This is a genomic window from Methylobacterium sp. J-059 (genome assembly GCF_022829485.1).
Taxonomy (GTDB): Bacteria; Pseudomonadota; Alphaproteobacteria; order Rhizobiales; family Beijerinckiaceae; genus Methylobacterium.
Window position 1 is genome coordinate 55,938 of sequence record NZ_JAKSYA010000152.1, and the last position, 41,272, is coordinate 97,209.

At 70.4% G+C, this 41,272-nt stretch carries 44 protein-coding genes and 1 tRNA gene (1 of these 45 running past the window's edge); 25 read left to right on the plus strand and 20 right to left on the minus strand.

Annotation, left to right across the window (positions count from 1 at the left end; translation table 11 throughout):
* From MKK55_RS22720 to MKK55_RS22735, 4 genes are all read right to left on the minus strand, one after another.
* A protein-coding gene (locus MKK55_RS22720) for an adenosine kinase (RefSeq protein ID WP_243937767.1) crosses the window boundary here: on the minus strand, positions 1–660 show its 5' portion. The gene continues 354 nt to the left of window position 1, outside the view; the window shows 660 of its 1,014 coding nt (coding positions 1–660); the start codon lies at positions 658–660; the stop codon falls past the left edge of the window.
* Between the two features lie 67 nt (positions 661–727).
* Positions 728–1,282, minus strand: coding sequence for a Uma2 family endonuclease (locus MKK55_RS22725; protein ID WP_147726311.1), 555 nt, complete (start codon positions 1,280–1,282; stop codon positions 728–730).
* Positions 1,283–1,325: 43 nt separating this feature from the next.
* Entirely contained in the window at positions 1,326–1,646 is a 321-nt protein-coding gene (locus MKK55_RS22730; RefSeq protein ID WP_243937769.1) for a hypothetical protein, read from the minus strand.
* A gap of 77 nt (positions 1,647–1,723) precedes the next feature.
* A complete protein-coding gene (locus tag MKK55_RS22735; RefSeq protein ID WP_243937771.1) occupies positions 1,724–2,605 on the minus strand; it encodes a sulfite oxidase heme-binding subunit YedZ in 882 nt (293 codons plus the stop codon).
* A gap of 203 nt (positions 2,606–2,808) precedes the next feature.
* Here MKK55_RS22735 and MKK55_RS22740 point away from each other — a divergent pair, with 203 nt between their 5' ends.
* A complete protein-coding gene (locus tag MKK55_RS22740; RefSeq protein WP_243937773.1) occupies positions 2,809–3,828 on the plus strand; it encodes an aldo/keto reductase in 1,020 nt (339 codons plus the stop codon).
* A gap of 131 nt (positions 3,829–3,959) precedes the next feature.
* On the plus strand, positions 3,960–5,081 hold the full coding sequence (locus tag MKK55_RS22745) for a DUF2336 domain-containing protein (protein ID WP_243937774.1): 1,122 nt from the start codon (positions 3,960–3,962) through the stop codon (positions 5,079–5,081).
* Positions 5,082–5,151: 70 nt separating this feature from the next.
* Here the strand turns inward: MKK55_RS22745 and MKK55_RS22750 are convergent, their stop codons facing one another.
* Positions 5,152–5,490 carry a hypothetical protein gene (locus MKK55_RS22750; protein ID WP_243937775.1) on the minus strand — a complete coding sequence of 113 codons (339 nt, stop codon included), beginning with the start codon at positions 5,488–5,490 and terminating at the stop codon, positions 5,152–5,154.
* Positions 5,491–5,812: 322 nt separating this feature from the next.
* Between MKK55_RS22750 and MKK55_RS22755 the strand changes: the two genes are divergently transcribed.
* Genes MKK55_RS22755 through MKK55_RS22765 form a run of 3 tightly spaced genes read left to right on the plus strand, consistent with a single transcriptional unit; the run spans position 5,813 to position 8,858 of the window.
* Positions 5,813–7,708 (plus strand): PAS domain-containing sensor histidine kinase, encoded by a 1,896-nt coding sequence (locus tag MKK55_RS22755; protein ID WP_147858191.1) that lies wholly within the window; start codon positions 5,813–5,815, stop codon positions 7,706–7,708.
* 32 nt (positions 7,709–7,740) lie between these two features.
* Positions 7,741–8,460: a peptidoglycan-binding domain-containing protein gene (locus MKK55_RS22760; RefSeq protein ID WP_243937801.1), complete on the plus strand. Its 720-nt coding sequence runs from the start codon at positions 7,741–7,743 to the stop codon at positions 8,458–8,460.
* A 56-nt stretch (positions 8,461–8,516) separates the two neighbouring features.
* Positions 8,517–8,858, plus strand: a complete 342-nt coding sequence (locus MKK55_RS22765) for a DUF1491 family protein (RefSeq protein WP_243937776.1) — start codon at positions 8,517–8,519, stop codon at positions 8,856–8,858.
* A gap of 44 nt (positions 8,859–8,902) precedes the next feature.
* On the opposite strand, the gene gltX is transcribed toward MKK55_RS22765, so the two are convergent.
* Positions 8,903–10,246, minus strand: coding sequence for a glutamate--tRNA ligase (gene gltX, locus MKK55_RS22770; protein WP_243937777.1), 1,344 nt, complete (start codon positions 10,244–10,246; stop codon positions 8,903–8,905).
* A gap of 173 nt (positions 10,247–10,419) precedes the next feature.
* Between gltX and MKK55_RS22775 the strand changes: the two genes are divergently transcribed.
* Together MKK55_RS22775 and MKK55_RS22780 are read left to right on the plus strand one after the other, a co-directional pair.
* The gene (locus MKK55_RS22775; RefSeq protein WP_243937778.1) at positions 10,420–10,728 is read left to right on the plus strand and encodes a hypothetical protein; all 309 of its coding nucleotides are present in this window, start codon (positions 10,420–10,422) and stop codon (positions 10,726–10,728) included.
* A 176-nt stretch (positions 10,729–10,904) separates the two neighbouring features.
* Positions 10,905–10,979 (plus strand) — tRNA-Val (locus MKK55_RS22780).
* A gap of 129 nt (positions 10,980–11,108) precedes the next feature.
* Here MKK55_RS22780 and MKK55_RS22785 read toward each other — a convergent pair.
* Positions 11,109–12,020, minus strand: a complete 912-nt coding sequence (locus MKK55_RS22785; RefSeq protein ID WP_243937803.1) for a neutral zinc metallopeptidase — start codon at positions 12,018–12,020, stop codon at positions 11,109–11,111.
* 87 nt (positions 12,021–12,107) lie between these two features.
* Positions 12,108–13,004 (minus strand): uracil-DNA glycosylase family protein, encoded by an 897-nt coding sequence (locus MKK55_RS22790; protein ID WP_243937804.1) that lies wholly within the window; start codon positions 13,002–13,004, stop codon positions 12,108–12,110.
* A 228-nt stretch (positions 13,005–13,232) separates the two neighbouring features.
* Here MKK55_RS22790 and MKK55_RS22795 point away from each other — a divergent pair, with 228 nt between their 5' ends.
* Both MKK55_RS22795 and MKK55_RS22800 read left to right on the plus strand, forming a co-directional pair.
* A complete protein-coding gene (locus MKK55_RS22795; RefSeq protein WP_243937780.1) occupies positions 13,233–14,906 on the plus strand; it encodes an electron transfer flavoprotein-ubiquinone oxidoreductase in 1,674 nt (557 codons plus the stop codon).
* 277 nt (positions 14,907–15,183) lie between these two features.
* Positions 15,184–17,052: a tetratricopeptide repeat protein gene (locus tag MKK55_RS22800; protein WP_147841315.1), complete on the plus strand. Its 1,869-nt coding sequence runs from the start codon at positions 15,184–15,186 to the stop codon at positions 17,050–17,052.
* Positions 17,053–17,059: 7 nt separating this feature from the next.
* Here the strand turns inward: MKK55_RS22800 and MKK55_RS22805 are convergent, their stop codons facing one another.
* Complete coding sequence (locus tag MKK55_RS22805; RefSeq protein WP_243937782.1) at positions 17,060–17,500, minus strand: HEPN domain-containing protein; 441 nt, start codon at positions 17,498–17,500, stop codon at positions 17,060–17,062.
* Positions 17,484–17,780 (minus strand): nucleotidyltransferase domain-containing protein, encoded by a 297-nt coding sequence (locus MKK55_RS22810; RefSeq protein ID WP_147841300.1) that lies wholly within the window; start codon positions 17,778–17,780, stop codon positions 17,484–17,486. The genes MKK55_RS22805 and MKK55_RS22810 overlap by 17 nt, the downstream gene beginning before the upstream one ends.
* Before the next feature lie 167 nt (positions 17,781–17,947).
* Here MKK55_RS22810 and MKK55_RS22815 point away from each other — a divergent pair, with 167 nt between their 5' ends.
* Complete coding sequence (locus MKK55_RS22815) at positions 17,948–18,823, plus strand: 4-(cytidine 5'-diphospho)-2-C-methyl-D-erythritol kinase (protein WP_243937784.1); 876 nt, start codon at positions 17,948–17,950, stop codon at positions 18,821–18,823.
* Positions 18,824–18,882: 59 nt separating this feature from the next.
* Here the strand turns inward: MKK55_RS22815 and MKK55_RS22820 are convergent, their stop codons facing one another.
* Positions 18,883–19,905 (minus strand): polyprenyl synthetase family protein, encoded by a 1,023-nt coding sequence (locus MKK55_RS22820; protein ID WP_147725412.1) that lies wholly within the window; start codon positions 19,903–19,905, stop codon positions 18,883–18,885.
* A 161-nt stretch (positions 19,906–20,066) separates the two neighbouring features.
* On the opposite strand from MKK55_RS22820, the gene MKK55_RS22825 reads away from it, so the two are divergent.
* Complete coding sequence (locus MKK55_RS22825) at positions 20,067–20,297, plus strand: DUF2007 domain-containing protein (RefSeq protein WP_147725411.1); 231 nt, start codon at positions 20,067–20,069, stop codon at positions 20,295–20,297.
* A gap of 2 nt (positions 20,298–20,299) precedes the next feature.
* The gene (locus MKK55_RS22830) at positions 20,300–21,049 is read left to right on the plus strand and encodes a tRNA1(Val) (adenine(37)-N6)-methyltransferase (RefSeq protein WP_243937786.1); all 750 of its coding nucleotides are present in this window, start codon (positions 20,300–20,302) and stop codon (positions 21,047–21,049) included.
* Positions 21,050–21,122: 73 nt separating this feature from the next.
* On the opposite strand, the gene MKK55_RS22835 is transcribed toward MKK55_RS22830, so the two are convergent.
* Positions 21,123–21,377 carry a hypothetical protein gene (locus MKK55_RS22835; RefSeq protein WP_187275371.1) on the minus strand — a complete coding sequence of 85 codons (255 nt, stop codon included), beginning with the start codon at positions 21,375–21,377 and terminating at the stop codon, positions 21,123–21,125.
* A 228-nt stretch (positions 21,378–21,605) separates the two neighbouring features.
* Between MKK55_RS22835 and MKK55_RS22840 the strand changes: the two genes are divergently transcribed.
* Positions 21,606–22,460 carry a S49 family peptidase gene (locus MKK55_RS22840; protein ID WP_243937787.1) on the plus strand — a complete coding sequence of 285 codons (855 nt, stop codon included), beginning with the start codon at positions 21,606–21,608 and terminating at the stop codon, positions 22,458–22,460.
* Between the two features lie 45 nt (positions 22,461–22,505).
* On the opposite strand, the gene MKK55_RS22845 is transcribed toward MKK55_RS22840, so the two are convergent.
* Positions 22,506–22,754 (minus strand): hypothetical protein, encoded by a 249-nt coding sequence (locus MKK55_RS22845; protein WP_243937788.1) that lies wholly within the window; start codon positions 22,752–22,754, stop codon positions 22,506–22,508.
* 211 nt (positions 22,755–22,965) lie between these two features.
* On the opposite strand from MKK55_RS22845, the gene MKK55_RS22850 reads away from it, so the two are divergent.
* The 4 genes from MKK55_RS22850 to MKK55_RS22865 all read left to right on the plus strand — a co-directional run bounded on the left by MKK55_RS22850 (position 22,966) and on the right by MKK55_RS22865 (position 27,222).
* Complete coding sequence (locus MKK55_RS22850) at positions 22,966–23,904, plus strand: glycine--tRNA ligase subunit alpha (protein WP_243937789.1); 939 nt, start codon at positions 22,966–22,968, stop codon at positions 23,902–23,904.
* On the plus strand, positions 23,901–24,347 hold the full coding sequence (locus MKK55_RS22855) for a DUF3828 domain-containing protein (protein ID WP_243937790.1): 447 nt from the start codon (positions 23,901–23,903) through the stop codon (positions 24,345–24,347). The genes MKK55_RS22850 and MKK55_RS22855 overlap by 4 nt, the downstream gene beginning before the upstream one ends.
* 141 nt (positions 24,348–24,488) lie before the next feature.
* On the plus strand, positions 24,489–26,651 hold the full coding sequence (glyS, locus tag MKK55_RS22860; RefSeq protein WP_409566111.1) for a glycine--tRNA ligase subunit beta: 2,163 nt from the start codon (positions 24,489–24,491) through the stop codon (positions 26,649–26,651).
* A gap of 217 nt (positions 26,652–26,868) precedes the next feature.
* Positions 26,869–27,222: an endonuclease domain-containing protein gene (locus MKK55_RS22865; RefSeq protein ID WP_243937792.1), complete on the plus strand. Its 354-nt coding sequence runs from the start codon at positions 26,869–26,871 to the stop codon at positions 27,220–27,222.
* A gap of 9 nt (positions 27,223–27,231) precedes the next feature.
* Here MKK55_RS22865 and MKK55_RS22870 read toward each other — a convergent pair whose 3' ends face one another.
* Positions 27,232–28,233: a magnesium transporter CorA family protein gene (locus MKK55_RS22870; protein ID WP_147841290.1), complete on the minus strand. Its 1,002-nt coding sequence runs from the start codon at positions 28,231–28,233 to the stop codon at positions 27,232–27,234.
* 211 nt (positions 28,234–28,444) lie between these two features.
* On the opposite strand from MKK55_RS22870, the gene groES reads away from it, so the two are divergent.
* Together groES and groL are read left to right on the plus strand one after the other, a co-directional pair.
* Positions 28,445–28,732 (plus strand): co-chaperone GroES, encoded by a 288-nt coding sequence (groES, locus tag MKK55_RS22875; RefSeq protein ID WP_055886789.1) that lies wholly within the window; start codon positions 28,445–28,447, stop codon positions 28,730–28,732.
* 83 nt (positions 28,733–28,815) lie between these two features.
* Positions 28,816–30,468, plus strand: coding sequence for a chaperonin GroEL (gene groL, locus MKK55_RS22880; RefSeq protein ID WP_243937794.1), 1,653 nt, complete (start codon positions 28,816–28,818; stop codon positions 30,466–30,468).
* Between the two features lie 328 nt (positions 30,469–30,796).
* Here the strand turns inward: groL and MKK55_RS22885 are convergent, their stop codons facing one another.
* The gene (locus MKK55_RS22885; RefSeq protein ID WP_243937795.1) at positions 30,797–31,450 is read right to left on the minus strand and encodes a peptidase inhibitor family I36 protein; all 654 of its coding nucleotides are present in this window, start codon (positions 31,448–31,450) and stop codon (positions 30,797–30,799) included.
* A gap of 348 nt (positions 31,451–31,798) precedes the next feature.
* Between MKK55_RS22885 and MKK55_RS22890 the strand changes: the two genes are divergently transcribed.
* The 3 genes from MKK55_RS22890 (at position 31,799) to MKK55_RS22900 (ending at position 34,810) form a co-directional block, all read left to right on the plus strand.
* Positions 31,799–32,092 (plus strand): hypothetical protein, encoded by a 294-nt coding sequence (locus MKK55_RS22890; protein WP_147725400.1) that lies wholly within the window; start codon positions 31,799–31,801, stop codon positions 32,090–32,092.
* A 129-nt stretch (positions 32,093–32,221) separates the two neighbouring features.
* Positions 32,222–34,336: an ABC transporter ATP-binding protein/permease gene (locus tag MKK55_RS22895; protein WP_243937796.1), complete on the plus strand. Its 2,115-nt coding sequence runs from the start codon at positions 32,222–32,224 to the stop codon at positions 34,334–34,336.
* A gap of 174 nt (positions 34,337–34,510) precedes the next feature.
* The gene (locus MKK55_RS22900) at positions 34,511–34,810 is read left to right on the plus strand and encodes a hypothetical protein (RefSeq protein ID WP_147725398.1); all 300 of its coding nucleotides are present in this window, start codon (positions 34,511–34,513) and stop codon (positions 34,808–34,810) included.
* Between the two features lie 80 nt (positions 34,811–34,890).
* Here MKK55_RS22900 and eda read toward each other — a convergent pair whose 3' ends face one another.
* The 3 genes from eda to MKK55_RS22915 form a co-directional block, all read right to left on the minus strand.
* Positions 34,891–35,505 carry a bifunctional 4-hydroxy-2-oxoglutarate aldolase/2-dehydro-3-deoxy-phosphogluconate aldolase gene (gene eda / locus MKK55_RS22905; protein ID WP_147858197.1) on the minus strand — a complete coding sequence of 205 codons (615 nt, stop codon included), beginning with the start codon at positions 35,503–35,505 and terminating at the stop codon, positions 34,891–34,893.
* Between the two features lie 22 nt (positions 35,506–35,527).
* On the minus strand, positions 35,528–37,351 hold the full coding sequence (gene edd, locus MKK55_RS22910; protein ID WP_147725396.1) for a phosphogluconate dehydratase: 1,824 nt from the start codon (positions 37,349–37,351) through the stop codon (positions 35,528–35,530).
* Positions 37,352–37,511: 160 nt separating this feature from the next.
* Complete coding sequence (locus MKK55_RS22915) at positions 37,512–38,621, minus strand: type II asparaginase (protein ID WP_147725395.1); 1,110 nt, start codon at positions 38,619–38,621, stop codon at positions 37,512–37,514.
* A gap of 178 nt (positions 38,622–38,799) precedes the next feature.
* On the opposite strand from MKK55_RS22915, the gene MKK55_RS22920 reads away from it, so the two are divergent.
* Positions 38,800–39,015 carry a hypothetical protein gene (locus MKK55_RS22920; protein WP_147725394.1) on the plus strand — a complete coding sequence of 72 codons (216 nt, stop codon included), beginning with the start codon at positions 38,800–38,802 and terminating at the stop codon, positions 39,013–39,015.
* A 139-nt stretch (positions 39,016–39,154) separates the two neighbouring features.
* Positions 39,155–39,403 (plus strand): hypothetical protein, encoded by a 249-nt coding sequence (locus tag MKK55_RS22925; protein WP_147725393.1) that lies wholly within the window; start codon positions 39,155–39,157, stop codon positions 39,401–39,403.
* Between the two features lie 21 nt (positions 39,404–39,424).
* Here MKK55_RS22925 and MKK55_RS22930 read toward each other — a convergent pair whose 3' ends face one another.
* Positions 39,425–39,700, minus strand: coding sequence for a hypothetical protein (locus MKK55_RS22930; protein WP_147725392.1), 276 nt, complete (start codon positions 39,698–39,700; stop codon positions 39,425–39,427).
* Between the two features lie 9 nt (positions 39,701–39,709).
* The gene (locus tag MKK55_RS22935; protein ID WP_243937805.1) at positions 39,710–40,594 is read right to left on the minus strand and encodes a DNA/RNA non-specific endonuclease; all 885 of its coding nucleotides are present in this window, start codon (positions 40,592–40,594) and stop codon (positions 39,710–39,712) included.
* Positions 40,595–41,113: 519 nt separating this feature from the next.
* Here MKK55_RS22935 and MKK55_RS22940 point away from each other — a divergent pair.
* Positions 41,114–41,272, plus strand: a 159-nt coding sequence (locus tag MKK55_RS22940; protein WP_243936377.1) for a 1-deoxy-D-xylulose-5-phosphate synthase N-terminal domain-containing protein, incomplete at its 3' end; no start/stop codon positions are given.

Below are 41,272 nucleotides of genomic sequence, written 5' to 3' on the forward strand. Positions count from 1 at the left end.
CAACTCGCCGATGTTGGCGAACAGGATGTCGACGCTGCCGTCGCGGATCAGCCCGAGGAACTCGTCGCGGTAGCGGCCGACGCAGAACGCGTCCGACAGGGTCAGCGCCACCGCGTTGCCGGCGCCGTGGGCGATCGTCACCGCCTTGCGGAACGCGTCCTTGGCGGCCGGCGGGTCCCAGAGGTAGCCCTCGAGGTAGACGACGCGGGCGCCCGCGACCGTCGCCTCGTCGAGGTCGGCCGGCGACAGGCCCTGGCAGGCGCCGAGATAGGTGTTCATCGTGCGCTCGCCGTCGGGCGTCACGAGGACGAAGCAGCGGGCGGTGGCCGGTCCGTCGGTCGCCACCGGCACGTCGAACGCGACGCCGGTCGCCTTCAGGTCGTGGCTGAACAGGCCGCCGAGCTCGTCGTCGCGGACCTTGCCGACGAAGCCGGTCTTGGCGCCGAGCAGCGCCGCGCCGACCGCCGTGTTGGCGCCCGACCCACCCGACACGATCGTCGCCGGCCCCATCGCGGAGAACAGCGCCTCGGCGCGCGGCTCGTCGATCAGCGCCATCGCGCCCTTCGGCACGCCCTGGTCGGCGAGGAAACCCTCGTCCGTGCGGGCGATGACGTCGACGATGGCGTTGCCGAGCACCAGGAGGTCGAGGCGAGCGGTCATGCGGGCGTCCCTTCGGAAATTCGCTCGCGCTCTCGCACCGGCGCCCGGCAGGGTCAAGCGAGGCGGCTCAGGCGTCGTCGTAGAGTTCGGCGAGCGGGACGGTGATGCCGGGAGGATCGAAGGTCAGCACGCCATCCGAGACGATACGCGTCTCGATGACGTCGTCCGCGCGACGATGATGGTGGACGGCGAGGCGTTTGACCGTGTCGATGAGGAGGTAATGCATCACGCTCGGGATGCCGAAGTAGCCTGCGAATTTCGCGCCCGTATCGATCGATCGCGTGCTCGGCGAGAGGACTTCGACCACGATGACCGGATCCGTCACTTCCACCGTGTCTGGATCGAGACGAGGTCCGCAACGCACGAGGGCGTCAGGCTCGAAAGCCGTGGTGCGTTCGATCCGAATCGTCATTCCGTCCGGGAGCACCTGGCAGGGCAAGCCTTCCCGCCGAATGGCAGCCCGCAACGCGAGTTGAGCGGCGAATTTCGTCTCGGCATGCCGGACCCGTTCCGGCGACATCGCGAAGACCTCGCCGTCGAGCAACTCATGCCGCCCCGGTCGTCCCTCGCCCCAAGCCAGGAACTCGTCGACGGTCATGCGCGGTTTCGGCTTCACGCTCATGTGGCGAGCGTAACATGTCCCGATCGGGCCGCGAAGGCGGCCGCTACTGCATCGACTTCACTTCGCACTGCGCGTAATCGGCGCTCGCCTTCACGTAGGCGTTGAGCTTCTGCACGTAGCCTTCCGCGATCGGCCGGAACGCCTGGAGCTGCAGGTTGTAGGCCTTGATCGCGTCGTTGTAGCTGTAGGCCTCCCAGCCGGGGCACCCGCCCTTGGCATCGAGGCAGGCGGGTTTCGCCGGCAGGGCCGGCTTCTCCGGCTTGGCCGAGGCGGGCGGCGCCTCCGGCAGCGGGCAGGCGGCGAGCGCCGCGCCGGGGCAGACCAGCGCGAGGACGACCGAGGATCGGCTCAGGAAACCGCGCATGGACAGGTCGAGCTCCGTTCGGCCCGCCGCGGGGCCGCGCCGGGTTGTGCGTCAGCGTGCCGGCGGGAGCAAGGCGCCTATGCGGCCGGCTGGACGCGCTGCGGACGGCCCGCCCGCGGCGCCGGCGCCTTCGCACCCAGCGGCACGCGCACGAGGGAGACGACGGGCAGCGTCAGGCCGACCGCGAGGACCCACCAGGCCGGGCGGATCACGTCGGAAAAGTCGAGGTTGGCGCCGAGCACGAGGTCGGCCGGGATGCCGCTCTTGATCCCGTACCAGGCCGCCTCGATGCCCGCGGTCGCGAGGGCGGCGGCAACGGCGAGCAGCGCGAGCGACCACGGCCGCATCGGCAGCCTGAACCGTTGCATCAGGCGCCAGCCCATCAGCAGCACGAACAGCCCGGTCCAGAACACCGGATCGGAGACGTCGATCTTCGATTGCAGGAAGTAGTGCAGCAGCCCGAGGATGCCGATCGCGTAGGCCGCCTTGTGGAGGCGCGACCAGCTCGCGCCCATCCGCCGGATCGCGGCGTCCGTCGAGGTCGCCCCGAGGGCGATGAGGCCGACGAGCGCGACGAAGCCGATCGTGAGGTAGAACCGCAGCGCGATCTCGGAGACGACCTTGGCGAGGTCGAAGTTCTGGTCGACCACGTACAGCGCGAGATGCGCCAGCGCGTAGGCCGCCGTGGTTACGCCGAGCAGGCGCCGGACATTGATCAGCTTCGGCCAGTTCGCCACCCGCCGCAGCGGCGTGACCGCGAGGGAGGCCAGCAGGAAGCGGATCGTCCACTCGCCGGTGCCGTGGATCAGCGCCGTGATCGGCTTCGGCCCGAGCGCGTTCGTCGCGTAGGCGCCGGCGAGGTAGACGGCCGGGGCGACGGCGAGCAGGAACGCGACGAGCTTCAGGAGCGACAGGCGTCCGGCGCGGTCGAGCCAGGGCAGCGGCAGGGCGTGGGACATCTCGGCTCTTCGCATGCGGTGTCGATGACGGTTGGCGGCCCGGTCGGCCGGCACGGCGCGTGGAGCGCATGCGACCCATTCGCCGCGATGTGCCTCCGGTTACGGGCACGGGCCATTCCCGGTTCCGAACCTGCGACGACGGTTGACGCTCCGCGATCCCGGCCGAGATACCCCCGCAACCCCACGACGCAGGACCGCCTCCGATGGATTACCGCACGCTCGGCCGCTCGGGCCTCAAGGTCTCGCCGATCTGCCTCGGCACGATGATGTTCGGCGGTGCCACCGACGAGGCCGATTCCGCGCGCATCGTCGCGAGCGCCCGGGATGCGGGCGTGAACTTCATCGACACCGCCGACGTCTACAATTCCGGCGCCTCGGAAGCGATCACCGGCCGCGCGATCGCGACGGATCGGCATGCCTGGGTGCTGGCCACCAAGGTCGCCAACCCGATGGGCGACGGGCCGAACGATCGCGGCCTGTCGCGCGTCCACGTCCTTCGCGCCGCCGAGGAGAGCCTGCGCCGGCTCGGGACCGACTTCATCGACATCTACTACCTCCACAAGGAGGACCACGCGACGCCGCTCGACGAGACCGTGCGGGCGATGGAGACCCTGGTTCGCCAGGGCAAGATCCGGCACTTCGGGGTCTCGAACCACCGTTCCTGGCGGATCGCCGAGATCTGCCGCCTGTGCGACGCCTACGGCATCGACCGGCCGGTGGTGAGCCAGCCGTACTACAACGCGCTCAACCGCATGCCCGAGACCGAGCACCTGCCGGCCTGCGCGCATTTCGGCCTCGGCGTGGTGCCGTACTCGCCGCTCGCCCGCGGCGTGCTGACCGGCAAGTACGATCCCGACGTCCCGCCGCCGGCCGACACCCGCGCCGGCCGCCAGGACGCGCGGATGATGCAGACGGAATGGCGCCCGGAATCGCTGCGCATCGCCCGCACCCTGAAGGACCATGCCGAGGCACGCGGCATCACCGCCGGGCAGTTCGCCTTCGCCTGGGTGATGAACAACCGCGCCGTGACCGCGGTGATCGCCGGCCCGCGGACCATGGAACAATGGACCGACTACCTCGGCGGGCTCGACTATCGCTTCACGCCCGAGGACGAGGCCCTGGTCGACGGCCTCGTCGTGACCGGCCATCCCTCGACGCCCGGCTACAACGATCCGGCGTACCCGATCGAGGGCCGGGTGACGGTGAGCGGCACGAAGGTCTGAGGCGGATCGGCCTCGTGCCGATCCGATCTTGGCGCAGGACGACACGTCGCTTCGGCGAGCGGCTTAAAGGTCGATTCACGCAAACGACCCTAGCGTAATGGTCGATCCAGTTCCTGCGTATCCGAAGTGCCATGCCCCCATCCGTCGAGGTCGCGCCCGACCTGTCCGGGCTGATCGAACTGTCGCGCATCGCGCATCTCGACCTGAAGCCCGTCATCCTGCGGGTCCAGACCGATCTGTTCGTGCAGGCGGCCAACCGCGACAAGTCGGAACTCGAATCCTTCGCCTCGCTCGCCGGCGGTCTGATCCCGATCGTCGACGAGGAGACGGCGGCGATCGTCGCGGAGAAGCTCGCGCCCTTCGCCGACACGCCGCAATCCGTCCTCGCCACGCTGGCCGCCCGCGGCGGACGCGTCCGCGACATCGTGCTGGGGTCGGCGGTGACGCTCTCGCCCGCCCTGATCGATGCCGCGCTCCTCGACGGCGCCGATCTCGGCTCGGCGATGGCCGGCCGACCCGGCCTCCCCCGCGCGGTGATCGCCGAGCTGGCGCAGCGCGGCGATCCGGCGATCGACCGGGCGCTCGCCGGCAATCTCGGGATCACGCTCCGCGGCGGCGACGTCCGGCACCTCGTCGGCCGCGGCCGGACCGATCCGGACCTCGCCGGCCTCCTGCTCGCCCGCCCGGATCTCGCCGTCGGCGAGCTCGCTCCGCTCTACCTGCACGCCGACCCGATCCGGCGCGACGCGATCCGCGAGGCGATCGCCGCCACGGCCGCGCTTCGCCCCTGCCCGCCCCCGCCGCGCGACCTTGGCGGCATGCTGCTCGGCCTCTCCGCCGTCCACGACGTCCCGGGCTTCCTCGCCGCCCTGTCGGACGGGCTCGGGCTTCCGGCGAACTTCCTGCGCAGCGCGCCCGACGCCGGCTCGCGCTACGACCTGCTCACGCTGTGCCTGCGCGCCGCCGACCTCCACGAGGAGGAGGCGGTCTACGTCTTCCTGACCCTCGACGAGGCGGTCTCGCGCTCGGCCGAGCGGGTGTTCGAGCTCGTCCGCCTGTTTCGGACCACCGATCGTCCCGCCGCCCGCGACCTGCTCTCGGCGATCCTCGACCGGCCGCTGCGCGAGCGCACCGGCGCGTCCGACGCCCACCAGCCGCACCATGCGCCGGACACGGGCAAGATCCGGCAGGCCGCGGCCGAGCGGCCGGCGAACCGGACGCCCCTGCCGATGCGGGCTCGGAAGTCGTCCTGAGATCGGCCGCGCCGGCCGCCGGCTGGGGCTCACGCATTCCGCGTCGTCGTATCGTCCAGCACGAACGGCCTCAGCGCCCCTCCGATCCCCGCCACGGAGCCTTGCGATCGGCATCCGCGAGGGTGTCGCGCGAGGCGGCCTGCGGACCGACGTGCCGGCCGAGCTCGGTCATGGCCTCCTGCGCCAGGCGCTGCCGGGACTCCGCCGGCATCGCGCTCCAGGCGGCCGTGGCGGACCCGACCGTGGCGAGCAACGTCGATCCCGTCGCGGGCGCCGGGAACGCTGCGTCGCGCGGATCGGCCATCTCGGGTGCGGACGGAACGCTCGCGCGTGTCCCCGGCTGGTCGCGGGTCGCCGCGAGGTACGACAACGCGCCGATCACCAGGGCGGCTCGCAGCAGGAACGACATGGACGGTGATCCGGGAAGCGTGCGGGTCGAAGACGGCCGAGGGTGGGGCCGGCTTCCTGAATCCAACGTCAACCGATCGCCTAAAAGGCATTCGATGGTGAACGAGCCCCGACGGGGACACCCTGCGCGTAGTCACGGTTACGTTGTGGAAAGCATCCCGGCCATCGCGGGCCGACGCGCAACACTCGTTTAAGCCGGGTCTGCGAGGGTCGGGATCTAGTCGTTCGTCACCGAACCGGGGGGCGCGAAGGCCGAGTATTACCAGGCATGCCGCGTTGTTGGCCGTCCTGGTCTTGGGTCTTGTGCGTTGCGCGTATCTGCCTTGCGTATTCAACACCGGCTGCCCGCGCTGCTCGACGCCCGCCTCGCGAGCTTCGTGCATGAATCGGCGATCGAGGATGCCAGCGTGCGCTTCCGCCACGAGCGCTTCCTCGTGTCGCGCCTCGCCACCGGCGCGGTGATGATGGCCGGCCTGCCGCCCTACCTGCTGTGGCGCGGCGTGCCGTCGGGCATCGAGGTCCTGGCGATCGCCAGCCTGTTCCTGCCCGTGCTCGCCGCCGTCCTGCTCTCGCGCACCGGCTCGCTGTGGATCGCGCACGCCGTCTCGTCGGCCGGCCTCACCGGCCTCGTCGTGTGCCTCGCCAGCCTCACCGGCGGCGTGCAGTCGGCCGCCGCGATCTGGCTCGTGGCGATCCCGCTCGAGGCGGTGGTCTCCGGCTCGAAGCGCGCCACCGTCGCGGCGTCGCTGCTCGCGATGGTCGGCGTCCTCTGCGTGGCATTCACCGGATCGTGGATCATCACGAGCCCGACCATGGCGCTGTCGGCCTCCGTCGCGATGCCGGTCTTCGCCATCACCGCGATCGGCCACGTCGCCGCGCAGGTGCTGGAGCAGATGCGCAACGAGGGCCAGTGGCGCAAGCGCATGCGGGACAACGAGGCCCGCGACCGGATGCTGCTCGCGGCGATCGACGACCTCGTGACCTGGCACGACGTCAACGGCCGGGTGATCGAGGCGTCGGCCTCGGCCGAGACGCTCGTCGGCACCGATGCGATGCGCTTGCGCGGCCACGGCCTGCTCGAGCGGGTGCACGTGGCCGACCGCCCCGCCTTCCTCCAGGCGATCAGCGATGTCGCGGCTCTCGGCAAGCCGGCGACGGTGCAGCTGCGCCTCAACGTCGACCCGACCGCCCGGCGCCAGGACGGCGCGCGGCTGATCCATGTCGAGATGCGCGCCCACCGGATCGCGCAGTCGCCGTCGGGCCCGGTCGGCGTCGTCGCGGTGACCCGCGACGTGACCGAGCATCGCCGCCACGCCGAGGAGCTCGAGCGCGCCCGCGCCGAGGCGGAGCGCGCCGACGAGGTCAAGAGCCGGTTCCTGGCCAACGTCACCCACGAGCTGCGCACGCCGCTGAACGCCATCATCGGCTTCTCCGAGGTCCTGGCCGGCGAAGGCGCGGTCGTGCTCGCACCGGAGCGGGCGCGGGAATATGCCGGCATCATCGGCGCCTCGGGCCAGCACCTGCTCAGCGTCGTCAACACGCTGCTCGACATGAGCCGGATTCAGAGCGGCAACTTCGACTACGCGCCCGAGCTGGTCGACGCGGCGGCGCTGACGCGCAGCTGCTGCGACCTGATGAAGCTCAAGGCCGATGCGGTCGGCGTCGTGCTCGCGCAGGTCGCCGAGCCCGGCCCGATCGAGATCACCGCCGATTCGCGCGCCTGCCGTCAGGTGCTGATCAACCTGATCTCGAACGCGGTGAAGTTCACGCCGGCCGGCGGCCGCGTCGAGGTGGCGCTGCGCCGGACCGCGGCCGGCCTCGACCTGATCGTGTCGGATACCGGCATCGGCATCCGCGAGGCCGACCTGCCGCGACTCGGAACGCCGTTCTTCCAGGCCGGCTCCGGCGGCTACAAGCGCACCCACGAGGGCACCGGCCTCGGCCTCTCGGTGGTGCAGGGCCTCGTCGGCCTGCACGGCGGCACGATCGCGATCGAGAGCGCGCCGGATGCCGGGACCACGGTCACCGTCAGCCTGCCGAGGGCCTGCCGGTCGGCCGAGAGCCCGGTCGGCACCGCGCCGCTCACCGCCCGGGTTCGCCCGGCCGGCAGGGCTTCGGCCCACGGCGCCGTGGTGCGGCTGCCGCTCGGCCTGTTCGACACCGGGCCGACGGTGGTGCGGGAGATCGACGATCCCGCGCGCCTGCGCCGCGTCGGCTGATCGAAACGCAACGGGGAGACAGAATGTCCGAGATGCGCGACCATCGCGAGATCACCGTCGCCGGAGACGCCCGCAGCGCCCGCCCGGCCAAGGCCCCCCGCCGCCCGGCGCAGCGCCGGCCCGCCGCCGACGTGTCGGAATGGCGGATGATGCTCGGCGCCGTCGCCAGCGGGACGTTCCGGATGTGCCGGCGCAATCCCGGCGCGCTGTTCGGCGGCGTGGTCGCGTTCGGCGCGGTGGTGGTCGTCTCGATGAACGCCCTCGGCTACCAGAACGGGCGCCACCCGGCCCCGATCCTGCCGAAGATCGCGATCCGCCAAGATGCGATGAGCAAGGATGCGGCGAGCAAGGATGCCGCGAGAAAGGACCCCGCCGCGAGGTCGGTACCTGAGAAGGTCGCCGATGCCGACCGGCCGGCCGAGACGGCGCGCACGCCTCTGAAGGCAGCAGAGGCCGCTGGGGCCGCCGCCCGCGATCCGATCGCCGACCTGATCCGATCCGACGAGACGACCGCTTCGGTGACGCCCAAGAGTGCCGTCGCGCCGCCCAAGCCGCAGCCGGCGGTGATGCAGGCGCAGAAGGCCTTGTCGAAGCTCGGCTACGGCCCGCTCAAGGCCGACGGGCTGATGGGAGCGACCACCCGCGCGGCGATCGAGAAGTTCGAGCGCGACCGCAAGCTGCCGGTGAAGGGCGAGGCCGCCGGCCGCACGCTGCGCGAGCTCGCCGCCCGCGCGGCCCTGCCCCCGGCCTGATTGCATCGCGGTCCGGCGCGGCGCATGCCCGGCGCGCATCCGCACCGGGAGGGTCCATGCCGCGCCTGCGCTCCGATTTCTGGGTTTCGGCCCATCTGCGGCGACTGGCCGTCGAGGGGATCTCCGCGGTGCAGCGCCGCCGGGGCGCGGCGGAGGCCGGCGCGATCTTCGTCAAGGTCGATCGCCTCGACGGCCGCGCCGACCTCTACGGACCGGCGCCGCAAGCGCTGTTCGAGGACGAGGATACCGGCGGGCGTCGCTTCGTGGCGATGGTCTGGGAGGGCACCCCGCTCGATGCGGAGGAGCGCCTGACCAAGGAGATCCGGTTCGATTCCGACCTGTGGATCATCGAGATCGACGATCGCGAGGGCCGCCATCTCCTCGATCTCGCCGAGTAGAGCAGGCCGACGTTTTTTCCAGGATACGCCCGGGAGGCGGCGTCTCAGGCGGTCTCTCCGGCGAGCCGTCGCCCGGTGCGGTCCCGGCCGATCAGCGGCAGCAGGCCCGCGAGGTCCGGCCCGTGCTCCAGCCCCGTGAGCGCCAGGCGCAGCGGCATGAACAGCGCCTTGCCCTTGGCGCCGGTCCGCTCGCGGATCGTCGTCGTCCAGGCCTTCCAGGTTTCGGGTCCGTAGGGTTCGGGCGGGAGGGTGTCGAGGGCCGCCGCCGTCACGGCGGCGTCTGCGATCACCGGTGTCACCGGCCCGGCCACCACCCCCCACCAGTCCCGGACCTCGTCGATCCTGTGCAGGTTGGCCCGCACCGCGAGCCACAGCGGCTCGGCGGCCGCGGCCGGGATGCCGAGCGCGTCCAGGCGCTCGGCGGCGTCGGCGAAGGGCATCGCGTGCAGGATGCGGGCGTTGAGCCCGTCGAGCTCGTGCGGGTCGAACTTGGCCGGCGCCCGCGAGATGTGGGCGAGGTCGACGAGGCCGGCGAGCTCGTCCAGCGTCGCGACGGCGCGGACCGCCTCCGCCGATCCGGTCAGCACGGCGAGCGAGCGGACGGCGGCCGGCTCGTAGCCCGCCTCGCGCAAGGACCGCAGCGAGAGGTGGCCGAGGCGCTTGGAAAGCCCCTCCCCGTCCACCGTGGTCAGCAGGTTGTGGTGGCCGAAGATCGGCAGCGTCGCCCCCAGCGCCTCGAAGATCTGCACCTGAACGCCGGTGTTGGTGACGTGGTCTTCGCCGCGGATCACGTGGGTGACGCCGAGGTCGGCGTCGTCGACCACCGAGGGCAGCGTGTAGAGGTAGCTGCCGTCGGCCCGCACCAGCACCGGGTCCGAGAGCGAGGCGCAGTCGACATGGGCCTCGCCGCGGACGAGGTCGTCCCAGGCGACGACGTGCGGTTCGAGCTTGAAGCGCCAATGCGGGATACGGCCCTCGGCCTCCATCGCCGCCCGCTCGTTGGCGGTGAGGGCGAGCGCGGCGCGGTCGTAGATCGGCGGCAAGCCGCGGCCGAGCTGGCGCTTGCGCCGCCGCTCCAGCTCCTCCGACGTCTCGTAGCAAGGATAGAGTCGGCCGAGCGCCTTCAACCTGTCGGCGGCCGCGTCGTAGATCGCGGTCCGGTCGGATTGGCGGGCGCGTAGATCCGGCACGATGCCGAGCCAGGCGAGGTCGGTCTCGATCGCCTCGGCGAAGGCCTCGGTCGAGCGTTCGCGGTCGGTGTCGTCCAGCCGGAGCAGGAAGCGGCCGCCGCGCGCGCGGGCGAACAGCGCGTTCAGCAGCGCCGGGCGCGCATTGCCGATGTGGAGGAAGCCGGTCGGAGACGGCGCGAAGCGGACGAGAGGAGCCATGCTGGGCTCATAACTCCCAATCGACCCGCTCGGCCACAGCCCGTCGGACGGAGGGAGCCGCACGCCCCGCGAGGACCGACGGAAACGCGCGCCGGGTTTCGCGGTTGAAGACCTGTGTCGTTCGACCGGCTGCGCGCAGCGCGGCGTCCACTATCCAGGGAGATCACCCTCCGATGCGATCGATCCTCCTCGCCACCCTCGTCGCCGCGGCGACGCCGGCCTTCGCCCAGAGCAACGCGCCGGCACCGATCCGCCAGCCGAACCCGCCTCAGCAGGTCGCGCCGGGCACGCCGCCGGGCACCGTCGCGGTTCCGGTTGGCGCCACGAACAGCGGCTCCGGGGCCGGCGCCGTGGTCGCGCCGACCGGCACCGGCGCGGCGACGGTCACGACGGATTCCGCGGCGGGCGGCAACGCCGACCAGCCCGAGCGCGGCGTTCCCCAGATGGGCCGCGGCGGCGGCGGCAACGCCGGCGGCCAGTAGGTCGCGAGGAAGTTTTCCGATCGGAGCCGGCGCGGCCGTCGACATTGGTGGGCGGTTGCGCCGGTTCTGCAGCTTGACGCCGCCGCCTACCCCGCCCTAGAAGGCCCTCGTCCCGGGATCGAAGGCGCCAGCGCCGGTCGCCCCGGTCGCGGCGACTGCGTGTCGACGCGCGGTACGGACGGTTAGCACAGCGGTAGTGCGTTCCCTTCACACGGGAAAGGTCGCAGGTTCGATCCCTGCACCGTCCACCATTCTCTCCCGCATCGCCATCGCGGCATCGTTCGACGCTCGGCGAGCGTCCGCACGTGCTAGTCCGAGCGCTCGAAATCGCCGTGAGCCGCATCGCTTCCCCCGCAGAGGAGGGAGCAAGCCGGCCAGGGTCAGTTGTTCGCGGTCCGGAACGTGTCGCAGGACTTCGTCTGGCCACTCTTGTAGCCGTTCATGAACCAGCGCTGGCGCTGCTCGGACGAGCCGTGGGTGAACGAATCCGGCACGGCGTAGCCTTGGCTCTGCTTCTGCAGCTTGTCGTCGCCGATCGCGCTCGCCGCGTTCATCGCCTCGTCGATGTCGCCCTGCTCGAGCGCGTTGTACTTGTCGTTGGAGTTCTTGGCCCAGACGCCAGCAAGGCAGTCGGCCATCAGCTCGATCCGCACGGAAAGCGCGTTGGCGTCTCGCTTCGAGGACGCCTGCTGCTGCCGGGCCTGAACCTTGCCGAGAATGCCGAGGACGTCCTGCACGTGGTGGCCGACCTCGTGAGCTACGACGTAGGCGTAGGCGAAGTCGCCCTTCACGCCGAACTTCTGCTCCATCTCCTTGAAGAAGCCCGTGTCGAGATAGACCTTCTTGTCGAGCGGGCAGTAGAACGGGCCCATCGCGGCCTGGGCCGAGCCGCAGCCGCTGCGGGTGCCGCCGGTGTAGAGCACCATCGTCGTCGGGGTGTACTGCTTGCCGGTCTGGTTCGGCAGGATCTGGCTCCATACGTCCTCGGTGTTGCCAAGGATCTTGGAGGCGAAGCGGCCGCTGTCGTCGGTCGGCGCGGTCTTGCGGCGCGTCTGGGTCTGCGGATCGGCGGGCTCCTCGCGCTGGCTGCCGCCGCCACGGGTGATCTGCTCGGCGCCCCCCATCAGGATCGCCGGGTTGATGCCCGTGACCCAGCTGATGATCAGGATGACGACGATCGCGCCGATGCCGAGGCCGCCGGCGCCGCCGCCCGGGAAGCCCATCCCGCCACCGCCGCCCTCGCCGCGACGATCCTCGACGTTGTCCGAACTCCGAAAATCGTCCCAGCGCATGGTCTCGACCGCCACTCGTTCTCACGACGCCGTTATCGCGAGTCGCAGGGTAATGACACAGGCCGAAGGACGGTTCCGCCGGAACGGTCAAGCTTTTCCGTCGAGCGCGGTGCGCAGCAGCCGGAAATCGCGCCAAGCGAGCCGCTTCTGCATCGGCTGCCGCAGCAGGTAGGCCGGGTGCAGGGTGGCGAGGGCCCGCACGGTGCGGTGAGGCATCGCGTAGGGGTAGAACCGCCCGCGCGCCTTCAGGATGCCGTCCTTGGTGCCGGTGATCGCCTTCGTGGCCGGGCTGCCGAGGCAGACGATGATGTCGGGGTCGGCCAGCTCGATCTGGCGCTCCAGGAAGGGCCGGCACACGGCCAGTTCCTGGATCGTCGGCTCGCGGTTGCCCGGCGGACGCCACGGCACCACGTTGGCGACGTAGGCCTTGGTCCGGTCGAGGCCGATCGCCGCCATCATCCGGTCGAGCAGCTGGCCCGAGCGGCCCATGAACGGCTTGCCGATGCGGTCCTCGTCGGCGCCGGGCGCCTCGCCGATGAACATCAGCTTCGCGGCCGGATTGCCGTCGGCGAAGACGAGGTTCTTCGCGGTGAACTTCAGCGGGCAGGCGTCGAAGGTCGCCATCAACGCCTCGAGCTCCTCGAGCGTCCCGACATCCTTCGCCCGTGCCCGCGCATCGATCGCCGCATCCTCGGGCTTCGCCGATGCCGACTGCCCGTAGGTGCGCGGCGCAGCCTTCTCGGGCGCCGGCGGCGGATCGCCCCGCGGCGGCAGCTCGCGGCGCGGCGCTTCCGGCTGTTCCAGGCGCGGCGCGTCCACCTGCGCCTCGCGCACGGGCGCGCTGCGACGCAGGGTCGGCGCCGGGGTGTCGGCTTCCCGGAAGCGGTCGTGGGGCGCCTCGTCGAGGGCGAGGTCGACGCCGCTCTCCACATGGAAATCGAGGTACGCGATCAGGTCGCGCTGTGCGTCCGCCGACGAGGTCATGAGCATCATGTGGGGCTTCGCACGCCTGTGGACAACGCGGCATTCCGGTCGGCGTCAGGCCGCGACGCTGCGCAACTTGGCCGCTCCCGCGCCCGATCCCCTGCCAGCAGCGGCTTGCCAACCTACATTGGAACGGGTTCAGAACGACGGCAACGGCGCATCGAACGATCGGACGGCGGAGACGCACGGTCCGCGCGCACGAACGAGACACGGCAGGAGACGACAGGCATGGCGCATCCCGAACGCGAGGGCATGGATTTCGACGTGGTCGTCGTCGGCGCGGGGCCGGCCGGGCTCGCCGCCGCCATCCGCCTGAAGCAGCACGCGCTCGAAAGCGGCGACGAGGTCAACGTGGTCGTCGTGGAGAAGGGCTCCGAGGTCGGCGCCCACATCCTGTCGGGCGCCGTGATCGACCCGTCGGGCCTCGACGTCCTCGTGCCGGACTGGCGCGACGATCCCGAGCGGCCGCTGAAGACCGCGGTGGAGCGCGACGAGTTCCTGTTCCTGACCAAGAACAGCGGCGTCACCCTGCCGAACCTGTTCTTCCCGAAGTTCATGTCGAACCACGGCAACTTCGTCGGCTCGCTCTCGAACGTGACCAAGTACCTCGGCGCGAAGGCCGAGGCGCTCGGCGTCGAGATCTATCCCGGCTTCCCGGCCTCCGAGGTGCTCTACGACGACCGGGGCGTCGTCGTCGGCGTCGCCACCGGCGACCTCGGCATCGCCAAGTCGGGCGAGCCGCGCGAGGACTACACCCGCGGCATGGAGCTGCGCGCCAAGTACGTGATCTTCGGCGAGGGGGCGCGCGGCTCGCTTACCAAGACGGTGATCGACCGGTTCCAGCTCAACCGGCACAGCGACCACCAGAAGTACGGGCTCGGCGTGAAGGAGCTGTGGCAGCTCGCCCCCGGCAAGTTCGAGCCGGGCCTGGTGCGGCACTCGATGGGCTGGCCGCTGCCGAACAAGGCCGGCGGCGGCTCGTGGCTCTACCACTTCGACGACCACCTGCTCTCGGTCGGCTTCGTCACGCACCTGAACTACGAGAACCCGACCCTGTCGCCGTTCGAGGAGTTCCAGCGCTTCAAGACCCACCCGATGATCCGTGAGGTGTTCGAGGGCGCCAAGCGCATCGGCTACGGCGCCCGCGCGATCATGGAAGGCGGCTGGCAATCGGTGCCGAAGCTCGTCTTCCCCGGCGGCTGCCTCGTCGGCGATTCCGCCGGATTCGTGAACGTGCCGCGCATCAAGGGCTCGCACAACGCGGTGCTCTCCGGGATGCAGGCGGCCGACGCCATCGCCGCCGCGCTGAAGGCCGGGCGCCAGGGCGACGAGCTCACCGCCTACGATGCCGGCTGGCGCGACAGCGCGATCGGCACCGACCTCAAGGCGGTCCGCAACGTGAAGCCGCTGTGGTCGCGCTACGGCACGCTCGCGGGCGTGGGCTTGGGCGGCCTCGACATGTGGTCCAACACCCTGCTGAACGCCTCGATCTTCGGCACGCTGAAGCACGGCAAGCCCGACCACGCCTGCACCAAGCCGATCTCCGAGGTGACGCCGATCGTCTACCCGAAGCCCGACGGCAAGCTCACCTTCGACCGGCTGTCCTCGGTCTACCTCTCGAACACCAACCACGAGGAGGACCAGCCGGCCCACCTTCAGGTCAAGGACATGGGCCTGCAGAAGACCTCCGAGCACGACGTGTTCGGCGGGCCCTCCGCGCGCTACTGCCCGGCGGGCGTCTACGAGTGGGTCGAGGATGCGGCCGCCGGCGACGGCGTGCGCTACCAGATCAACGCGCAGAACTGCGTCCACTGCAAGACCTGCGATATCAAGGACCCCAACCAGAACATCAACTGGGTGACGCCGGAGGGGCCTGGCGGGCCGAACTACCCCAACATGTGATCGGATCGATCCGCCTCGTCCGCTCCGCGCGATTCACGTCGCGCGGAGCGGATTCGCTCGGCGAACCCGCTTCGCGGGAACCGGACGCGCGAGCCGAAAGGGTCGTCCGTCGGGGCCTGGAACGATCGAATCGCGGCGGGTCCGGCGGCGTCCGGCGGTCGGGCCCGCGCCATCCTTTCGCCTTGCGGGCATGGCGGGAAGAGTCCAGTGTCCCCGCCGAATTCGGCGCCGCCTGGCCGCGATGGGCAGGCGCCCGCAGGAGCCGTGAACGGTGCCCATGACCGATGTCCGTCCCCGCCGCACCCGCACGGTGCTCGCCCTGACGCTCGCCGCGAGCGTGTCGCTCGGCGGGCAAGCGTTCGCGATGCAGCCGCGCGAATCCAGCCCGATGTCGGAGTACGAGCCGGCGGAGTCGCTCGAGGGCAACTTCCTCTCGGCCTACATCGCCGGGGCCTCCCGCGACACCGCGGCGGCGGCGAGCTTCTACCGCGAGGCGGTGAAGGCCGACCCCCGCAACACCGATCTGCTGGAGCGGGCCTTCGTCTCGCTGCTCGCCGACGGCGCCCTGCCCGACGCGTTCCGCGCGGCCGAACGCCTCGTCAACCGCGACTCGACCAACGGGCTGGCGCAGCTGTCGCTCGGCGTGCGCCAGATCAAGGCCGGCCAGTGGGCCGCCGCCCGCCAGAATTTCTCGCGCAGCGGGCGCGGGGCTGCCGCCGACCTCACCGCGACGCTCCTCACCGCCTGGGCCTATGCGGGTGCCGGCGACGGCAAGCGCGCCCTCGAGACCGTGAGCAAGCTCAAGGGCGAGCGCTACTACAACACCTTCCGCGACTATCATGCCGGCCTGATCGCCAGCGTCACCGGCGACCAGGCCGAGGCGGAGCGCCGCCTCAAGGCGGCCTACGACGCCGACAAGAACACCCTGCGCATCGTCGACGCCTACGCGCGCTTCGAGGCCAATGCCGGCCGCACCGACCTCGCGATCCAGGCCTATACCGACTTCGACGCGCTGATGCCGCGCCACCCGATCGTGCGCGATGCCCTCGACAAGCTGAAGGCCGGCAAGCCGCTCGCCCGCCTCGTCACCACGGCGCAGGAAGGCGCCGGCGAGGTGCTGTACGGGCTCGGCTCGGCCGGCTCGACGCAGGGCGACGAGCTGCCGGCGGTGGTCTACCTCCGGCTCGCCCTCTACCTCGCCCCCGAGCATGCGCTGGCGCGCCTGACGCTCGCCGACACCCTCGACCGGATGAAGCAGCCGGAGAAGGCGAACGAGGCCTACGCCCAGATCCCGGCGACCTCGCCGCTGAAGCTCAACGCCGACATCCAGATCGGCCTCAACCTCGAGCAGGCCGGCAAGGGCGACGAGGCGCTGCAGTACCTCGACGCCGCGATGAAGGCGCATCCCGACGACATCGACGTCATCACCGCGCTCGGCAACGTGCAGCGCTCGCGCAAGAAGTACGAGGAGGCGGCCGAGACCTACAGCCGCGCGATCGCGCTCATCGGCGACCGGCCGCAGGCGAACTTCTGGACGACCTACTATTTCCGCGGCACCGCCTACGAGCGGGCCAAGCAATGGCCGAAGGCCGAGGCCGACCTGAAGAAGGCTCTGGAGCTCGTGCCGGCGAGCCAGCCGGCGGCGAAGGCGCAGGTGCTGAACTATCTCGGCTATTCCTGGGTCGACCAGAAGATCAACATCGACGACGCCTTCAAGCTGCTGAAGCAGGCGGCCGACGCCAGCCCGCGCGACGGCATGATCGTCGACAGCCTCGGCTGGGCCTATTTCCGCCTCGGGCGCTGGGACGACGCGGTGCGCGAGCTCGAGAAGGCCGTGGAGCTGAAGCCGGGCGACCCGACCATCAACGACCACCTCGGCGACGCCTACTGGCGCTCCGGCCGGCGCCTCGAAGGCAAGTTCCAGTGGCAGCACGCCAAGGACCTGAACCCCGAGCCCGACGACCTCGTGCAGATCAACGAGAAGCTGAAGAACGGCCTGCCCGATACCGACAAGCCGACCGCCACGGCGGAGAACCCGCCGGCTCCGGTGGCCGCACCGCACAACGCCGAGAACCCGGAACTGCCGAAGGGCGCCCCGGCCCCGAGCGAGGCGCCGGGCTCGGCCGACAAGAAGAGCGGCGGCTGAAGCAGGCTTATCGACGCGGGACCGGGTTCGACGCGGTCCCGCCGACTTCGGCTTCGATCGCGAAATGCTCTTCGAGGGATACGATCAGCCCATCGATCACTGCCAGTGCGTCCTCGACGCGGTCGGACGACGGAGTCGTCGGAACACGCCCTGTCGGTGTCCCGTAGCGATAGCTGGTCGCGGAGGCTTCCAGGAACGTGATCGCTGCGAGCGCCCGGCGATCCGGGTTTTCCTCCGGGATCTTCCGAACGATGGTATCGAGCTGGTGGGTGTCCTTCCGCTCGATGTGGATGCCCTCGGCCGTGGCGACGGCTGTGATCAGGTGCTCGGCGGCCTGCGACGCCAAGTAGGCAGCGTTCCGCGACTCGGCCTTGAGCAGGATGCGAGCATCCTTCGCACAATCGCGGGCAAGCTCGAGGCAGGTCGCGATCCTACGCCCCTTGGACATCGAGTCTCAGGCCTTCGCGGGCGAGGGCATAGCTCAGGGTATTCGGGACGCCCCAGCTTTCGGCCAGCTCGCTTTCGCGGGCGGCGAGAATCGTGGCGGAGATGCCGGCTTCGCGGCCAATCGACCACCCGATGATGGGATCGAGCGCATCGTCGGAAACATCGTCCGGCACCGCGACGACGAGGTCCCAATCGCTGTCGGCACGATGATCGCCGCGGGCCCTGCTCCCGAACAGCCAGATCGCCCGCGGTCGCATGCGGGTGCGGATCGCCGCGATCAACGTGGCGAGGTCGTCCGGCAGCGGATCGGCGTATTCGGATCGGGACACCGTGCGATCCTAGGCCGGCCTTGGCGGGCCGACAATGCCGGGCGTACGCCTGCGGGTTGCCGCGCTGGCGCCCGCCTCGTATGGCCTGCCGCTCCAAGTCATCGCCCCGACGAGAGCCCGTGCCCCTGCTCACCACCCGCGCCCCGGCGAAGATCAACCTGACCCTGCACGTGCTCGGGCGTCGCCCCGGCGACGGCTATCACGTGCTGGAAAGCCTCGTGGCGTTCGCCGGCGTCGGCGATGCGCTGACGCTGGATCCCGGCCCGGAGCTGTCGCTCTCTGTGAGCGGCCCAACCGCGGGACCGGCCGGCCCGACCGGCGACAACCTCGTCGTGCGGGCGGCCCGGCACCTCGCGGAGGCGTTGCCCGATCTCAGGCTCGGCGCGTTCGATCTCGTCAAGCGGCTGCCGGTGGCGGCGGGGATCGGCGGAGGGTCGTCGGATGCGGCCGCGGCGCTGCGCCTGCTCGCGGAGCTGAACGGCCTGCCCTTCGACCATCCGGCGGTGGTCGCCGCCGCGCGGGCCACCGGGGCCGACGTGCCGGTCTGCCTTGATCCGCGGGCCCGCATGATGCGCGGCGCCGGCGAGGAGATCGGCCCGGCGCTCGGGATGCAGCCGTTCCCGGCGGTGCTGATCAACCCCGGCGTGCCGGTGCCGACGGCACCGGTGTTCAAGGCGCTCGGCCTCCGGGTCGGCGATGCCTTGAACGGCGTGCCCCATCCCGAGATCGGCCCGGGATCCGGGGTCGAGGCTCTGGTCGCGGCGATCGGGCCGGCGCGCAACGACCTCGAGGCCCCGGCGCTGACCGTGGCGCCGGCGATCGGCACCGCGCTCGCGGCGCTCCGCACCCAGGCGGGCTGCCGGCTTGCGCGGATGTCGGGTTCGGGCGCGACGGTGTTCGCGGTCTTCGCCGATCGTCATTCGGCGTCGCGGGCCGCGCGCGCGATCGGTTCGACGCAGCCGACGTGGTGGACGGTCGCGACCTACCTGCGCTGACGGACGGGCGGAGGCGTCGAGAGGATCTGTGGAGTGGTTCGAGGGCCGCCGCGTGCGGATCAGTGGACGCGCGAAACGCAGAAATCCACGACCTGCAGCAGCGCCGACTTCATCGGGCTTTCGGGGAAGGGATCGAGCGCATCCCGTGCCAGCGTGCCGTAGTCGCGCGCGCGGGCGACCGTCTCCTCGAGGGCGTGGTGGCGCCGCAGGATCGCGTGCGCGGTCTCGAGATCGCCGTCTTCCAGCGCACCCTGCTCCAGAGTCCGGCGCCAGAAGGCGCGCTCCTCCTCGGTGCCGCGGCGGACGGCGAGCACGATCGGCAGGGTGATCTTGCCTTCGCGAAAATCGTCGCCGACGTTCTTGCCGAGCGCTGCGCTGGTGCCGCCGTAGTCGAGCACGTCGTCGATGAGCTGAAAGGCGATGCCGAGGTTCATGCCGTAGGCGCGGCAGGCCTCCTGCTCGGCGACCGGGCGCCCGGCGAGGACCGGACCGACCTCGCAGGCGGCGGCGAACAGCTCCGCGGTCTTGGCACGGATCACCGCGAGGTACGCGTCCTCCGAGGTGCCGGTGTTCTTGGCAGCGGTGAGCTGCATGACCTCGCCCTCGGCGATCACCGTCGCGGCGGCCGAGAGGATGTCGAGGGCGCGCAGGGAGCCGACCTCGACCATCATCCGGAACGCTTGCCCAAGCAGGAAGTCGCCGACGAGCACGCTCGCCTCGTTGCCCCACTTGATCCGCGCGGCGACTCTGCCGCGGCGCATGTCGCTGCCGTCCACCACGTCGTCGTGCAGCAGGGTCGCGGTGTGCATGAACTCGACGCTGGCAGCGAGCTTCACGTCCCCGTCGTGGCCGGAATAGCCGCAGAGGTCGGCGCTCGCCAGGGTGAGGATCGGGCGCAGGCGCTTGCCGCCGGAATCGATCAGGTGGTTGGCGACCTCGGGGATCATCGCCACGTCGGAACCGGTGCGCGACAGGATCTGGGCGTTCACCCGCTCCATGCCGCCCGACACCAGGGCCACGAGGTCGGCGAGGCTCGCTTCCGCGTCGGGGCGGCCTTCTTCGATGGAAACGACGACACCCAAGGTCCGATGCCTCCAGACCGATTTCGACTGCAGCGCGCGATGCGCCACCCCTTCGCATGCGCTTGAGGGCACCGCAACATGCGTCCGCGAAACCGGATATGGTGCCGGCGCACGCCAGCGCGCACGCGACGAAAGCGCCCTCCATCGCGAACAGGGTTGTGATGACCGAGCTGATCCGCACCAACGACATCGTCCTGATCGGCTTCGCGCAATCGCTGCTCGAAGGCGCCGACATTCCGGTGCTCGTTGCCGACAACCACATGAGCCTGATGGAGGGCTCGATCGGCGCCTTCCCCCGGCGCCTGCTGGTGCCCGGCGATCATGCCGCGCAGGCGCGCCGGCTCCTGCGCGACGCCGGGCTCGCGCACGAGCTTCGCGACGCGAACCCCTGATCATGGCCGAGGTGCCGGACGACTTTCTCGGCGGAACCCTGCGCCTGCTGCAGCCGCCGCGCGGCAACCATCGAGCCGGGACCGACGCGGTCCTGCTGGCGCGGTGGATCGAGCCGAAGCCGGGCGACGTCGTCTGCGACGTCGGGGCCGGGACGGGGGCGGTCGGGCTCGCCGTCGGCATCCGCGAACCCGGCAGCCGCATCGTGCTGGTCGAGCGCGCGCCCGAGATCGCCGCGCTGGCGCGCCGGAACGCCGAGCTGAACGCGATGGCCGACCGGGTGACGGTGGTCGAGGCCGACGTGCTCGCCTCCGGTGCTGATCGCCGCAGCGCCGGCCTCGCAACGGGTTGCGCCAACATCGTGCTCACCAACCCGCCGTTCTTCGAGGCGGGACGTCACCGCCCGTCGCCGGACGCGGGCAAGGCCGCCGCCCACGACTTCCCTGTGGGCGGGTTGGAGCGCTGGATCCGGACCTGCACCGACCTGCTTCGACCGGACGGTCGGCTCGGGTTGATCCATCGGGTCGACGCCCTGCCGCTTTGCCTCGAAGCCCTGCGCAACCGTTTCGGCGGCGTCGCGATCCGTCCGGTCCACGCCCGCGCCGAGCGTCCGGCGATCCGCATCCTCGTCCGCGCGACCAAGGGAAGCCGTGCCGCGCTCGAATTGCATCCGCCGCTCGTCCTGCAGGGGGCGGACGGCGGCTTCACCGCCGAGGCGGACGCCCTGCACCGTGGCCGGCCCTGGCCGGCGTGAAGGTGCATGCAGCGCAAAACATCCGCGACGGGTGAAAAGAGGGGAGCGTCCCGGACGCCCCCCTCGCAAAACCTCAGTAGAACCGCAGCCGGCGATGATGACCGTGATGGTGGTGGTGATGATGCCGGCGCCAGTGATGGTGACGGTGCCAGCGGTGATGCCGGTGCCAGCGATGGTGGCGATGCCAATGGCGGCGGCCGTGCCAGCGGGCATTCTGCACCAGCGGCGCGGCATCGTTCTGCGCGGCGGTGATCGGCACCGTCATCGGGGCGGCCTTTGCCGAGAGGCTCAGGCCCGTCGCGCCGCCGAGCAGCGCGAGCACGACCATCACAAATCTCCAGGATCGCATCGAGACGTCCTCTCCTTGCCTGTGGGACGGGCGAGGGGTCGGGCCCCGCCCGGGCGGAGAACGCTCCGCCGCGCCGGAAACGGCGGCCGGCACGATTCGGTTCGATCGGCAGGCCGCGAAACGACGCGCCCTGCGCCGCAAGCCTTGCCGCGGGGCCGGCGATGACCACCTCCCCCGACGCGGGCCTTCTCCCACCATCGGATCTCCATGTCCTTCGCCGTTCCGGATTTCGTGCGTGCGCTCCTGCCGGCGCGCTTTCGCAAGACGCGGCCGCGCGTCGCCGTGGTGCGCCTGAACGGCGCCATCGGCGCGGTCTCGCCGCTGCGCCCGGGCCTCTCGATCGCCACGGTGGCGGGCAGCCTGGAGCGCGCCTTCGCGATGCCGGGCGCGGTCGCCGTGGCGATCGTGATCAACTCGCCGGGCGGCGCGCCAGCGCAATCCCACCTGATCCACCGGCGCATCCGGGATCTCGCCGTGGAGAAGAACCTGCCGGTCTACGCCTTCGTCGAGGACGTGGCGGCGTCGGGCGGCTACATGATCGCCTGCGCGGCCGACACCATCGTCGCCGACCCGACCTCGGTGGTCGGCTCGATCGGCGTCGTCTCGGCCGGCTTCGGGTTCGACAAGCTGCTCGCGCGCATCGGCGTCGAGCGCCGCGTCCACACCCAGGGCGACGCCAAGGCGATGCTCGATCCGTTCCGGCCGGAGAACCCGGCCGACGTCGAGCGCCTGCTGCGCATCCAGGCCGACGTGCAGGACCTGTTCACCGGTCTCGTCACGACGCGTCGCCCGACGTTGAGGTCCGGCGAGAACCTGTTCACGGGGGCGATCTGGACGGGACGGCAGGCTCTCGAGCTCGGGCTCGTCGACGCGGTCGGCGACATCCGCTCGACGCTGCGCGCCCGTTTCGGCGAGGACGTGGACCTGAGGCTGATCGCCGAGGCGAAGGGGTCGTTCGTCGCCCGCCTGCTGCGCCGCGGGGCGCCGGGCGGGATCGGCTTGGCTGACGAGGCCATCGCCGCGATCGAGGAGCGTGCGGCCTGGGCGCGTTACGGCCTGTGAGGCGATGTCGCGCGCAGGCCGCAAGGCCGCCACACGACGGCGCGCTCAGCGCGCGAGGCAGGCGGCGTCCGGCGTGCCGTACCCGCTGTAGACCAACCGCACCTTGCGGGTGCAGCCCTCGGACTTGACGGCCGGCGCGGCGACGGGCGCCACCGCGACCGGCACGGCCACCGACGAGACGTCGTCCACGGTGGCCAGCGCGCTGCTGGCGCTCATTACCAGCGGTGTCGCGACGAGCGAGGCGGCGACGAGGACCGCGAAGACGGTGACGTTCTTGTTGGCGAGGCTGCGCATGACTGTTGTTCCGTCGCGTTCGGCCGGGGCGGGCGGCCGATATCCCAGTGTTGGGCAATAAACTTGGCCGTCGCGATACGGTTCCGCTTGTCTGCCGAAATTGCGCCGCATTCGGTGTGCGCCCGCACCCGCGCCGGCGTCTCGGTTGCCCAATGCGGTCGCCCGCGCTTAAACGCTGCCGCCTCCCCTGCCTGACGACGAAGAAGCGCCCATGCCGAGCGATGCCGATCTCAGCCCGAAAACGTCGTTCCAGGGCCTGATCCTGACCCTGCAGCGCTTCTGGGCCGCCAAGGGCTGCGTGATCCTGCAGCCCTACGACATGGAGGTCGGGGCGGGCACGTTCCACCCGGCGACGACGCTGCGCGCGCTCGGCCCGAAGCCGTGGAAGGCCGCCTACGTCCAGCCCTCGCGCCGGCCGAAGGACGGGCGCTACGGCGAGAACCCGAACCGGCTGCAGCACTACTACCAGTTCCAGGTCATCCTGAAGCCGAACCCCGAGAACCTGCAGGAGCTCTACCTCGAATCGCTCGCTGCGATCGGCGTCGATCTCGCCCTGCACGACATCCGCTTCGTCGAGGACGACTGGGAAAGCCCCACGCTGGGTGCCTGGGGTCTCGGCTGGGAATGCTGGTGCGACGGCATGGAGGTGAGCCAGTTCACCTACTTCCAGCAGGTCGCCGGCCTCGAATGCGCACCGGTCGCGGGCGAGCTGACCTACGGGCTGGAGCGCCTGGCGATGTACGTGCAGGGCGTGGAGAACGTCTACGATCTGAACTTCAACGGCGGCGTCGGCGCGGACAGGGTGAGCTACGGCGACGTATTCCTGCAGGCCGAGCAGGAGTATTCGCGGCACAACTTCGAGGCGGCCGACACGGCGATGCTGTTCCGCCAGTTCGCCGATTCCGAGAAGGCCTGCCGCCTCTACCTCGACGCCGGCGCGCCCGAGCGCGCGGGCGCGCGCCACCGCATGGTTCAGCCGGCCTACGACCAGTGCATCAAGGCGAGCCACGTCTTCAACCTGCTCGACGCCCGCGGCGTGATCTCAGTGACCGAGCGCCAGAGCTACATCCTGCGGGTGCGTGAGCTGGCCAAGGCCTGCGGCGCGGCCTGGCTGCTGACGGAGGCCGGCGGCGCGCCGGCGGCGGCATGAACCGGTTCGCGTTCGCCGCCCTGGCCTTGCTCGCCCTCGGCGCTGCTCCGGCCTTCGCCCAGTCCGCCACCGACCCGGTCGAGACCGTGCGCGCGTTCTACGCCAAGGACGATATCGGCGCGGTCGGCTTCTATGCCGCGGGCCTGCGCTCGCTCTACGAGCGGGACCGGCGCGAGGCCGGAAACGAGGTCGGCCGACTGGATTTCGCCTTCTACGTGAACGGGCAGGACACGGAGGCGAACTGGGAGAAGACCCTGAAGCTCACCATGCTCGCATCCGACGACGCGCGTGCGGAGGTGCAGGCGACCTTCCACAACGGCACGCCGCAGGACCTGCGCTACGATCTCGTGCGCGAGAACGGGCGCTGGCTGATCGCCGACGTGCGCTCGACGACGGCGCAAACCTGGGATCTCGTGACGATCCTTTCTGCGAAGCTGCCCTAGCCCGAGCGCGACGCGCAGATCAGCGGCGGCATCCCGCGCCTCTCCGCATGCTCCGTCTCGACGGACGCGGAGCGGGCGTCTATTCCCGCGGCCATGCCCGATTTGCTGCTCGAACTCCGCTCCGAAGAAATCCCGGCCCGCATGCAGCGGCGCGCGGCCGAGGACCTGAAGAAGCTCGTCACCGACGCGCTGGTCGAGCGCGGCTTCCTCTACGACGGCGCGAAGGCCTTCGCGACCCCGCGCCGGCTGGCGCTCCACATCGCCGGCTTACCCGCGCGCGGCGAGGCTTTGCGCGAGGAGCGGCGCGGACCGAAGGTCGGCGCGCCGGGCGCCGCGGTGCAGGGCTTCCTGCGCGGCGCCGGGCTGACGAGCCTCGACCAGGCGCGGACGATCATCGACCCGAAGAAGGGCGAGTTCTACCTCGCGGTGATCGAAAAGCCCGGCCGCGAGACGCTGGACGTGCTGGCCGAGATCCTGCCGGCGATCATCAAGAGCTTCCCCTGGTCGAAATCCATGCGCTGGGGGGCGGCCTCGGCGCAGGCGGGCGCCCTGCGCTGGGTGCGCCCGCTGCAATCGATCGTCGCGACCTTCGGCCCGGAGACCGAGACGCCGGACCTGGTGCCGTTCGAGGTCGGCGGCATCCCGTCGGGCACCACCACCTACGGCCACCGCTTCCTGGCGCCCGGCGCGATCGAGGTCCGTCGCTTCGACGACTACGTCCGGAGCCTGGAGCGCGCCAAGGTCGTGCTCGATGCGGATCGCCGCAAGGACATCATCCTGCACGACGCCCGCGACCTCGCCTTCGCCCGCGGCCTCGAGCTCGTGGAGGACGAGGGCCTGCTGGAGGAGGTCGCCGGCCTCGTCGAATGGCCGGTGGTGCTGATGGGCACCTTCGACCAAAGCTTCCTCGACATCCCGGGCGAGGCGGTGCGCGCCACCATCCGCGCCAACCAGAAATGCTTCGTCGTGCGCGACGCCGGCGGCGCGCTGGCACCGGCCTTCATCCTGGTCTCGAACCTCGTCGCCACGGACGGCGGCGCCGCGATCACCGCGGGCAACGAGCGCGTGGTCCGCGCCCGGCTCTCGGACGCGAAGTTCTTCTGGGAGACCGACAAGGCGATCCGCCTCGCGGACCGCCTGCCGAAGCTCGACACCATCGTGTTCCACGAAAAGCTCGGGACGCAGGGCGAGCGGGTGCAGCGCATCGCGGCGCTCGCGCGTGAGCTTGCCCCCCTCGTCGGCGCCGATGCCGACCTCGCCGAGCGCGCCGCGCGGCTCGCCAAGGCGGACCTCGTCACCGAGATGGTCGGCGAGTTTCCCGAGCTGCAGGGCTTGATGGGCGCCCGCTACGCCGCGCTCCAGGGCGAGAACCCGAGCGTCTGTGCCGCGATCGAGGAGCACTACAAGCCGGTCGGGCCGAGCGACCGCGTGCCGACCGATCCGGTCTCGGTGGCGGTGGCGCTCGCCGACAAGCTCGACACGCTGGTGGGCTTCTGGGCGATCGACGAGAAGCCGACCGGGAGCAAGGACCCGTACGCGCTGCGGCGGGCGGCTTTGGGGGTGATCCGGACCACGCTGGAGCGGTCCCTGCGGCTGCCGCTTTCGAGCGTCGCCAACCGACAGTTCGCCATCGCGGAAACCCGTGGCGCGCCGGCCGCCTCCGCCGAGCCCGCAAGCATCCGCGAGGACGATCTCGGCTCGGCCGGCTTCCATTTCTCCGCAATCGTCGAGACCGACGGCGAGGCCGACCGAAGCCCGTCGGCCCAGCGCGTCGCCGACCTGCTGGCCTTCTTCGCCGATCGCCTCAAGGTCTACCTGCGCGACAAGGGCGCCCGCCACGACCTGATCGATGCGGTCTTCGCGCTACCCGGCCAGGACGACCTGCTGATGGCGGTCCGCCGGGTCGAGGCGCTCGGCGCCTTCCTCGACACCGAGGACGGCAGGAACCTGCTCGCCGGCGTGAAGCGCGCCTCGAACATCCTGCGCATCGAGGAAAAGAAGGACGGCCGCGCCTACGATGCCGAGCCCGATGCGGCGCTCGCCGCCGCCGGCCAGCCCGAGGAGCGGGCGCTGGCCGAGGCACTGGCGACGGCGCGGGCCGAGGCCTCGGCGGCGGTCGCGAAGGAGGATTTTGCCGGCGCGATGCGGGCGCTCTCGCACCTGCGCGCGCCGGTTGACGCCTTCTTCGAGCACGTCACCGTCAACGCCGACGACGCGGCGCTTCGCGAGAACCGCCTCGCCCTCCTCAACGCACTGCGCGCCGCAACCCGCGAAGTCGCAGACTTCTCGGCGATCGTGGGGTGAACCGCGGGTCCCTTCTCCCAGGGGGAGAAGGGCAGGACGATCTACACTTCCTATAGGGGGAAGCGCGGGTCTCCTCTCCCGTCCGGAAGAGGGACAGGGTGAGGGATGCGCCTTCTCCGGATGAACCTGTCCCCTCCCCCCAACCCTCTCCCGAACGGGAGAGGGTGTGCGTCGCGCATCCGCGAGGTCGCGTCGGCGTGTGAGGTAAGGTCATGGCATGCCGAACCCGACGCAGCGTGCGAAGAATTTGCGGGCGGCGGAGACCGGTGCGGAGGCACGGCTCTGGCGCGTCCTCCGCAATCGGCAGCTGAACGGGCGCAAGTTCCGGCGGCAATGGCTGATCGATCGCTACGTCGTCGATTTCGCCTGCATCGAGGCGAAGCGCGTCGTCGAGGTCGTGGGTGCGACGCATGGATCGCAGGCCGCGATCGCGTCCGATGCCGTTCGGACCGAATGGCTCGGACGATGCGGGTTCGAGGTCGTCCGCATCGCCAACGCCGAGATCGACGAAAACCTCGACGGCGTCCGCGAGACGATCCTCGCCGTGATCGAGCGGCGCGATGTCCTCTGACGCGCCGCCTCAGAACCAGCCCTTGATGCGGAACACCACGATCGGGATGATCGCGCTCGCGAGGATCAGGCTGAGCGCGTAGGGGTAGCCGTAGGCCCAATCCAGCTCGGGCATGTGCTTGAAGTTCATCCCGTACATCGACGCGATCAGCGTCGGCGGGACGCCGACCACCGAGACGACGGTGAGGACGCGGAAGACGTTGTTCTGCTCGATGTTGATCAGGCCCAAGGCCGCGTCGAGGAGGAACTGGACGTTCTCCGAGAGCCGGGTCTCGAACTCGTCGAGGGATTCGATGTCCCTGCGGATCGTCTCGAAGCGCGCATCGGTCTCCTCCTGGGCCAGCACCTGCTCGCAGGCTCCGGCGACGAAGGGCACGATCCGCTCAAGGCCGAGCAGGCTCGCCCGGATCTTGCCGAGCACCTTCCCGCGGCGGGCGATGCCACGCAGGATGCGCTTCAGCGCCAGGTCGCGGCGGCGCGGCGGGGCCTTCTCGTCGGATTTCGACGGTCGGGCGCGCACGTCGAAGTCGAAGATCCGCGTCGAGAGGCCGTCGAGCTCGGCGCCCATGTCCTCGAGCGCATCGGCGAGGCTGTCGACCAGCTCCTCCATCAGCAGCAGGAAGACCTCGATCCCGGTCTTGGCGACCTCCCCCTCGTCGATCCGCTTGCGCACCTCGGTGAAGGCGCGCAGCTCGTGGAAGCGCACGGTGACGAGGTGGTCCGGCGTCAGGACGAAGCCGAGCGGCTTGAGCAGCGAGTCGGTGCTCTCGAAGGTCACCATCGGCGTCGAGAGCGACAGGCCGTTCTTCAGCCGGCGCAGGCGGCTGGAGCTCTCGACCTCGGACAGCGCCTTGCGCGAGGGCACGCGGATGCCGGTGGCCTCCTCCACCGCCCGGGCCTCCTCGGGGGTCGGATCGTTGAGGTCGATCCACACGGTCTGGGTCGGGACGGCGGCGCGGCCGCCGGTGTCGCTCGGCGCGAGCGCGCCCTCGGGGCCGTGCAGGCTGAGCATGAAAGGGAATTCCGTCGGCGCTTGCGATGAAGGGGAGAAACCCGGCGCGCGACGGCCGCCGCGGGGTGCGACAGACTTGACTCGCCAAGGGGCCACCGCTATCTCGCCCGCAGCCTTGGCACTCATCTTCCACGAGTGCTAACGGCCAGGGTTGGACGCGGGTCTCCGCGGCATCAACGCCGATTTGCGAATTCAAACAAGAGGGCAGCTCATGAAGTTCCGTCCGCTGCACGACCGGGTCGTCGTCCGCCGCATCGAAGGCGAAGAGAAGACCAAGGGCGGCATCATCATCCCCGACACCGCCAAGGAGAAGCCGCAGGAAGGCGAGATCGTCGCCGTCGGCCCGGGCGCCCGCGACGAGGCCGGCCGCATCAACGCGCTCGACGTCAAGGCCGGCGACCGCGTCCTGTTCGGCAAGTGGTCGGGCACCGAGGTCAAGATCGACGGTCAGGATCTCCTGATCATGAAGGAATCCGACATCATGGGCGTCGTCGCCTGAGGTCTTCGGACACCTGACGTAACCGCCCTTCGAGGCCCGCCCGGGTCTTGGGGCTTCTCCACCAACGAAAAGGAATCCTGCACATGGCAGCGAAAGACGTTCGTTTCTCCTCCGACGCGCGCGACAAGATGCTCCGCGGCGTCGACATCCTCGCGGATGCCGTCAAGGTGACGCTCGGCCCGAAGGGCCGCAACGTCGTGATCGAGAAGAGCTTCGGCGCGCCGCGCATCACCAAGGACGGCGTCACCGTCGCCAAGGAGATCGAGCTCTCCGACAAGTTCGAGAACATGGGCGCCCAGATGGTGCGCGAAGTGGCCTCGAAGACCAACGACATCGCCGGTGATGGCACCACCACCGCGACCGTGCTCGCCCAGGCGATCGTCCGCGAAGGCGCCAAGTACGTCGCCGCCGGCATGAACCCGATGGACCTGAAGCGCGGCATCGACCTCGCCACGGCCGCCGCGGTCAAGGACATCATCGCGCGCTCCAAGAAGGTCGCCTCGTCCGAGGAGGTCGCCCAGGTCGGCACGATCTCGTCGAACGGCGACAAGGAAATCGGCGAGATGATCGCCCACGCGATGCAGAAGGTCGGCAACGAGGGTGTCATCACCGTCGAGGAAGCCAAGACCGCCGAGACCGAGCTCGACGTCGTCGAGGGCATGCAGTTCGACCGCGGCTACCTGTCCCCGTACTTCATCACGAACGCGGAGAAGATGGTCGCCGAGCTCGAGGACCCCTACATCCTCATCCACGAGAAGAAGCTGTCGTCGCTCCAGGCGATGCTGCCGGTGCTCGAGGCCGTGGTGCAGACCGGCAAGCCGCTGGTCATCATCGCCGAGGACATCGAGGGCGAGGCGCTCGCCACCCTCGTGGTCAACAAGCTGCGCGGCGGCCTGAAGGTCGCGGCCGTGAAGGCGCCGGGCTTCGGCGATCGCCGCAAGGCGATGCTCGAGGACATCGCGATCCTCACGCATGGCCAGATGATCGCCGAGGACCTCGGCATCAAGCTCGAGAACGTCACCCTGCCGATGCTCGGCCGCGCCAAGCGGATCCGCATCGAGAAGGAGACCACGACGATCATCGACGGTTCGGGCGAGAAGGCCGACATCGAGGCGCGCGTCGGGCAGATCAAGGCGCAGATCGAGGAGACCACCTCGGACTACGACCGTGAGAAGCTCCAGGAGCGCCTGGCCAAGCTCGCCGGCGGCGTCGCGGTCATCCGCGTCGGCGGCGCGACCGAGGTCGAGGTCAAGGAGAAGAAGGACCGCGTCGACGACGCGCTCAACGCCACCCGCGCTGCGGTGGAAGAGGGCATCGTCCCCGGCGGCGGCACCGCCCTGCTCCGCGCCAAGAAGGCGGTCGCCGCCCTCTCGAGCGACAACCCCGACGTCCAGGCCGGCATCAAGATCGTGCTGAAGGCGCTCGAGGCCCCGATCCGTCAGATCGCCCAGAACTCTGGCGTCGAGGGCTCCATCGTCGTCGGCAAGATCACCGACAACACCAGCTCCGAGTCCTACGGCTTCAACGCCCAGACGGAAGAGTACGTCGACATGATCCAGGCCGGCATCATCGACCCGGCCAAGGTCGTGCGCACCGCCCTGCAGGACGCGGCCTCGGTCGCCGGCCTGCTCGTCACCACCGAAGCCATGATCGCCGACTCTCCGAAGAAGGACAGCGGCGCCCCCATGGGCGGCGGTGGCGGCATGGGCGGCATGGGCGGCGGGATGGACTTCTAAGTCCGAGCCACCATTGCAACGTCGGAAGGGGGTCGCCGCGAGGCGGCCCCTTTTTTCGTTGCGCTTGGGCCTGGGTCGGCGCCGTCTTCCCGACGCTGTGAAACGATCGGCGAGCGGACGCTTGGACGACGAGGGGGCTCGGGCGGCTTCGGGGAAGCCTGCAGCAGATCTGTCTCGACCATTGGCCGCGCGCGCGCGGCCTCCCGCGGACATCCTGAGCGGGAGGCTCTGACGCGACGCGCTTCAAGCCTTTCAACCGGGAAGTCGACGAGAGCCGCGGCGGCGATTCTGCGAAAAGGACGACAGGAGCGATCGACGACGCGCCGTGTCAGCCCGCCCGCTTTCCGCAGCGGACGTAGGATGCGGTGCCCTTGCCGCTCGTCCAGGTCAGGCGGTCGCCGTCGACGACGAGGCGGACCTGGGAGGACCAGCGCCGGTCGCGCTCGGCGCAGTCCGCGGCCATGGTCCAGGCGTTCCCGACGCGTCGGCCGTCGTGGAAGCTGCAGATCGTCCGCCCGGCACTGGCGCGCTCGGGCGTGATCGTCGCGGGGATGTAGCCGCGTCGGCGCGAGCGCTTGCCGCAGGCGGCCTCGGTCGGCCCCCAGGTTCCGACGTACTCGGCGCGCTCCACGCGCGGCGGCGGTGCGGGCACCGGAGCAGCGGCCGGTGCCGAGACCGCCGCGACGACCGGAGCCGGCGCTTCGACGACGCGCGGCACCTGTACCTCGGGCACCGGCGTCGCGGCCGCGACCGCGATGGTCTGCGGCAAGGGGGGGAAGCCGAAGGCGGGCACCTCCGGCGGGGCGGCGGCGGCCGGCCTGAACGGGAGATCTTCGCTGAGGAACGTCACGCTGTACCCGAACAGGGTGCCCCAGCCGGCGGCGAGCGCGACGAACAGCGCGACCCAGCGCTTCGAAACGGGACGGCCCGCTCCGCTGCTCTGTTCCGTCGGGTACGCCTCGAGCCCCGCCGCCATCGTCATCCCGCCCTCCCCTTCGTGGGCCGCACGCATCCGACGCCGAAATCTTCCGTGCGCCCGTCCGTCGCGACGCGGGAGCGATGGAGATGCCGAAGGTCCGCCGGGACGCCGCCTCGAAGATCCAGCGATTCGCAGACTGCGCACCGCGGGCGACGAAATCTTAACAAGTCTTGCGCGGCGCGAAATCCCTAAACGCGCGAATACGGCGCTGCGGCGGCGACGGATCGCAGGTGGGCCTTCGACGCGACACTTCCGGCGTTGCATCGGTGCAATGGCGGGTGCGCCAATTCACTGCCATGCTCGCGCGCCGCTCCCTTCAGGGCGAGCCAACGAGGCGCCCGATTCCCAGCGATGAGATGCTTCGCCACGGCTCTTGTGATCGCCCTCGTGTCGGGGCCGGCCTCGGCGCAGACGCGGCAGGCGACACCGCGCATCGCCTGCGCGGACGCGATGGAGATGGTCAAGCGCGGCGGCGACGTGACGATCGCGGTCGGCGGCGCGCAGCCCGAGCGCATCGTGCGCGACCGCAGCTTCTGCGACCTGTCCGAAATCGCCGAGCTTCGCCTCGTGCCCACCCGCGACAACCCGCAATGCCCGATCGGCTATCGCTGTCGCGAGCCGGGCTTCGAGGAATGGAACTGGTAGGCGGCCGGCTCACGCGCGGTTGAGCGTCGCGCCCGGGCCGGTGCCACGATCTCGCCACGACCCGCGGTCACTGCCGCCGGGAAGGGCTTCGCGAACGGAGCCGATCGCCAAGATTTCCGGGAGACGCGCGTGGCCGCACTTCGAAGCGGGCTCGGCCTGCAGGCCGTCCTCACGGCGCTCGCCGCCCTCGCGCTGCTGGCGGCACCCGGCGTCCCCGCCCCGCCGCTCTACGTCTTGCTCGCGGGCTTCGCCATGGCCGGCATCCTGCTCGCCTCGGCCAACCTCTCCGCCTACCTGAAGGTCTTCGTCTCGGTCTACGGGATCGGCTACCTCGTGCTCGCCGGCGGCAAGACGCTGGCCGCGATGGGAGCGCTGCCGCCGACGCTCGCCGCCCTGCTCCCGCCGGACTTCGCGGCCACGGGCGCCGTGGTGTTCGGCGGGTTGGTCCTGGCGATCTCCTACCTGAAGCCGATCCGCGCGATCACCCTGATCGCCGATCCGTACTTCGCCAGCCGCGAGGCGCCGACCCGGGAGATCGGCCCGTTCCGCTTCTTCGGCAACACCGAGGGCAAGGTCGGGCAGCGGCTGGTGGCGCTGTCGATCTTCATCACCTTCGCCCAGGTGGCGCTGCAGCTGCGCCTGAACTTCTGGTTCCGCGACCTGTTCAATGCGCTGCAGGAGTACAATGCCGACGCGTTCTGGTACCAGCTCGTCTGGATCTTCGCCCCGCTCGCCACGATCTGGGTCGTGGTCGGCATGTTCGACACCTTCGTCGACGCGTCGCTCCACCTGCGCTGGCGGACCTGGCTGACCCGGAGCTTCTACGAGCGGTGGCTCGACGGCGGCACGCATTACCGCATCCCCTTCACCGGCGAGCACGCGGACAACCCGGACCAGCGCATCCAGAGCGACGTCAACCTGTTCATCTCGCAGACGACGACGCTCTCGATCCGCCTGCTGTCACAGGCGGCGACCCTGGTCTCGTTCATGGTCATCTTGTGGGGCCTGTCGCGCGATTTCGTCTTGCCGTTCACCGACACCGTGGTCCCGGGCTTCCTGGTCTGGCTCGTCGTCGGCTACGCGCTGGTCGGCACCTGGCTGACGCACCTGATCGGACGCCCGCTGATCGGGCTCGACTTCCGGCAGGAGAAGGTCGAGGCCGACTTCCGCTTCTCGCTCGCCCGCTCGCGAATCTACTCCGAGCAGATCGCGCTCCTGCGCGGCGAGCGCGCGGAGAACGTCAGGCTGAAGAGCCTGTTCGGCGAGATCATCGACAACTACCTCGGCATCATCTACCGGCGGATCAAGCTCGGCAGCTTCACGCTGTCCTACAGCCAGATCAGCGTGGTGTTTCCCTACATCCTCGCCGCGCCGAGCTACTTCCTCAAGAAGATCACCCTCGGACAGTTCCAGCAGACCGGCGACGCCTTCTCCAGCGTGCAGTCGTCGTTGTCGTTTTTCATCAACTCCTACGTCACGATCGCGGCCTACAAGGCCAACACCAACCGTCTCGCCTCGTTCAAGCGCGCGATGACGCTGGCCGAGGCCTATTCCGCCGCCTCCGACGGGCTCGGCCACGGCAACGCCACCGGGTCCGACGTGACCGCGACCGGACTGACGCTCGCCCTGCCCGACGGGCGGACGATCGTCACCGCCGACAGCCTTGCGATGACGAAGGGCGCGTCGACGCTCGTCACCGGCCCCTCGGGCTCCGGCAAGTCGACCCTGTTCCGCGCGATCGCCGGGATCTGGCCGTTCGGCAAGGGCCGGATCGACGTGCCCGCCGGCCAATCGGCCCTGGTGCTGCCGCAGCGGCCCTACATTCCCCTCGGCACGCTGCGCGGTGCCGTGTGCTACCCGAACACCACCGACCAGTTTCCGGACGCGGCGATCCGCGAGGCGCTGGTCGCGGCGCAACTGCCGGCTCTGGTCGATCGCCTGGACGAGGTCGACGCCTGGGACCAGCGCCTGTCCGGCGGCGAGCAGCAGCGCCTGGCGATCGCCCGCGCGGTGCTGGCCAAGCCCGAATGGCTGTTCCTCGACGAATCCACCGCCGCCCTCGACGAGCCGAGCGAGGCCGGCATCTACCAGATGCTGCGCGAGACCCTGCCCAACACCACGATCGTCTCGATCGGCCATCGCTCGACCCTGCACGAGCACCATCAGCGCCGGGTCGACATGCAGAGCACGGGGGACGGCCGGTTCAGCCCGCGCGAGTTTCGCGCCGTCGCGCCAGCGGAATAGTCCCGGCTGCAAAACGTAAGACACCGCCGTTAGACGGCTCATCGTCGTCGCTCGAAGTCGCCGTACAGCAATGCGGGAGGGTTCACCCGTCCGCATTGCCAGGTTGAAACAATAAAGGAACCCTCCGGCAGTCCTGACGTTTGATACCCGCCTCAAGAAACTGCGGAGAAACGCATGACCAAGATCACCACTTTCGCCGGTGCCGCCGCCCTCGTTCTGATGTCGTCGGCCGCGTTCGCCGCGCCGTGCTCGACCGGAACCACCGTCACCCCCGACAAGGACGCCAGCAAGGCCTCGACGGTCGATCCGAAGGCCACCGCCAACACCAGCCCCGGCGCCAAGGGCGAGTCGCCCGGCACCGTCGGCGCGATGAACAAGGCCGGTTCCGCCGCCGGAGCCACCTCGCCGGCGGACGTCAACGCTCAGGACAAGGGCAACCCGACCGCCGCGCAGGCTGCCAAGAACGATTGCTGATTCAGTATAGCGGATCGGCATCGATCCGATCCGAGACGTTGCGCCCGCTCCGGGAAACCGGGGCGGGCGTTTTCGTGCGCCTAGCGCCGCAGGCCGGTCGCCGCCAGGGCGGCCTTGCGGATCGCGTCCACGTCCGGCGCGCCGGGCTTCACGACCCAGCTTCCGCCGACGCAGAGAACGGCGTCGAGCGCGAGCCAGTCCGGCGCCGTCGCCTCGGAGATGCCGCCGGTCGGGCAGAACCGGACCTGCCCGAACGGGGCGGCCAGCGCCTTCAGCGCCTTGATCCCGCCGGACGCTTCCGCCGGGAAGAATTTGAACCGGTCGAGCCCGTGGTCGAGCCCGCGCATGATGTCGGCGGCATTCGCCACCCCCGGCAGGTAGGGGATGCCGCGCTTCAACGCCGCCTCGGTGAGCGGCGCGGTGAGGCCGGGGCTGACGATGAACGTCGCGCCGGCTTCGATCGCCGCGTCGAGGTCGCGATCGTTGAGGACCGTTCCCGCCCCCACCACCGCGCCCTCCACCCGCGACATCGCGCGGATCACTCCGAGGGCGGCCGGCGTGCGGAGCGTGACCTCGAGCGCGGTCAGGCCGCCCTCCACCAGGGCTCGGGCGATCGGCTCGGCATGCTCGATGTCCTCGATCACGAGGACGGGGATCACGGGGACGGAGCGCATCAGCGCGTCGATGCCGGTCATGGTTGGATCTCCCGTTTCGTGATCAGAGGCCGGCGGCCGCGAGCATCGCCGAGGCGCCCTGCTCGGCCCCGTCGGCGCCGTGGCGCATGAAGGCGAACAGCTCCCGCCCGGTCCCGGTGGCCGGCGGCGGCGCCGCAGCCTCGTCGCGGGCGGCGAGTTCCGCGTCGTCGACGAGCACCTGCAGCAGCCCTTCCTCCGCGCTGAGCCGCACGATGTCGCCATCGCGGATCTTCGCGATGAGGCCGCCGCCGAGCGCCTCCGGGCTGAGATGGATCGCCGCCGGCACCTTGCCCGACGCACCCGACATCCGGCCGTCCGTGACCAGGGCGACCTTGTGGCCGCGGTCCTGCAGCACGCCGAGCTGCGGCGTGAGCTTGTGCAGTTCCGGCATCCCGTTGGCGCGGGGGCCCTGGAAGCGAACCACAACGACGACATCGCGCTCGAGCTCGCCCGCCTTGAACGCCTTCAGCACGTCGTCCTGGTCGTCGAAGACGCGGGCCGGCGCCTCGATCGTGCGACGGTGCTCGTCCACGGCGCTGGTCTTGAAGGTGGCGCGGCCGAGGTTTCCCTTCACCAGGCGCATCCCGCCATCGGCCTGGAACGGCGCGGCGGGCTTGCGCAGCATCGTGTCGTCGAGGCTCTCGGGCACCGCCTCCTCAAAGGTCAGCGCGTCGCCCGACAGCTTCGGGTCGCGGGCGTGGTCGCGCAGGCGCGAACCGGACACGGTGAGGATGTCGTCGTGCAGCAGGCCGGCGTCGATCAGGCTCGCCATCACGAAGCTCATCCCGCCGGCGGCGTGGAAGTGGTTCACGTCGCCGGAGCCGTTCGGATAGACCCGGGCGATCAGCGGCACCACACCGGACAGCCGGTCGAAATCCTCCCAGTCGAGAACGATGCCGGCGGCACGCGCCATCGCCGGCAGGTGGATCGCGTGGTTGGTCGAGCCGCCGGTGGCGAGCAGCCCGACCACCGCGTTGACGATCGCCTTCTCGTCGATGCAGCGCCCGAGCGGCCGGTAGTCGTTGCCCGACGCGCCGATCTCCGACAGCCGGTGGATCGCGGCGCGGGTCACGGCCTGTCGCAGCTTGGTGCCCGGATTGATGAACGAGGCGCCGGGCATGTGCAGGCCCATCACGTCCATCATCATCTGATTGGAATTCGCGGTGCCGTAGAACGTGCAGGTGCCGGCCCCGTGATAGGAGGCGGATTCCGATTCCAGCAGCTCCTCGCGCCCGACCTTGCCCTCGGCATAGAGCTGGCGGATGCGCTGCTTCTCCTTGTTGGCGATCCCCGTCGGCATCGGCCCGGCCGGGATCAGGATCGTCGGCAGGTGGCCGAAGCGCAGCGCGCCGATGATCAGGCCCGGCACGATCTTGTCGCAGATGCCGAGCAGGGCTGCCCCGTCGAACATGCCGTGGCTGAGCGCGACCGCCGCCGACAGGGCGATGGCGTCGCGCGAGAACAGCGACAGCTCCATGCCGCGCTGGCCTTGGGTGACGCCGTCGCACATCGCCGGCGTGCCGCCCGCGACCTGCGCCGTCGCGCCGACCTCGCGGGCAAACAGCTTGATCTGCTCGGGGTAGCGTCCGTAGGGCTGATGCGCCGACAGCATGTCGTTGTAGGCGGTGACGATGCCGATGTTCATCGCGCGGCCGGAGCGGATCGCGGCCTTGTCCTCGCCGGAGGCCGCGAAGCCGTGGGCGAGGTTGCCGCAGGCCAGCGTCGGCCGGTGCACGCCCGAATCCCGCTCGCGCCGGATGAGGTCGAGATAGGCGGCCCGCGAGTCGCGCGAGCGCTCGACGATGCGGGCCGTCACCGCCGCGACCACCGGATGAATCTCTGTCATCGCATGCCCTCTCGACGGCTCGGAGCCGAAGCGCTCCGAGACCGTCCTGTCCGTGGTCGGGCTCGGGTGAGCCGACCGTGATGCGAACGTCTAGGCCCGCTGCCCGACCGTAAGATGGCGGCGACGGGCAAGACGGCAGGGGAAGCCGGAGCGTCGAGCCTCAGTACTGCCAGAAGATCCGCTGAAGTTCCTTGGTGTCGCTGGTCTTGGTCAGCGCGACCGCCGCGAGGATCTTCGCCTTCTGCGGGTTCAGGTCGTGCGCGACGACCCAATCGTAGGTGTCGTCGGGCTGCTCGGCGTTGCGCAGCACGAACCCGTCGGGCACCCGCGACGAGCGGATGATCAGCGTGCCCTTGGCGCGGATGTCCTTCAGCGTGTCGACGAGATAGCCCGGCACCGAGCCGTTTCCGGTGCCGGCATTGACGATCGCCTTGGCGCCGGCATCGACCGCGGCCTTGTAGGCGCCGGGGAACATGTTGCCCGAGCCGTAGACGATCGCCACCAGCGGCAGGCTGTCGATCGTGTCGATGTCGAACTCGGAGCTGGTGCCGTGGCGCTTGTCGAGGCTGCGGAAGAAGTAGGTCTTGCCCTCGACCACCATGCCGAGCGAGCCCCACTGGCTGAAGAACGCGCTCGGCACGATGTTGGTGCGCTTGGTGGCGTCGCGACCGGACTGGATCTGGTCGTTCATCGTCACCGTCACGCCCTTGCCGATCGCCTCCTTGCTGCCGGCGACCGCGACCGCGTCGAGCAGGTTGAGCGCGCCGTCGGCGGAGATGGCGGTGGACGGGCGCATCGAGCCGACGACGACGATCGGCTTGTCGGTCTTCACCACGAGGTTGAGGAACAGCGACGTCTCCTCCAACGTGTCCGTGCCGTGGGTGACGACCACGCCGTCCACGTCGCTCTGCTTGACGAGCTGCGAGACGCGCTTGGCCAGCTGCACCAGCTGCGCGTCGGTGAAGCTCTCGGAGGCGATCTGGAAGACCTGCTCGCCGCGGACGTTGGCGATGGCCGACATCTGCGGCACCGCCGCGATCAGCTTCTCGACGCCGACCTTGGCCGCCTGGTAGGTCGCGCTGTTGGCGGCATCCGCGCCGGCGCCGGCGATGGTGCCGCCGGTGGCCAGGATCACCACGTTGGGCTTGCCGACCTTCGCCTCGACCGCCGCGTCGGGCATCTCGCGCGCGATCGCCGCCCCCGGCAGCGACAGGCTCGCCAGGAGAACGGCCGCGACCGCGGCACACCGGCTGGATCTGACAGACAGCATCGACAATCCTTCGTCATGACCGCCGCGGCGCGGCGTGCCGGCCGCATGGTAGGCCGGCCGTCCTACGAGGCAAGAACGAAGCCGCTCGCCGAAGCGTCGCCCTCGCCGAACCGTCATGCCGGATCGTTCCGCGAGCTTGAGCGTTTCCTCGAAGCATTCGTCCGGGAGAGGCGCCCCCATGCTGACCTTCGCCAGCCTTCTGGAAGACGTGAAGGGCAACGCGCCCGCCCGTGCAGCGATGTCGCTTCTCGACGCGGCGCTCGCGCGTCGCACGTCGGACGAGCAGGGCGCCTTCTGGCGTGCGATCGACCTGTACTACGTGTCGCGCAAGGCGCCGGGCGCCGAGCCGCAAGCGACGGAGGCGGGTCCCTCTCCCACCACGCAGGCCCCGTGACGATCGGGTCTCGTCCGGCGAGACCGAGGGGTTGATCTCCGGCGAGGCTTGCGCGGCGGTCCCGCTCCGGCCGATCACGCGCACGGCGCGGCACTGCCGGGCCTTCGTGCCACCGCGATCCACAACAGTCAGGAACCCCATGTCCGAACCCGACGACGAGCCCCTCGACGCCGTCTCCCGCCTCTACGCGAAGATGCTGGCGATGGAGATCGTGATGGGCGTGCTGATCGGGCGCCTGTCGGAGGAGGACCCCGAGGTTCGAGAGGATGTGAAGCGCGACGTCGCGGTGCTCCTGGCAGACATGCCGATCGACGGGGCGAGCGAGGAGCTGATCGCCGCCGAGGTCCGTCGCGCTGCCGAGGCGCTGACGAGCGTGCGGATCGCCTGAGCGAGCGGATCGCCGTCGCCGTCAGGCGAAAGGGTTCTTCCCGATGGTCGGTTCCGTCGCCGATTCGGCGACCCTGCCCGGCAGGTCCGCCGCCTCGAGCGACGCGACGATCGCGTCGACCGTGGCCTTGAGCGCACGCGCCTGGGCTAGGCCCGCCGCGTCCCGCGTCAGGTCGAGGGAGCCGTGGAGCGCGATCGTCTCCGGGCCGTTCTCGAACGCGAGCGCCCCGATGGTCCTCACCGCGGCCCCGTCGGCGAAGGGCTCGAAGGCGGCCTCGCCGTCCTTGGATTTCTTCATGGCTGATCCTCAGAAGATCGCGCGGAGCAGTTGCCGCAGCGCACGGTGCAGCGCGCGCACGGCCTCGTGGCCGAGCCAGTCCTGCCAGGTCTGCTCCCGTCCGCGGGGACGATGGTTGGCGATGTCGTCGCGGGAATAGGCGCGCGGCTCCGGTAGGGTCATCGCCGAGGCCTTCTGGCCCGGCGGCAGCGACGGGAAGGCGTCGATCCCGGCGATGGTGCGGAGCGCAGCGAGGGACACCGACTGGAAGGTCCCGCTGCCGTCGTTCGGCGCGAGCCAGGCACCGCCCTCCCCGGCCACCGGATCGTAGATCGCCTTGAACATCTGCGTCGGCACCAGCACCCGGCCGTTGATCGAGGCGAGCTCGTCGCCCGCGTAGACCGGCCCGGTCACGACGAAGAGCTGCCCGCGCCGGGTCGCGAGCCGGCGGGTGCTCTCCTCGATCGCGGCCCACAGGCTCCGGTTCAGCACGCGATCCTGCGGCACGATGTTGGCGAGGCTGAAGGATTGCGCCTGCGCCTCGCCGGTCGGCATGTCGCCGGCCGGCGCGAGGTGGCCGCGGTCGAAGCCGCTGCGGACGTAGTCGTCGAGCCGCGCGCGGTCGTCCGGCGGGACGCGGTCCTCGTCGTGGAAGGCGTCGATCCGCTCCACCAGCCGCGCCGCCGCGACGCTCGCTCGCGTCAGGTGCTCCGCGGCGTAGAGCGGCGTTCGCGCCACGCCGGAATGCAGCACCGCGTAGGCATCGAAGCACAGGGCCAGCGTCCTGGGGGCGAGCTTCGGGTTGGTCAGCTCCGGCGCTCGGCCGTCGGCGAACAGCGCCGGGCAGGCGTCCGACGACCGCGCCGCGCCGCATCCGAGCAGGAGGACGACGGCGGCGAGGCGAGCCAGCTTCAGGAGCACGTGCGGACCCTTCGCGGGCCCGACGGCGTCGGGCGCTCGCGCCACGCGCACGGCCGCCCGAGCGTCCCCTCGAACGGGCGCACGTCTCGGTCGGGCCCACCCGGCACGGTCCGCGGTGGGCAATCCCCGAGATAGGCACACGCGAACGTGAAGTCCCCGTCGACCGGGCGGGGATCGGCCTCGGCTCCGGTGCTGAAGACGATGGTGAGAATGGTCAGGATTCCGGGCAGCACAATGCGGAGCGACGCGGGCCTCATGTGGCAGCGAAGGCACGAAAACGGGAAAAGAGAGGGATGAAACATTGATCGGATCCCACAAGGTCCGTAATTGGCACTATCATGACAGCGGCCGTACCAACGTTCCCGCGAGCGGGCGACGGCGAATTCGGTCGAGGCGTGGTCGGAACGACCCCGTCGTCACACGAGAGGCGGACCGCGTGCCGGTCGCCTCGGATCGACGCGGCCTGCCACGGATGCCTTTCGGGCCGGACGTCATAAGCGAGCGAGTGGTTCATTGACACCTCAAGAAAACGCCCCCTCGATTTTGGACGGTTTGTCCGAGACGTCCGCGTTGCGGTTGCTTCCGGAGAGCGATCTCCGGGCGGTGGCGGACGCGGTTCGCTCGGAGATGATCGAGGCCGTGTCGGTGACGGGCGGTCATCTCGGGTCGGGG

Bases quoted from the DNA above. Each gene is read 5' to 3' on its own strand.
- MKK55_RS22840 (WP_243937787.1), top strand. From the start codon at position 21,606: ATGTCCTTCGCCGTTCCGGATTTCGTGCGTGCGCTCCTGCCGGCGCGC.
- MKK55_RS22830 (WP_243937786.1), top strand. From the start codon at position 20,300: ATGGCCGAGGTGCCGGACGACTTTCTCGGCGGAACCCTGCGCCTGCTG.
- MKK55_RS22775 (WP_243937778.1), top strand. From the start codon at position 10,420: ATGCGATCGATCCTCCTCGCCACCCTCGTCGCCGCGGCGACGCCGGCC.
- MKK55_RS22925 (WP_147725393.1), top strand. From the start codon at position 39,155: ATGTCCGAACCCGACGACGAGCCCCTCGACGCCGTCTCCCGCCTCTAC.
- MKK55_RS22890 (WP_147725400.1), top strand. From the start codon at position 31,799: ATGAGATGCTTCGCCACGGCTCTTGTGATCGCCCTCGTGTCGGGGCCG.
- MKK55_RS22750 (WP_243937775.1), bottom strand. From the start codon at position 5,490: ATGTCGTTCCTGCTGCGAGCCGCCCTGGTGATCGGCGCGTTGTCGTAC.
- MKK55_RS22730 (WP_243937769.1), bottom strand. From the start codon at position 1,646: ATGCGCGGTTTCCTGAGCCGATCCTCGGTCGTCCTCGCGCTGGTCTGC.
- MKK55_RS22725 (WP_147726311.1), bottom strand. From the start codon at position 1,282: ATGAGCGTGAAGCCGAAACCGCGCATGACCGTCGACGAGTTCCTGGCT.
- groES (WP_055886789.1), top strand. From the start codon at position 28,445: ATGAAGTTCCGTCCGCTGCACGACCGGGTCGTCGTCCGCCGCATCGAA.
- MKK55_RS22885 (WP_243937795.1), bottom strand. From the start codon at position 31,450: ATGACGATGGCGGCGGGGCTCGAGGCGTACCCGACGGAACAGAGCAGC.
- glyS (WP_409566111.1), top strand. From the start codon at position 24,489: ATGCAGCGGCGCGCGGCCGAGGACCTGAAGAAGCTCGTCACCGACGCG.
- MKK55_RS22745 (WP_243937774.1), top strand. From the start codon at position 3,960: ATGCCCCCATCCGTCGAGGTCGCGCCCGACCTGTCCGGGCTGATCGAA.
- MKK55_RS22800 (WP_147841315.1), top strand. From the start codon at position 15,184: ATGACCGATGTCCGTCCCCGCCGCACCCGCACGGTGCTCGCCCTGACG.
- MKK55_RS22825 (WP_147725411.1), top strand. From the start codon at position 20,067: ATGACCGAGCTGATCCGCACCAACGACATCGTCCTGATCGGCTTCGCG.
- MKK55_RS22915 (WP_147725395.1), bottom strand. From the start codon at position 38,621: ATGCTGTCTGTCAGATCCAGCCGGTGTGCCGCGGTCGCGGCCGTTCTC.
- MKK55_RS22760 (WP_243937801.1), top strand. From the start codon at position 7,741: ATGCGCGACCATCGCGAGATCACCGTCGCCGGAGACGCCCGCAGCGCC.
- MKK55_RS22900 (WP_147725398.1), top strand. From the start codon at position 34,511: ATGACCAAGATCACCACTTTCGCCGGTGCCGCCGCCCTCGTTCTGATG.
- MKK55_RS22845 (WP_243937788.1), bottom strand. From the start codon at position 22,754: ATGCGCAGCCTCGCCAACAAGAACGTCACCGTCTTCGCGGTCCTCGTC.
- MKK55_RS22870 (WP_147841290.1), bottom strand. From the start codon at position 28,233: ATGCTCAGCCTGCACGGCCCCGAGGGCGCGCTCGCGCCGAGCGACACC.
- MKK55_RS22785 (WP_243937803.1), bottom strand. From the start codon at position 12,020: ATGCGCTGGGACGATTTTCGGAGTTCGGACAACGTCGAGGATCGTCGC.
- MKK55_RS22850 (WP_243937789.1), top strand. From the start codon at position 22,966: ATGCCGAGCGATGCCGATCTCAGCCCGAAAACGTCGTTCCAGGGCCTG.
- MKK55_RS22735 (WP_243937771.1), bottom strand. From the start codon at position 2,605: ATGTCCCACGCCCTGCCGCTGCCCTGGCTCGACCGCGCCGGACGCCTG.
- MKK55_RS22765 (WP_243937776.1), top strand. From the start codon at position 8,517: ATGCCGCGCCTGCGCTCCGATTTCTGGGTTTCGGCCCATCTGCGGCGA.
- MKK55_RS22930 (WP_147725392.1), bottom strand. From the start codon at position 39,700: ATGAAGAAATCCAAGGACGGCGAGGCCGCCTTCGAGCCCTTCGCCGAC.
- edd (WP_147725396.1), bottom strand. From the start codon at position 37,351: ATGACAGAGATTCATCCGGTGGTCGCGGCGGTGACGGCCCGCATCGTC.
- eda (WP_147858197.1), bottom strand. From the start codon at position 35,505: ATGACCGGCATCGACGCGCTGATGCGCTCCGTCCCCGTGATCCCCGTC.
- MKK55_RS22805 (WP_243937782.1), bottom strand. From the start codon at position 17,500: ATGTCCAAGGGGCGTAGGATCGCGACCTGCCTCGAGCTTGCCCGCGAT.
- MKK55_RS22865 (WP_243937792.1), top strand. From the start codon at position 26,869: ATGCCGAACCCGACGCAGCGTGCGAAGAATTTGCGGGCGGCGGAGACC.
- MKK55_RS22795 (WP_243937780.1), top strand. From the start codon at position 13,233: ATGGCGCATCCCGAACGCGAGGGCATGGATTTCGACGTGGTCGTCGTC.
- MKK55_RS22835 (WP_187275371.1), bottom strand. From the start codon at position 21,377: ATGGTCGTGCTCGCGCTGCTCGGCGGCGCGACGGGCCTGAGCCTCTCG.
- groL (WP_243937794.1), top strand. From the start codon at position 28,816: ATGGCAGCGAAAGACGTTCGTTTCTCCTCCGACGCGCGCGACAAGATG.
- MKK55_RS22790 (WP_243937804.1), bottom strand. From the start codon at position 13,004: ATGACCTCGTCGGCGGACGCACAGCGCGACCTGATCGCGTACCTCGAT.
- MKK55_RS22740 (WP_243937773.1), top strand. From the start codon at position 2,809: ATGGATTACCGCACGCTCGGCCGCTCGGGCCTCAAGGTCTCGCCGATC.
- MKK55_RS22920 (WP_147725394.1), top strand. From the start codon at position 38,800: ATGCTGACCTTCGCCAGCCTTCTGGAAGACGTGAAGGGCAACGCGCCC.
- gltX (WP_243937777.1), bottom strand. From the start codon at position 10,246: ATGGCTCCTCTCGTCCGCTTCGCGCCGTCTCCGACCGGCTTCCTCCAC.
- MKK55_RS22855 (WP_243937790.1), top strand. From the start codon at position 23,901: ATGAACCGGTTCGCGTTCGCCGCCCTGGCCTTGCTCGCCCTCGGCGCT.